This window comes from Metabacillus sp. YM-086, from assembly GCF_048059995.1.
In the GTDB taxonomy this organism is placed as follows: domain Bacteria; phylum Bacillota; class Bacilli; order Bacillales; family Bacillaceae; genus Metabacillus; species Metabacillus litoralis_B.
On the sequence record NZ_JBLUOI010000034.1, the window covers coordinates 1 to 53,688 of the forward strand.

A 53,688-nucleotide genomic window follows, 5' to 3' on the forward strand; every position below is an offset into this window, starting at 1 on the left:
TTTGCGGTATCAACATTATGGGATGAGAACTCTATTTTCATTCCTGGGTTGAGAGCGAAAGATCATGAATGTTTTTTGTTTAAAAAAGTAGTAAGAGTTCACTGTTTTTTAAACACTCTTATCTGTTTTTTACATTTTAATAGCTTTGTAAACCCTATAAAATAAAGGTTGTAAGCGTTAACAAAGATTTCAAAGAATGAATACAAGGGGGATGTTAAATGAAGAAGTGGTTAGCAATTTTTATGTCGGTTTTTATGGTATTTACATTAGCTGCTTGTAGCGGTAGTACTTCTGGTGAATCTTCTTCAGACTCAGGTACGAAATCTGAAGGTGGTAAAGATGAGGAAGTAACACTTCGTATTGCTTGGTGGGGCTCTGAACCACGACACGATTACACTCTGAAAGTAATCGAAATGTTTGAGAAGGAAAATCCAGGTATCAAAATTCAAGCGGAATATGCAAGCTGGGATGATTATTGGAAGAAGTTAGCACCTCAGGCATCTGCTCAACAATTACCTGATATTATTCAGATGGATCTTTCGTACTTTTCACAGTACGCTGAAAACGGTCAGTTAGCTGATTTATCGCCTTATGTTGGAAATCAAATTGATACAACGAATTTTACGGACAATTATATCAATGGTGGAAAACTTGATGACAAGTTATATGGCTTTAACTTAGGGGTTAACGTTGTTGGTTTCCATTATGATGAAGAATTATTAAAGAAAGCTGGAGTAGATTCTTTAGCTGAAGAGTGGACTTGGGATGATTACAAGGATTTAGCAGCAAAAGCAAAAGATGCTGGAATATTTGTAGATACAACGATGAAAGCAGACGTGTTCTTTAACTACTATTTAAGAACGCAAGGAAAATCATTATTCGGTAAAGATGGCGCATCTTTAGGGTATGATGATGATCAAATGTTCGTTGATTTCTTTACGATGACATCTGATATCGTGAAAGATGGTGCAGCACCTACTCCTGACTACTTAGCTCAGTTAAAAGGTCTTGAAGATGATCCTGTTGTAAAACAAGAAGCAATTGGTATTTGGCAATGGTCAAATCAATTCGTAGGATTACAGCAAGTTGCAAACAGACCTTTGAAAATTCAAAACATGCCGGGGCCTAACACAAGTGACGGTTTATATTTGAAACCAAGTATGTTCTGGTCTGTTGCTGAAAACTCCGAGCATAAAGAAGCAGCAGCTAAATTTATCGATTTCTTTGTAAACAATGAGGAAGCAAACAAATTAATCTTAGGTGACCGTGGTATCCCTGGTTCATCTGTGGTGAAAGAAGCTCTTAAACCAGTACTTTCTCCTGAACAAGTTCAAGTGTTTGATAGTGTTGAGTGGGCTGAACAAAACAGCTCGGCATTTGATGGTCCAGATCCAGTAGGAGCAGGTGAAATTATTGAGATGCTAGACAGTTTATCAGAACAAATGAATTATGGTCAGTTAAAAGTAGAAGATGCAGCTAAACAATTTAGACAGCAAGCAGAAAGCATTTTAGCTCAAAATAAATAGTGCTTAATGACTGGATAGCTGATCAATTGTTCGATCAGCTATCAGTCTTACTGCCAATTCAGTTCTGGAGAAAGGAAATGATTCTATGAGTGCACGCGCTATGAAGCAAAGTGTAAAAGGCTATTTATTTATCAGTCCCTTTATCATTGGGTTTTTAGCGTTTACGTTTATCCCAATCTTAACCTCATTATATTTTTCTTTTACAAAATATAATCTGTTTGCTCCCCCAACTTGGATTGGGCTTGAAAACTATAAAAAAATGTTTACAGCGGATCCAAGATACTGGCAATCTCTTAAAGTTACTCTTATCTATGTTTTTGCAGGTGTTCCGCTACGTTTAGGATTCGCTCTTATGATCGCTATGATCTTAAATACAGCATCAAGAGCAGTTGGTTTATATCGCTCGTTGTTTTATTTACCCTCTTTAATAGGTGGTAGTGTAGCGGTAGCAATCATGTGGCGAAATATATTTGGTGATGAGGGAATTGTTAACTTACTTTTAGGGTTTTTAGGTATTCCCGATGTTCGTTGGTTTGGCGATCCTACAGCTGCACTTTGGATGTTGATTTTATTATCTGTATGGCAGTTTGGATCATCGATGCTAATTTTCTTAGCTGGATTGAAAAGCATTCCAGTAACATATTACGAGGCTGCAAGCGTAGATGGTGCAAGCCATTGGCAAAAGTTTACGAAAATAACACTGCCTATGCTAAGTCCAGTTATATTGTTTAACACAATTATGCAAACAATTGCTGCATTTATGACATTTGTACCTGCCTTTATTATTTCAAAGGGTACAGGTGGTCCGTTAGATGGTACACTTCTTTACTCACTCTATCTTTTCATTCAAGGCTTCGAATTTTTTAATATGGGATATGCATCTGCAATGGCCTGGGTGATGTTAATTATTGTTGGACTATTAACTGCACTCATATTTTTCTCATCGAAGTATTGGGTTCACTATGAATCTGAGGGAGGGAAATAATTTTTATGGAAACAAATACGAATGTAAAAACAGTCCCTCAAACAAAAGGGGTTTCTGTTCCTAAGATGAAAAAACCAAAATGGTGGATTTATCATATCCTGGTTGGCGGATTTGCTTTGTTAATGCTTTATCCTGTGATTTGGCTGTTAATGAGCTCCTTTAAACCAAGTGAAACAATCTTTGTAACAGCACAATCTTTAATACCTGATCCTTGGATCTTAACTAACTTTAGTCAAGGCTGGGAAGGAATCGGTGGTAATTCATTTGGCGTTTTTATTAAAAACACAGTAGTACTTGTTATTTTAACGATGATTGGTCAAGTCATATCATCTGCCTTTATCGCGTTTGGCTTCGCGAGATTAGAGTTTGTAGGGAAGAAGTTTTGGTTTGCGATTATGATGGTCACATTAATGCTACCTTATGAGGTTGTTATGATTCCGCAATACATTATTTTTTCTAAATTAGGATGGCTTGATTCAATTAAGCCGATTGCAGTACCTGCCTATTTCGGACATCCGTTTTTCATTTTTCTACTAGTCCAATTTATCAGGACTATCCCAAGAGAGCTTGATGAAGCAGCGACAATTGATGGGTGTAGTACATTTAAAATCTTTTATAAGATTATCCTTCCATTAATTAGACCAGCTTTGGCTACAGCAGCAATCTTCTCGTTTTATTGGACTTGGGATAATTTATTAGGACCGGTTTTATATTTAAACAGCCCTGATAAATACACAGTTTCCATGGCATTAAATATGTTTTTAAGTAATGAAACAGTTTCAAACTGGGGTGCCATGTTTGCGATGTCTATTGTCACATTAGTACCCGTATTCGTTGTTTTCTTCTTATTCCAAAGACATGTTGTGGAAGGGATCAGTACAAGTGGGTTAAAGGGTTAAGCTAAAGTAGCTAACCCTCTAACACTTTTTATGAAAGTATTAAAAAAGGAATGGAGCGATTTAGAATGGAGACTCATGGATTTTTAGGTGGTGTTCATAATGTATTGGAATGGATTTCAAGATTAGCGCTATTAAATATTTTATGGATCTTCTTTTCTATTCTTGGATTAGGAATTTTGGGTTTTTTTCCAGCAACGACTGCTATGTTTTCGGTTGTGAGAAGGTGGTCATTAAGAAAAATGGACTTTTCCATCTTTTCAACCTTTTGGAAGGCATATAAAAAAGAGTTTATAAAAAGTAATATTCTTGGGATGATTCTCACATTGATAGGTATTGTACTCATAATAGATGTGTACTATCTGAAGCAGGCTTCCTTAACAATTCAACAGCTATTATCCGTTCCTTTTTTAATTCTTTCTATTTTATTTTTATGTATGTTGCTTTATGTTTTTCCTATGTACGTACATTATGAGATGAAGGTCCTGCAAATTATAAAAAACTCTTTTTTTGTTATGATTATGAATCCATTATCAACTTTGATGATGCTAGTGTGTGGAGCCGGTTTGGTGATCTTGCTGTCTTTTGCTCCCCCATTACTTCTTATTTGCAGTGGGAATTTGTTAGCTCTTCTTATGACAAAGCCTGCAATGAATGCTTTTCAGAAAATTAATGTCAAGCAACAAGAACGTATAGCACATAATGGGAAGAGACAGGATCTTGTCAATTAGGAATAATTGGTTCTTTTTCAAGTAGACCTACTTAATGTAAATGCTTACAATGATAATAGGTTTTCTTCATATTACTCTGTTTTTTAAACATTCTTCTCTAGAAATTACATTAAAAGTAGATAGAAAACCAATTAAACTATATTTTGTAAACACTTACAAAAAGGGTGGTCTTAGTGAATAAATATTTATCTTTTACCCTAGCTTTTATAGTAATGTTTACCCTCACTTCATGCAGTAAAGAGGAGCAATCACAAAGAGGTGTAACGGAGGAAGAGGATATTACGATTAAAGTAGCATGGTGGGGAGGTCAGCCCAGACATGAATATACAACCAAGATTATTGAAATGTTTGAAGCTGAACACCCAAACATTAATATTGAACCAGAGTTTGCAAACTGGGATGACTATTGGAATAATTTAGAACCGATGGCTGCGGGGAATCAACTTCCAGATGTGCTTCAGATGGATATGGCGTTTTTGTCTCAATATGGTGAGAAAGGCTTACTAGAAGATTTATCTCCATATGTCGAGAAGGGAATCATTGATGTTTCTTCCATTGATGAAAGCATAGTTAACAGCGGTAAGGTAGGTGATAAGTTATTCGGATTTACGATAGGGATTAATGTTTTATCTGTTATTTCTAATGACATTTTAATGAATATAGCTGGCGTTACGATTGATGAAGATAGTTGGACATGGAATGATATGGAGCAGATTGCGGTGGATATAAAGAAAACAGCAGGAGTTTATGGCTCTAATGGCATGCACCCACCAGATATTTTCTTTCCATATTATTTAAGAACAAAAGGAGAGCAATTCTACAATATTGAAGGAACAGCTCTTGCTTATTCTGATGATCAATTGTTTATTGATTATTTTAATAGACAACTAAGGTTAATTGATGAAGGTGCATTTCCTACCCCTGATGAGGTGGTCGCTGCAGGAAGAACGATGGAAACAGATTTTATCGTAACCGGAAGTACAGCAATCACCTGGAATTATTCCAATCAATATGCTAGTTTTGATCCGTTAACAAATGCACCGTTAACGCTGCACTTGCCACCTGAACACCTTGAAAATAAGGCATTATTCTTAAAACCTAGTATGTTATTTTCCGTTCCAAAAAGTTCAAAACATAAAGAAGAAGCAGCGAAGTTTATTCATTATTTCGTTTCTAATGTTGAAGCGAATAAATTAATGAAGGGCGAACGAGGAGTGCCGGTTTCATCAAAAGTATCTGAAGCCATTAAACCAGTTCTTACTGAGGGGGAAATGAAGATTCTCAACTATGTAGAGAAAGCAAAGGCAATGACAGATGAATTTTACCCACCAGATCCGGTAGGGAGTTCACAAGTAATGAAGGTGTTGAAAGATATTTCTGATGAGATTTTATTTAGGAAGATAACTCCTGAAGAAGGAGCAAAAAAATTTAGAAAGCAAGCTAACGAAATCTTACAAATTAATCAATAGTTAACGGAGGGGTTTTACATGCCAAAACTACAATTTGAGGAAGCAAACATAACTGAGTTGCTAGATAGAGTCGTCAAACGTACATTTGAAATGGATTTTAGCTGGGATTGGCCGGGAGGTGTTGCTTTTTATGGTGTAGCAGCAGCGTATGAAGCAACGGAAAAACAAGAATATATTGATCTATTAAAGAATTGGGTTGATGAGTGGCTAGAAGATGGTTTACCGAAACTTTCTATAAACGGAGTGTCGATCGGTCATTGTCTTATTACTTTGTACAATGTAACAGAAGATGAAAAATATTTAACTGTTATAAAAGAGATGGCAGAATACCTTCAACATGATGCGCCACGTTTTGCTGATGGAATCTTTCAACATACAGTAAATTCAGTAAAGCATGTTTTTCCAGAACAGGCTTGGGTTGATACGATGATGATGGCAGGTTTATTTCTACTAAGAGTTGGTAGATTGCTAGACCGTGAAGATTACTTTAGGGATGGGCTGAAGCAATATCATGGCCATGAAGATTTTCTACAAGATCCTGTTACAAATCTTTATTATCATGGCTGGGACAATATTGCAAAAAATCATATGTCATCAATCTATTGGGCTCGTGGTAATGGGTGGGCAGCATTGACGATGGCGAAAGCATTAGAGTTAGTTGATGTTCAAGATCCTTCTTACATGATTATTGACTGCTCGTTACGAGATCAATTAAGTGCGTTAGTGAGGCTTCAAGGTGAAAATGGATTGTGGCATACAATTGTTGATGATCCTTCTTCGTACTATGAAATCTCGGGTTCATCAGCCATTGCAGCTGCTCTTCTTACTAGAGGAAGTCTTTATAATAAGTATATTCAAAAATCGATCGAGGGTATTGTCAACGAAATTGAAGAAGATGGAAAGGTCTCAAAGGTTTCAGCTGGAACAGCCGTTATGAATGATGCAGACGGATATAAAAATGTTCCGTATAAACGTATTCAAGGTTGGGGCCAAGGGTTAACACTCGTCTTTTTAGCCGAATTAGTGAAAAGTAATAAAAAGGTCTATAGCTAATGAAATGAAATGTCAGGGAGGAGGGCTGAAAAAGTGACTGTTGATAAACAAACGATTTATATAGCAGGAGATTCTACTGCTGCTAGTTGTCCTGAGCAAGAGGCACCAATGGCTGGCTGGGGACAATTGTTTCACACCTTTTTCATGAACACCATTAGAATTCGCAACGAAGCGATGGGAGGAAGAAGTTCTAATAGTTTTATAGAGGAAGGAAGACTTCAAGCTATTTTGGAACAGATTCAGCCAGATGATTATTTATTTATTCAATTTGGCCATAACGATCAAAAGTCGTATGGAACAGAGCCTTATACCTCTTATCAGGAACATTTATCTCATTATATTCTCGGTGCTCGGGAAAAGAAAGCGATTCCTATTTTACTAACTTCTGTCCAACGAAGGAAATTTTCCGCAGATGGAAAAATTGAGAATACATTAGGAGATTACCCAGATGCGATGAGGCAATTAGCAGCTAGGTTAGATGTACCTTTAATCGATATGTCGGCAAAAACGAAAGAACTATACGAACGGTTGGGGATAGAGGATTCTAAAAGATTATTCACAATTTTACTACCTAATGTTCATCATAATTATCCAGATGGGATTGAAGATAACACCCATTTTAGCGAAGTCGGAGCCCTAGAAATTGGGAAATTGGTTATAGAAGGCATGAAGGAGCTTCAATTGCCTGTTGTTTCTCATTTAAAACAATAATTTTAAACCACGTTTTCGTGGTTTTTACTTTTTAGAGATGATGGATTAAGAAGAAATAAAACACACCAGTCTAAGAAAGAAGAAAAAATTCTTATAGTAGGAGTTCGGTAGAATGAGAAAAAAATTATATCATGGTGCTGCTTATTATCCGGAGCTATGGAACGAAGAAACAATTGAAGAAGATCTAAAGCTGATGGTTGAAGCAGGCATTAATGTTGTTAGAGTAGGTGAATTTGCTTGGTCTTCGATGGAAAAGGAAGAGGGAAAGATAGAGCTTGATTTTTTTGTGGAAATCATCGAAAGACTTAATGAACATGGAATTGAAACTGTGATGTGTACACCAACACCAACGCCACCTATTTGGTTAACTCACAATCACCCAGAGCGGATGTTTGTTGATGAAAATGGTCGTGTAATGGGACATGGATCACGGCAGCATATTTGTACAAATAATGCTTACTTTCGTGAAAAAGCAGCGATTATTACGGAGGAAATCGCAAAGGCGGTTAGTCATCTTCCTGGTTTAATAGCATGGCAGCTTGATAATGAGTTTAAATGCCATGTTAGTGAGTGTATGTGTGAAACTTGCAGAGGATTGTGGCATCAATGGTTGGAAGAGCGGTATGGAACAATTGATCATCTGAATGAAGCCTGGGGTACTCATATTTGGAGTCAATATTATCACCGATTTGATCAAGTTCCTCAACCTGTTACAACACCGTTTCTTCATAATTCATCTTTGAAAACGATGTATCAGCTATTTTCATATGAAAAAATAGCAGAATTTTCTGATGAACAAGCTGCCATTATCCGAAGAAATTCACAAGCACCAATCACCCATAATAGCACTACATTTTTTCATGTTAATAATGAGAGATTATATGAAAACCTTGATTTTGCATCATTTGATACGTATGCAGAGAGAAAAAATTTCCATTCATATCTATTTAATTGTGATTTATGGAGAAATTTTAAATCTGGTCGAGATTACTGGATTATGGAAACAAGTCCTTCTCACAGTGCATCACTTGAAAGTCACGCAGCACCGCATCAAAATGGTTATTTAAAAGCTGAAGCAGTTGCAGCTTATGCATTAGGAGGAGAAGCATTTTGTTATTGGCTTTGGAGACAGCAGCGAACGGGCTGTGAACAACCACATGGATCGGTAATCAGTGCCTGGGGGAAACCAACTGTTGGGTTTGAAAATGTTAAAGAGGTTGAAGCAGCTAGGAAGGAAATTCAATCTACTATTTTGACTTCAACACCTTTACAAGCAGAAGTAGCCATAACTTATTCAGATGTCGCGAAAGCCTTCTTAAAAACAGAGCCACATGCTGGTTTAGATTATCGGTCACTTGTCATTGATTTTTATGAAAAAATACTATCAGCAGGCTTCCATCGAGATCTTTTACCTGAGAATGCCAGTTTGCAAGGTTATAAACTATTATTCACACCCTTCATCCACTACCTATCAGAAAACTATCTGAAGAAAGCAAAAGCATTTGTTGAGAGTGGAGGTATTTGGATTGTTGGCCCTCTTACTGGGGGAAGAACCGCCAACCATACAATTCATACTAATGCAGCGTTGGGCACATTAGAGAAATTTGCAGGTGTTGAAACTTTATATACGTATCCAATGGATGGGACAGAGTCTAAAGGAGAATTTATGGGATCGGTAGCTCCGTTAAGCTTATGGAGCTCAGTTTTTGAACCTAAGGAAGCAGAAATAGTCGGGAGAATACAAGACGGAATCTCAGAAGGTCATGCTTTTATAACTGAACATAAGCGTGGCAAAGGAAAAATAGTTATGCTTGGATCATTACCAATTGGTGATGAAGGAGATATTTTACTGAAGAAATGTGTAACTCATTATGCGGAAGAAGCTAATGTTTTAGTAAAAACAGACGTTACAGAGGGAACAATTGTAGCACCAAGAGTGGGGGAAATGGGTGAAATTCTTTGGGTGATTGTTAATATGGACGGCAAGGGGGGGGCTGTTACCCTTCCAAACGATGGAAAGGATGCTATAACAGGAAGAATAGTTTCCGAGGGTAAATGCATCATCGGTCCATATGAACACAAAGTGATTCAACTCTAACAAATACATGCAAAGGGGAAAAGGGAAAATGACAAATCTAGATTCACTTAAAATTGCTTATATCGGTGGGGGCTCAAAAAGCTGGGCACGTAGTCTGATGAATGATCTTGCTTTAGAAAGTAGAATATCAGGCACAGTAGCTCTTTATGATATAAACTATGAGGCGGCTGTTCAAAATGCACAAATCGGAAATCAAATTTCACAGCTTGAAGAAGCAAAAAGTAATTGGAAATATGAAGCTGTTGCGACTATGGAAGAAGCACTGTCTGAAAGTGATTTTGTTATTATATCAATTTTACCTGGTTCTTTTGAGGAAATGGCATCCGATGTTCATACCCCTGAAAAATATGGTATTTATCAATCTGTTGGCGATACAGTCGGACCTGGTGGCTTCGTCAGAGCACTTCGAACGATACCAATGTACGTTGAAATAGCAAATTCTATTAAGGAACATTCACCAGATGCATGGGTAATTAATTATACGAACCCAATGTCACTTTGTACGCGAACACTATACGAGGTGTTTCCGGAAATTAAAGCATTTGGTTGCTGTCATGAAGTATTTGAAACTCAAAATCTTTTAGCAGAGGTTGTAAAGGAATTTTTAAATGAAGAGGTATCACAGCGCTCAGATATTAAAGTAAATGTTCTTGGAATCAATCATTTTACATGGGTTAATCAAGCAAGCTATCAAAATATTGACTTAATACCGTATTATCAGCAGTTTGTAGAGAAGTATGCTGAATCTGGCTTTGAAAAAGAAGAAGGAAGCTGGAAGAACAGTGTCTTTTCCTCATGTCAAAGAGTGAAGTTTGATTTGTTTAAAAAATATGGGAGTATAGCTGCTGCTGGTGATCGTCATTTAGCTGAATTTATGCCACCTATTTATTTAAAAGATCCAAAAACAGTTTCTTCTTGGAAGTTTCATTTAACATCAGTTGATTTTCGTAAGGAGAACTTGAAAAAGAGAATCAGTGAGAATGAGGAGCTAGCTGCAGGAAATCAGAAGTTTGAGATCAATTCTTCAGGAGAAGAAGGAGTTAAGATTATTTTAGCGTTGTTAGGTGTTGAAGAGGTTGTCACGAATGTTAATTATCCTAATAAAGGCCAGATTGAAGGGTTGCCTTTAGGAGCGGTTGTAGAAACAAATGCATTATTCCGCTATGACTCAGTTCAACCTGTGTTTGCTGGGAAGCTTCCATTAGATATTCACAATATGATTCACCGTCATGTGTTGAATCAAGAGTCTATTTTGCAAGCTGCTCTGACAAAAGATAAACAGTTGGCATTGAATACATTTGTGAACGAGCCATTGCTGACCATTAGTCGCGAAGAAGCGGAAAAGTTGTTTAATGAGATGCTTAGTAACACGAGGGAATATTTACCAGGGTGGGCTATTTAGAGTGGAACAGCCAATGATTAAAGATCCTTTCTTTCTTTTCAGTAAAGAAACTTGTATCGAGTATAATGGTCCAAAACTAGAAAGTATAGAGTATTTTTTAAATGTGTTAACTCGAGATAAAAACAAAGTATTTCAAGAGGAAACAGGGAATGAAAGAACAACTATTATATTCATTCTAGATGAGAAGAATCATGACAACCTAACTACAGAGCAGTTTTCCATTCAATTTTCTGCTGATTTTTCACAAATGAACGTGATGTCTGCAGATGAATTAGGAATGATCTATGCTATTCTTCATATAAGTGAAGCTTATCTTGGTGTCGATAAGTTCTGGTTTTGGAATGATTGTGAACCTAAACCAAAAGCAAACGTTAAGATAAAAGCTGTTCCTTATTTATCAGAAGTGGCTGAGGTTAAGTTCAGGGGCTGGTTTATCAATGATGAAGTACTTATTTCAACGTGGAAATACCATCATTCCAACACGTACGAATGGGAAATGGTTTTTGAGGCATTGTTAAGATGCAATGGAAATATGGTCATTCCTGGAACAGACATTAAAAATCCTCTTTATAAAGATATTGCCAGGAAGATGAGGCTTTGGATCACGCATCACCATGCAGAGCCCCTTGGAGCTCACATGTTTTCTAGGGTGTATCCAGATAAAAATCCTTCTTATAGTGAAAATGGTGATTTATTTAAGGAATTATGGAAGGATGCAATCATTGAGCAGAAGAATGATAAGGTCATCTGGAATATTGGCTTTAGAGGACAGGGGGATCGTCCATTTTGGGCTGATGATCCTACTTTCGATACAGACGACAAACGTGGATCACTCATTTCTAAAATTATGAGTGATCAATTCGAATTAATTGCACACTATCAAAAGGATCCAATTTGCTGTGTGAATTTATACGGTGAGATAACAGAATTATATAAAAAAGGATTGCTAGAATTACCCCCAGGAGTGATCAAAATATGGGCTGACAGTGGGTATGGGAAAATGGTGTCTAGAAGACAAGGAAACCATATTCCTAGGATCCCTTCTATACCAGAGCATCAAGATGTAGGTCCACATGGTATTTACTATCATGTAACCTTCTATGATCTGCAAGCTTCAAACCACTTAACGATGCTGCCTAACACTACAGCTTTTGTTAATAGTGAGTTGGGTGAAGCTTTTGATCATCATATGAGTGAATTCTTAATTGTAAACTGTGGGAATATTAGACCTCATATCTATTTTCTCGAATTCGTTAGCCGCATGTGGAATAAAGGTAGAGTGGATAGTGATGCATTTTTAAACGAATATGTTTCGAAATATTATCCTGCCTCTAGTGATGAAATGAGTCATTATATAAAGGCTTATTTCGACGCTATTATTCAGTACGGAATTGCTGAAGATGAACGGGCAGGTGAGCAATTCTATCATTTTACAATTCGTAACCTTGCTCATCAATGGATCGTTTCTCATGGAAAACAGAGCAGTAAAAATTTATGGTGGGCTACAGGGGAAATTGAAATAACAGAACAATTTGAGTGGTTTAAGCAGAAAGTCGAGTCAAAACTTTCTGAGTGGGAGACGTTAACTGAAAATGTTAAGGAATTAGTAAAAAAAGCAGATTGTATCGAACAAAAAAGAATTAGTGATCAATTCCTTATTCAAGTGCAGTTTCATAAAAATGGCTGCTTTGCACTCTACTATTTTTCTAAGGCATTTGAGAGGTTTCGAGCAAAAGAGTATAGTCATGCTTATTTATTTATTCATCAGGCGATAGGAGAACTCAAAGAAACAATGAACATCATGCAAAAGCCAATGAATGAGAAGTGGGTTGGATTTTACGATAATGATTGTTTAACGAATGTGTCATTAACTCTATATACGTTAGAAACAGTTCAAAGAACGATAAGAATGTTTGGTGATGGACCATCATTCTACAATTGGGATAAGGAATACCTAACAGATCCTGAGGAAAAAAAGGTCATGCTGCTAACAAATAAAACAAAGCAATTAATGGATAATGTATTGGGTAGTAAACTGATAGAGAAAGATCAGCATTGATTGGATTAGATTAGGCGTTTCACTTTTATGTTTAAGTGAGCGTCTTTTTTGTTTTGTGAAAGGGGACAAAATCTGACAAACTGCGAGAAGTAGGACATAGTCCATTTCTACCCATTAAAAAAATTACTAGGTACATAAGAATCACTTATAAAAAAACATAGATTCCCTATGGTGATCATCACTGTTTTTTATACGTTTAACCCTGTTATTTACATGTTTTCTCTATAGCATTTGCATTAAACTGTAAGAGATTTAAAGCTTAGGTTGCCTCAAAATGTAAGGGGTTACATTTTTGAGCTCTTTTTAACGAGGAGGTGTGAAGGTAGAGGAGGTTTTGTCGAAAATAAATTGACAAAAGGGGAATTTAAAAATGGGAGGTAATGTTTCATTATGAAGGAAGGATGGAAAAAAAGGTTAGCTGTCGCAACAAGTACGGTGATGTTGACGTCTATGTTCACCGGTGTTGCACCAATTGCTTCTACAGTAAATGCAGAGGAAGTAAAAAATCTAAAGTTTGATTTTGGTTCATCATCAAGTCCTGTTGCAAAAGGGTATCAACAAGTGGCAAACACACTCGTTTATAACTCTGAAATAGGATATGGCTTCAACACTGGATCTGGTTTTCGCGATCGAGGTGAACCTGATGATTTGTTAAGAGACTTTGCTCTTGCAGGAGGAAATGAATTTAAAGTAGATGTTCCAAATGGTGAGTATTTAGTCAGAATTAAAACAGGAGATCAAATTGCGTCCAATAAAACAAGTTTCACAATTGAAGGTCAATCATATGGATCAATTTCTTCTAGTGCAGGAAAATATGCTGAGCTAGCACCAACTATTAACGTTACAGACGATCAGCTAAATATTGGAATCGGAGATAATGGCCGGATAAACTCTCTTGAAGTTATTCCAATGATTGCTCCAGAGGGACTAGAGATCGTTGATACAACTTTAGGAGCGGAATCAAGCGTTTCTTTAAAGTGGAAAGAAGTGGACGGAGCAAAGAGCTATAATATTTATCGAACATTAGAGGGGGAGAGTACTCCTACAAAAATAGGCACGAGCCAAACAAGTGAGTTTACGGATACCTCTGCACAGCTTGGTTTTACATACAAGTATTCAATAACTCAAATCAACAGTGGTGATATCGAATCAACTCCAAGTAATGAAGTAACTGTTCAAGTTTTTGATCAGAACACTCAAGCTCCAAAAGAACCTTCAGAATTAAAACTTAACAAGGCAACAGATTCATCTGTTTCTTTTCAGTGGAAAACCACTGATGATGCAGTGATGTATTATATCTATCGAGCGAAATCAGAAGAAGGCACTTATTCTTTATTAGGCACTTCTACTGAACCATCATTTACAGATTCCATTCAAACAACAACAAATTTTTATTACAAAGTAAAGGCTGTTAATCTAGGTGGCTTTTCTGAATTATCTCAATCTATTAAAACACCAATTGCTAATACAATGGTACGACAAATGGAAGAGTTAGGACGTGACCTGGTGGCGGTTAAGGTGAATGAAGGTGTTTATTTAAGCTGGCGTTTGCTTGGAACTGATTCAGACAGCATCTCCTTTAATTTATATCGTGATGGCAAGAAAATTAATGAAAAGCCAATTACGTCAAGTACAAATTATGTAGATACTAAAGGAAATGTTTCCTCAACATATGAAGTAAGAGAAGTGTTAAATGGTAAAGAAAAAGCTAAAAGTCAGGAAGTTGAGGTATTAAGTAACCAATACTTTGATATCCCTCTTCAAAAGCCTGAAGGTGGAACAACTCCAGATGGCGTGAGCTACACCTATAATGCGAACGATGCGAGCATAGGTGATCTTGATGGAGATGGAGAATACGAGATTATTTTAAAATGGGATCCATCAAATTCAAAAGATAACTCAAAAGCCGGGTATACAGGAAATGTTTACATTGATGCTTATGAGTTGGATGGTACAAGATTATGGAGATTAGACCTAGGTAAAAACATAAGAGCTGGAGCGCATTATACACAGTTTTTAGTTTATGATTTTGATGGTAATGGTAAGTCTGAAGTTGTCATGAAAACAGCTGATGGTACGAAAGATGGTACGGGGAAGGTGATTGGCGATGAGAAAGCAGATTACCGAAACTCTAGTGGCTATGTGCTAAGTGGACCTGAATATTTAACAGTATTTGAAGGGTCTACCGGTAAAGAGCTTACAACAACAAGTTTTAGTCCAGAAAGAGGAAATGTAAGTGATTGGGGAGATGGCTACGGAAACAGAGTTGATCGTTTCCTTGCAGGTGTAGCATACCTCGATGGTAAAACACCGAGTATCATTATGTCACGAGGATATTATACAAGAGCTGTGATTACTGCTTATAACTTTAAAGATGGTAACCTGAAAAAGTTATGGAATTTTGATAGCTATGAATCTGGTAATGAAAGTTACAGTGGGCAGGGAAATCATAGCATGAGTATTGCTGACGTAGATTTTGATGGAAAAGATGAAATTATTTACGGTGCAGCTGCCATTGATGATGATGGTACTGGTTTACACACAACAGGCTGGGGACATGGAGATGCTCAACATGTGAGTGATTTGGATCCAACAAGACCGGGTCTTGAAATTTATGGTGTACATGAAGATCGTAACTCACCATACGGCTTATCATTCCGTGATGCCGAAACAGGTGAACTGATCTGGGGTGTTCATACAGGTGCAGATACAGGTAGGGGAGTAGCAGCTGATGTAGATCCACGTTATCCAGGTGCTGAAGCATGGGCAGTTGGAGGAGCTTGGAATGCCCGTACAGGTGGAATTTATACTGCAAAAGGTGAAAAAATTGGAGAAAACATTCCAACCTCTAACTTTGCCATTTGGTGGGATGGGGATTTATTACGTGAGTTGCTTGATCATGACTTTGATGAGACGGCAGATAGCCCGAGATATGGTCTAGGTGCTGCAAAAATTGATAAATGGAACCCTGAGAAAAATAGTCTTGATAATTTATTAACAGATACAGATATTACCTCAAACAACTGGACAAAAGGTAATCCGGCATTACAAGCTGACCTTCTTGGAGACTGGAGAGAAGAAGCGATTTGGCGAGTAAATGATAGCAGTGCATTGCGTGTTTATACGACAACAGCTGTTACAAAACATCGTATACCAACACTTATGCATGATTCACAATATCGTGTAGCAATTGCCTGGCAAAATGTTGGGTATAACCAACCGCCACATCCAAGCTATTTCTTAGGATATGACATGGAAGAAGCACCATATCCAACTATTTATACGAGTAAAGTAGAAACAGCTTCAATCAATATCGAACCTGATACTTTAAATCTGAAGAGTAAAGGTGGTAAACAGTCAGTCACAGTTTCTGCTGCATTACCTGCAGGAGTTGAAGGTAATGTAGCAGCAATGAAATTAAACATTAATGGTCAATCTGTTTTTGCTGAAGGAGAAGTAAAATGGAATAAAAATATACTAACTCTTAAGTTTGATAGACAAGAGATTACTGCTGCTTTTAACGGACTAAATGGCAATATTGATGTTCAATTAATTGGTTATTTAGATTCGGGTGTAACAATAATCGGTAAAGACAGTGTAAGAGTCATTCACTAAATAATTTTTCCGTCTCAATTACAATAACAATCACAATCATGATTTCAAGCACAAGTAATCTATTAACCATATCGAAAGGTGATGAAGAAAATGAGGAAACGTTCTATTACGAATAAACTATTAACGCTTTCACTAGCAACACCACTACTTTTAACAGGATTACAAAGTGACGCCTCGGCTGCATCTTCACAGACAAATAAACAGTTTGAGCAGAGTAAAGGCGTTCAACTAGAGTATCTTGATAGAGGACTTGTTGCCGCAACTACATCACAAGGAATCTTTTTAAGCTGGCGCCTGTTAGGGACAGAAGTTGATGGAAGTTCCGATAAGGGGCTAACGGGAGTGGATTTTAATGTTTACCGAGATGGTAAGAAAATTGCAACCGTCGAGGATAGTACGAATTTTGTAGATAAAGGTGGTTCAGCATCTTCTAAATATTATGTAAAGGCTGTTCAGGCTGGAAAAGAAATTGATCAAAGCGCAGAAGCAACACCTTGGAGCCAAGGCTATGTTGATTTAAAACTTCAAAAGCCAGCAGACGGGGTTACTCCTAGTGGAGAATCCTATTCATATAAGGCAAATGATATGAGTGTTGGCGATGTTGACGGTGACGGACAATACGAGTTTTTTGTGAAATGGGATCCAACAAACTCAAAGGATGTATCGCAAAAGGGGTATACAGGTAATACCTATATAGATTGTTATACAATGGATGGCACTTTGCTTTATCGTATTGATTTAGGTGTTAACATTCGTTCAGGAGCTCATTACACACAATTCTTAGTATACGATTTTGATGGAGACGGTAAATCTGAATTAATGTTTAAAACAGCTCCAGGTACGAAAGTGATTCAGTATGATAAAAATGGAAAAATAAAATCAGAGAAATTTATTACGATGCTTAAAGAAGATAAAAAGGCCGGTTACAGCAACTCAGACGATTACAGAATGAGCAGTGAAGACTATTATGATCATGTAGTAGAGATGTTTAAAAATTGGCATAATCATGAAGAAGTTGTAAATGGTAACTGGCCTAAAACGTTGGAGGAGTGCTTTGGAATTGAAAAGCAATATGATTATCCACTTTCTACAGAGGATGCCGAAAGCTTAGCAGATTACTTTATTGACGAATATGCCCCTAGTAGAAGTGGGCGTAATAATTTAAGAGACTTTGAAGGCTTTATAGTGAAAGGCCCTGAATACTTAAGTGTTTTCAATGGTGAAACAGGAGAAGAGATGGAAACCATCCGTTACAAATATGAACGCCATGATGATGGACTTATGTGGGGCGATTATGCAATGTCACGCATCGAGCCAGGAAATCGTGTTGATCGTTTTTTAGCAGGTGTTGCTTATTTGGATGGAGAGAATCCGGCTGCTATTTTCTCACGTGGTTACTATACAAGAGCAACAATGGTTTCCTATACTTGGGATGGAAAGCACCTTAAAGAAGAATGGGATGTTGATAGTGGTTGGACACCAATGACAAATCCATTTAATGATGGGCCACATGGACGTCTTGGCACGAATGAGGAGTTTGGTTCCTTAACAACTCAAGGTGCCCATTCATTAAGCACAGCAGATGTAGACGGTGATGGCAAACAAGAAATTATCTATGGTTCATCTACGATTGATCATGATGGCTCTTTATTATATAGCTCAAGTGATGTCATGCCACCAGAAAGTGCAACTCCCGGGGTTACAGCAGGGTTAGGTCATGGTGATGCATTGCATGTTGGGGATATTGATCCAAACCGAGACGGACTGGAGATCTTTATGGTGCACGAAGGTGGACGATACGCCCCATATGGTTATGCGTTAAGAGATGCTAAAACAGGTGAAGTGATATATGGCGGCTATACTGGTCGAGATACTGGTCGAGGGATGGTTGGCGATGTAGATCCAACTAAAAAAGGTTTGGAAACTTGGGCTGTTGATTTACGGACAGCAAAAGGAGAAAAGATAGAGAGTAACAAGATTCCTGGAACAAATATGAATATCAAATGGGCTGCTGATATGACCACTCAAATTATAAATGGGGCAATTGATCAAACACCTACGATTGATGATTGGCAAAAGGGAACAGTGCTAACAGCTTCTGGTACAAGAACAAACAACCACACAAAAGGAAATCCATCTTTAGTTGCTGATATTTTCGGTGACTGGAGAGAAGAACTTCTAGTTCGAACAGAAGATAGTCAGTCAATTCGAATTTACTTAAGTACAGAGGTGACAGATCGTAAGCTACACACACTTATGCATGATCCACAATATCGGACTGGAATCGCGTGGCAAAACGTTGGTTATAATCAACCATCTTATACCAGCTATTATTTTGCTTCGGACACTAACTGGGAAGATGTTTCAGTACCAAAGATAAATGTGCCAGGTGAACTAAATGAGCTGAACTATACATTGAATCTCTATATTGAAAACGGAGAAATAAATGGATCAGTTAAATCACAATTAAAAAACTCGTTAAAACAAGCTCAGCATCATGCAGAGAAGGGATCTTATAAAAAAGGTATTCAGTTTATCGAGAAGTTTGTCAAACAACTAGATCATAGAAAGAAGAAAGATCAAATCACTGCAAATGCAAAATCAACTTTAACAAATCAAGCAGAACTGATGATCGAAAAATGGCAGGAATTAAAGTAAGGAATCAAAATGGATGCTGATCAAGCGGGAACTGAAGCTTTGCTATGATGGAAGTGGATTCTCTCGTTCTTCCGGCAGAAGTTATACTTAATTAATGAGAAGAAGCTTCAATCTTTACATAAGGATTGAAGTTTCTTTTTTGTTCATCTTGTACATACGAATTAACAAAATTAATTGACATGTACGTATATGTATAATATGATTAAAATAATGTTAAAAACGCTTACATATAAGATTGTTAAGCTAATTTCTATTAAAAAGTTATATTGTTTTGAAAGGTAGAAAGTTAAGCATGTTCATACAAGATGATGTAACTTCATCATAAGAGAGAGGAGAAGGGGAGAATGAAAAGGTCAGTTTATCAAAGATTTTTAGTGTTATTTTGTGCAGTTGGTCTTGTTATATCAGGAACAGCCATTACCTCAGGTCATAAAGTTCAGGCAAACGAAGTTCCTGTTTTTGAAGAAGTTTCTGTACATGATCCATCTGTTTTAAAGGTAGATGACACTTATTATATATTTGGATCTCATTTAGCTGCGGCAAAAACAAAAGACTTTATGAAATGGGAGCAAATCTCATCTGAAGTGAATCCCGCAAATCCATTATTTGAAAACGTTGTAGAAGAATTGAAAGAAACGTTTGAATGGTCACAATCAGATACATTATGGGCTGCCGATGTTATTCAGCTTGAGGATGGTAAGTTCTACATGTATTACAATGCATGTAAAGGTGATTCGCCACGCTCAGCACTTGGAGTGGCGGTTGCTGATTCAGTAGAAGGACCTTATGAAGACAAGGGCATTATTCTTAAATCAGGTATGTGGGATGAAGAAAGTGAAGATGGAACAATTTACGATGCAACTGTTCATCCAAATGCAGTTGACCCGGATACATTTTTTGATAAGGATGGAAAACTGTGGATGACCTATGGCTCTTATTCAGGAGGAATTTTCATCCTAGAAATGGATCCGAAAACAGGTAAGCCTCTGCCAGATCAAGGATATGGTAAGAAGCTCCTTGGAGGAAATCACAGTAGAATAGAAGCTTCATATATACAATACAACAAAGAAACTGACTATTATTATATGTATTTATCATTTGGTGGCCTTGATGCAATAGGGGGCTACAACATGCGAGTTGTTAGGTCTGAAAACCCTGATGGACCGTACGTGGATGCAGAAGGCAATGACATGATTCATGTGAAAGCGGATCCATCACTCCCATTATTTGATGATGCGTCAATTGAGCCTTACGGTGTGAAATTAATGGGAAACTTTTTATTTGAAAGTAAAGAAGATGAAGGTGGAACTGGATATGTTTCACCAGGTCATAATTCTGTCTACTATAATGAAAAAACAGGTGAGCAATATTTAATTTTTCATACCCGTTTCCCAGAAAGAGGAGAACAACATGAGGTGCGCGTACACAAAATGTATATAAATTCTCAAGGCTGGCCGGTTGTTTCACCATATCGTTATGCAGGGGAAGAGTTAGAAACAGTAAAGAAATCAGAGCTAAACGGTGATTATCTCTTTATTAACCACGGTAAGGATATTAGTTCAGAAATAAAAGAATCGGTTTCCGTTAGTCTAAATAAGGATGGCACGATTACTGGTGGAGCTGAAGGTACATGGGTTTTAGATGGTGATCATGAGGCAGTATTGAAACTAGATGGTAAAACGTATAACGGAGTATTTGTGCGTCAATGGGAGCCAACATCAGAGAGTTACCGCATGACGTTTACTGCACAATCATCGGAGGGGGTTTCTATTTGGGGAAGCCAAGTAGAAAATGATGGTGAGAATGTACCATTTACTGCTATGAATTCATTAAATCTAGTATTGATAGGTGGATTAATTATAGTTTTTGGCGTTGGCCTATTTATCTTTTTAAAAAGAAAAAAATAACCGAAAAAACTGCTGTTTTAAAATATTAGAAAGGTATAACTTCTCATCATCAAGAGGTTATACCTTTTCAACTAATCGCAAATATTTTAGAAAGGATGGATGAAATTGAAGCATCATCAATATGCATTAACACCTCCAATGGGCTGGAATAGTTGGGATTGTTACGGTGCTACAGTAAGAGAAGATGAGGTGAAAGGAAACGCAGATTACATGGCGAAGCATCTGCTTCAATATGGATGGGAGTATGTTGTGGTCGACATTCAATGGTCAGAGCCGGGAGCTGTTTCTTCCGCTTATCGTCCGTTTGTTCCGTTAGAAATGGATGAATATTCAAGGTTAGTTCCCGCAATCAATCGGTTTCCGTCTGCTGAGAATGGAAACGGCTTTAAGCCATTAGCAGATTACATACACAACCTTGGTTTGAAATTTGGTATCCACATTATGAGAGGAATTCCTCGACAAGCTGTTCATCAAAATACAAACATACTTGGAAGTGATAAAACAGCAAGAGAGATTGCAAAGCCTAACTCTATTTGTCCATGGAATACAGACATGTATGGTGTAGACGAAACAAAAGAAGGTGCGCAAGAATACTATGATTCCCTGTTTAAGCTTTATGCTGAGTGGGAAGTTGATTTTGTTAAGGTAGATGATATTGCCGATTCAAAACTTTACGGAGCACATACAGAAGAAATAAAAATGATTAGAAAAGCAATCGATCGTTGCGGGCGACCAATGGTGTTAAGTTTATCACCCGGACCTGCTCCATTAGAGCATGCAAGCTTATTAGAAGAAAATGCAAATATGTGGAGAATGACAGATGATTTTTGGGACCTTTGGGAGCTTTTATATAACATGTTCGATCGATGCTATAAATGGAGTAAAAATTGTGGTCAAGGATTTTGGCCTGATGCTGATATGCTACCACTAGGACATATTGGAATTCGCTCTGTTGATGGTGGAGCGAGCGACCGATTTACAAGATTTACAAAAGATGAGCAAATCACAATGATGACGCTATGGTCAATTTTTCGTTCTCCTCTAATGTTTGGTGGAGAATTAAGAGATAACGATGATTGGACACTGTCTCTACTAACAAATGAAGAAGTACTAAACATGCATAGAACAAGTCATAGTGCCCGACAGATATATCGCAAACATGACAAAGTTGTATGGGCTGCAGAAGGTGATCACGAAATCTATGTGGCACTCTTTAATATATCTGATAGAAAACAAACGGTTTCTATTTCACTTGACGAGCTACACGTTTCCAAGGAAGTTCAGCCAAGAGATTTATGGAATAAAAAACAGTTAGCCTCTGTTAACAGTGAGATTCGTTATGATTTAGCACCCCATGCATCAATACTTTTAAAAATTGACAAATAGAGTATTAGTATCACTTAAAGTTGTCGAAAATATCTTCAAAAAAATGATAAGAGGTGACGTTTAATGAGTAATGTTAAACTTTTAGACGGTATTTTTAAAGATTCAGAGAAGATAGGAAAAGAGTTTCTTCTTACTTTAGATGTAGATCGACTTGTTGCGTCTTGTTATGTTGCTGCTTCATTAACTCCGAAAAAACCTCGCTACGGTGGATGGGAAACAATGGGGATTAGCGGTCATTCGATTGGACACTGGCTATCAGCTACCGCGACGATGTATTCAGTTACTAGAGATGAAAAATTAAAAGAAAAATTGGATTACGCTGTGGATGAACTAGCCTATGTTCAATCACAGGATCCCTTTGGATATGTTAGTGGTTTTCCAAGAGATTGCTATGATCGAGTTTTTGCAGGTGGGGATTTTGAAGTATCACACTTTAGCTTAGGAGATTCTTGGGTGCCTTGGTACAGCATTCATAAAATATATGCTGGCCTTATAGATGTGTACAACATTTGTGATCATGAGAAGGCATTAGAAGTTGTACTGAAACTAGCGAATTGGGCCAAAAAGGGAACAGATAACTTAACAGATGAAGAATTTCAAAGAATGTTAATTTGTGAACATGGCGGTATGAATGAAGCAATGGCAGATCTTTACTTAATTACTGGTAACAAGGACTACCTTGACCTTGCCATTAGATTCTGCCATAACGCTATTTTAGATCCCTTATCAAAAGGAATTGATGAACTTGAGGGAAAACATGCAAATACACAAATTCCAAAAGTTATCGGTGCTGCAAAACTATATGAAATCACAGGAGAAAGATATTATCGAGATGCTTCGTTATTCTTTTGGGAGCAAGTCACAGAAAATCGCTCATATGTAATAGGCGGGAATTCAAAAAATGAACATTTTGGTATTGAGAACTCTGAGGAGCTTGGGATAACAACAACCGAAACTTGTAACACCTATAATATGATGAAGCTGACTGAGCATTTGTTTAAATGGACACAGCAATCTAAATATATGGATTATTATGAAAGAGCATTATATAACCATATTCTAGCATCGCAGGATCCAGAGACAGGAATGAAAACATACTTTGTATCAACTCAGCCGGGGCATTTTAAGGTTTATTGCTCCCATGATGATTCTTTCTGGTGTTGTACGGGAACTGGAATGGAAAACCCGGCTAGATATACAAGAAGTATTTATCATCAGGTAGAAAACAAATTATTTGTAAATTTATTTATTGCTTCTGAAATAAATCTAGTAGATAAAAACATTTTAATTAAGCAAGAAACTAAGTTTCCTGAAGCCCCTACATCAAAGCTAACGATTGTAGGTGCAAAAGATGAGTTATTGACTTTTCAGATTCGCGTACCATATTGGATATCTGGTGAACTAACGGCGACTATTAATGGCCAACAAACAATCTCTAGAGCAGATACTGGATATCTAGAAATAAGCGGACGTTGGAATGATGGAGATGTAATTGAACTGCTTATTCCAATGAACCTCCATTCATACAAATCGAAAGATGAAGAAACAAAATTGGCGTTTATGTACGGTCCTATCGTCCTTGCAGGAGCGTTAGGAACAGAAAAATTCCCTGAGAGCGATATTCTAGATGATCATTTAAAGCTTAATAATCATCCATTAATCGATGTTCCAACTCTTGTAACAGGCGAAAAAGATTTAACAAAAGTGATCAAGCCACTCGAAGGTTCCTCGTTATGTTTTGAAACAGAGGCAATTGGGCAACCAGGGAATCTTAAGATGACACTTATCCCTTTTTATGCTCTTCATCATCAAAGGTATACGTTGTACTGGGATGTAATGGACAACGAAAAATATGTTGAGTTTTTAAACAAAGAACAAAGCGAAACGGAGAAACTAGAAAGTATCACAATAGATGCTGTCCAACCGAATGAGCAACAGCCTGAAGTGGATCATGCGATCAAAACAGTAAATTCTCATTCAGGATATTTAAACCTTGTTCATAGAGGCTGGCGAGATAGTCGTGATGAAGGGTATTTTAGCTACGAGTTAGCTGTTGATCCAAAACAGGAGATGTACTTGCATATTACTTACTTTGGCGGAGATCGAGTTTTACATCTAGATGGAAAAGTGTATGAAAGAGATTTTCATATCTTAATAGATGGTACAGAACTTGTACGGCAAACACTTAAAGGTGAAAAGTCTGATAAGCTTTTTGCTGTTGTATATCCTATACCATTTTCATTAACAGAAGGTAAAGAAAAGATTGAAGTGAAGTTTGTTTCAACTGAAGGGAAAATTGCAGGTGGTATATACGGTTTAAGAATGATTAATCATCCGTTATAAGTAGATGAAGAAGGACTGATTTTGACTACTGGTAGTCAAAATCAGTCTTTTTCAAAACCCATTATACAATTTAACCATACAAAAACTGAATAAGTTATTGTTTTATTTCAAATTTGTACGTTTATGTTGTATAATATCTTTAGTTGTACGAATGAGTCTAACAAGAGACATACAAGCTGAAAGTGGTGACATAATGGCACAGCAAACAAAGGTAGGCATGGTCAAGGAAAAAATTAAAGAATGGATTGTTGATGGTAAGGTTTTACCAGGAGAGAAAATTTATTCAGAAAATGAATTGGTGAAAATGTTCGAGGTTAGTAGACATACAGTTCGTCAAGCAGTAGGTGATCTCGTGCATGACGGTTGGTTGTATAGAGAACAAGGAGCAGGAACTTTTTGTTCGACGCAATTAATTCAGGGACATCCACAATCGAGAAGAGATGCAGCCGGTAAAACGATCGGTGTCATCACCACTTATATTTCTGACTATATCTTCCCATCTATTATCAAAGGAATTGAATCATACTTAACAACACGGGGGTATTCGTTAACATTCGCTTGTACTGACAATGACCCTGAAAAGGAAAAGCAATGCATTGAAACGATGATTAACCATAATATAGATGGGCTAATTGTGGAACCGACTAGAAGTAGCAGCTACAATCCAAATCTTCATTATTATTTGGAAATGGAACAAAAAAACATCCCATATCTTATGATTAACCAATTCTATCCTCAGTTAAACCCTGTAAGCATTATTTTAGATGATGAAAAGGGTGGTTATATTGCGACTGATCATTTGATTAAACAGGGGCATAAGAAAATCATAGGCTTGTTCAAGAGCGATGATTTACAAGGATTAAATCGGATGCAAGGGTTTATTCGCGCATTTAGAGAAAACAACATCCCCTTTTTTCCAGATATGTTTGTAACATACACAACAGAAGAAAAAGATTTTATCTTTAAATTGATGACTCTTCTTCAAGATTCCTCTACTCGACCGACAGCAATTGTCTGCTACAATGATGAAGTTTCCTTACAGGTATTAAACCTTTTAAGAGATCTTAAAATTAAAGTTCCTGAACAAATGTCTATTGTAGGATATGATGATTCATACTTAGCAGAAGCCTCTGAGACAAAGTTAACATCTGTCACACATCCTAAGACAGATATGGGAATTGAAGCCGCGAAATGGATTGTTGATGCAGTAGAAAAACGTGAAAATGAAGAGTTCAAAAATAAGCAAAAAGTATATGATCCTAAATTAGTGATAAGAAAATCTACTTCTACAGTATCTAAACCAGCAGTTGAAAGAAAACAAGTGATCATATAAGCGTGGTTTCTATCAAGATGTATTAAACTGTTAGGGGGAATAAAAGTGATTACGTTAAATGAGCTGAAGCACCAATCGAAAGCATGCACATGTGGAAATAACCATTATGATATTTTAATTGATAACATTGTTATTAGTGATCAAGCATTACAGGAAGTTGTTCCATATTTAGAAAACAAACAATTTCGAAAGGTTGCTATCATTGCAGATGAACATACCGATATTGTAGCAGCAAAAATACTTTCTACTCATCTTAAAGAAGCCAACATTTTATACTCTAAAACGATTCTTCAGCCAAATGCTCAGGGAGACGTTGTTGCTGATGAAGTAGCATTAATTGAAAGTATGTTAGGTATTCCTCAGGATGTTGATGTTGTAATCGCTGTTGGATCCGGCACAATTCATGATATTGTCAGATTTGCTAGCTTTAAAATGGGGAAACCTTTCATTTCTATTCCAACAGCCCCCTCTGTTGATGGCTTTAACTCTATGGGCGCCCCTGTCATTATTAAGGGTGTAAAAATAACGTATCAAATGCAATCGCCTCTTGCTGTTTTTGCTGATCTTTCTATCCTTAAACGTGCACCAAAAGAAATGATTGCAGCTGGTTTTGCTGATATGATTGGAAAGTATACCTCGTTAGCCGACTGGAAGTTTTCCCATCTTGTTGCAGATGAACCATACTGTTCCTTGTCTGCACGACTAACACAAGAAGCACTAGAGGGATGCGCAAATTCTATAGAACAAATCATACAAGCGGAGAAAGATGGAATAAAAATTCTAATGGAATCGCTCATTCAATCAGGTTTAGCCATGCTGTTAGTTGGTCATTCATCACCGGCTTCAGGTGGAGAACATCATCTTTCACATTTCTGGGAAATGGATTTTATAGCGAATGCTAAACCGCAGGTTCTTCATGGAGCAAAAGTAGGGGTTTCTACCCAGCTAGTACTAGATTTATACAAGAATCAGATGTTAGAACTTGTTTCCTCGGACGATAGGCTGCAAGAATTATCAACGAATAAAGCAGACGCAGTACTTAAACAGCAAGATGAGTTAGTTCAAATATTAAAGGCGTTACCACATTCTAGTGATATCGCGGCTATGCTTAAATCATTGCAAGGGGCAGTTACTCCTTCGGATCTTGGTATATCATCGGAACTTGTTTCAGACAGTTTAAGGAAAGCACATAAATTAAGGGATCGTTACACGATGTTAAAGTTTTGGAATGAGCATGTAGGTTTACACGAATATGTGTAAAAGACAAAGAATATGTAAAAAAGACCAAAATCTATGAATTTATGGATTTTGGTCTTTTTTTCTGAATTTTTAATCACCACAAGTTCATAAATGGTATATTAGAGAAAAAAGGCAGAAAAACGTAGAAAAACGTCGTATCATTGCCGGAAAATCACACACGTACGTACATATAAATCGCTTTGTGCAAATATGTACAAAAAAACTGTTAAAAAAGTTGTTGACATGTACGAACAGGTGTAATAATATAAGATTAAAGAAGCGCTTACATAACAAAAAGAAAAGCTTGCAAAATATTGATCGTACTCCTTTGTTAAGTAAGTCTCCTTTTCTATCAAATAGCATCTGGGGGGAATAAAAGTGTTCAAGAAATCCAAAAAGAGATTAAGTAGATTCTTATTAGTCAGTATGTTAATTGTTGTTGTAGGAGGAGTCTTAGGTGCTTGTAGCAGCAGTAGTTCAGGCGGCGGAGCAGAAGATGGGAAAAGCTTAACATTTATGTTTAGTGGTCAACCACAAGAACAAACAGCTTATAAAGCAGTTGTGAAAAAATTCGAAGAAGCAAATCCTGGAGTAAAGGTTAAAGTTGTTGTAACAGCACCGGACCAATATGATACTAAATTACAGGCAGCAATTGCTGGTAACAGTCTTCCGGATGTTTTCTTCTATAATCCTGGTAACTTAAAAGCATATGTTAACTCAGGCGTTTTAAAAGATATTACTGATTTAGTTGAAAATGCTGAAGGTGTAGATTTAACTAAAATTTGGGAATCTGGTATAAACAAATACCGTTATGATGGAGTTAATATGGGACAAGGTGCTCTATACGGGGTTCCAAAAGATTTAGGGCCATTCGCGTTTGGATACAACAAAACAATGTTTGAAGAAGCAGGTATTCCACTTCCTGATCCAGACAAACCATACACTATGGAAGAATTTGTAGAAGTTACAAAGCAATTAACAAAAGATACAGATGGTGATGGGAAGCTTGATCAATGGGGTACAGGACTTAATGTAAACTGGTCATTACAACCATTTGTATGGAGTAATGGAGCAGATTGGTTAGACGAAACAAATACAAAAGTAACAGTTGATGATCCTAAATTTATTGAAGCATTACAATATTTTGCAGATTTACAAAACGTTCATGGTGTAACACCATCTATTGCTGAAGCTCAAACACTTGATACGTACCAAAGATGGATGCAAGGACAAATCGGTTTCTTCCCAGTTGGTCCTTGGGATATGCCAGCATACAATGATTTAAAATTCGAATATGATTTAGCGCCATGGCCGGTTGGTGAAACTGGTGAAACAAAAGCATGGATCGGTTCTTTAGGAATTGGTGTTTCTGAAAAAACGAAGAATCCAGAGCTAGCTGCAGAGCTTGCATTGTATTTATCAGCTGATGAAGAAGGTCAACAGGCTCTAGTGGATCAGCAGGTACAATTACCTAACAACACTGATGTAGCTGAAGCATGGGCTGCTGATACATCAATTAAACCAGCTAATAAAGAAGAATTCTTACAGATTATAGGTGAGCATGGACGTGATCTTCCAACGAACTTCACTTACACAGGTGAATGGTATGATGAGTTCTTCAAAAATATCCAACCTGTAATTGATGGTGACAAAACAGCTGAAGAATACGTAAAAGAAGCGCAACCTAAAATGCAAAAATTATTAGATAAAGCAATTGAGCAGGAGAAACAATCTCAGAAATAATAAAAATAAATAAGGTGCTAGATTTAGCTAGCACCTTATTTTAAAGTATTAAGCTACTTTATTCGTGTCAGTACCCTTTAAGAGAAATGGGGAGGAAAGATGAAAACTACGTCTAAGCTTTATCGGGAAGAGCGAAGAAATGCCTATCTATTTATTGCGGCACCAGTTATAGGGTTTTTAGTTTTTATTCTAGTACCTGCGTTATATTCCATTTATGGTTCATTCACAAACTGGAATGGATTAGGTCAAATGAATTTTATTGGACTTCAGAATTATATTGATTTAATTAGTGATGAGTCCTTCCATAAATCGATGTACAACACATTATTTCTAATGTTAGGTATTCCAATTGGTATTATTTTAGCTTTATTACTAGCACTAGGATTAAATAGAGCAATATTTGGGACACAATTTTTTAGAGTTGTCTATTATATCCCTGTAATCTCATCCATTGCAGCCGTAGCAATTTTATGGCAATGGGCTTATAACGGTGATTATGGATTGGTAAACCAATTTTTAGAAAAATTAGGAATTGATGGTCCTAGCTGGTTAATGGATAAAGATACTGTAAAGCCAGCCCTGATTATTATGACTATTTGGAAAGGCCTCGGTTATAGCATGTTATTATATCTTGCTGCTTTACAAAGTGTGCCAAAAACATATTACGAAGCAGCTACACTTGATGGAGCTAATGCTTTTCAAGTATTTAAGAACATAACTCTTCCAATGGTGAAACCAGTTACGTTTTTCATTGTTGTAACAAACATTATTGCAGGAGCGCAAATTTTCGTAGAAATCCAAGTTATGACACCGACTGGTGGACCAGAATTTTCATCAGCAACAGTAGTATTTTATATTTGGCAAAAAGCATTTGGTAACTTTGAAATGGGATATGGCTCTGCAATGGCAGTTGTACTCGGCTTGTTTATTTTTATCGTTACTTTTATTCAATTTAAATTAAATGAAAAGTCTTCATTTGAACTTGACTAATATAAGAAAGAAGGGAGTGTAAAGGATGGAAGTTGGAGTAAATGCAAAAGTAGAAACTAAAACAAAGATGAGATCAGTAAAATCTAGTACAAGAATCACCAATATTATCATTTTCATTTTTCTCTCATTAGGGGCTATTGTTATGGTAGCACCACTTATATGGATGTTATCAACATCTTTTAAGGATATTCAAGAAGTATACGCTCTACCACCGGTTTGGATTCCTGAAACATTTGATCCAATAAAGTATATTGAAATTTGGCAAAAAGGCCCATTATTTAGTGGGATTATAAATAGCTTAACTGTTGCGTTATCAGTCACAATAATAGGAACTTTTACATCAAGCTTAGCAGCATTTGCATTTGGGAAGTTAAATTTCCCGTATAAAAATCAGATTTTCTTATTACTGTTAACAGCAATGATGATTCCCTATCCAGTTGTCATGATTCCACAGTTTATGTTCTTCTCTAATATTGGGTGGGTTGATACATTGCTTCCACTTATTGTTCCGGCGATATTTGGTAACATTATTATGATTTTCTTTTTAAGGCAGTTCTTAACAAGCATTCCGAATTCTATTATAGAAGCAGCTAAGATTGACGGATGCTCTTATTTTAAAATCTTTTATAAGATTATCTTTCCATTAATTAGACCTGCAGTAGCAGCTCAGTTAATTCTATGGTTTATGACAATCTGGAATGATTATCTAGGACCGATTCTATATTTAAATTCACCAGAGAAACAAACATTACAACTTGTAATCGCTAACTTCAACTCAACTTTTGCTATCCAAAGTGATTACCCATTAATCATGGCAGCATCTGTTGTGTCACTATTACCAATGCTAATCGTGTTTATTATCTTCCAGAAACAAATTATTGAGTCTGTTGCTATTTCAGGTGTAAAAGGATAAAGGATCATACAACATTAAAACATCATGTAAGGTGGCTCATTTACTATAATTGTAGCCACTTTTCCTTTACTTAAAAAAAGGAGGAAAAAAGATGAAGCGTGTTAGTTATTTTGCAGATAAAAATTATAAAATCGGTGAAGTTGACCCTAAGTTATTCGGTTCTTTCATTGAACATCTAGGTCGTGCAGTTTACACAGGGATTTATGAGCCAGAACATCCTCTTGCAGATGAAGATGGATTTAGAAAAGATGTAATGGATCTTGTAAAGGAACTTAATGTACCGATTGTCCGTTATCCAGGCGGAAACTTCTTATCTGGTTATGACTGGACAGATGGTATCGGTCCTAAAGAAAATAGACCAACAAGGCTTGATCTTGCATGGAGAACAACAGAAACAAATGAAGTTGGAATCGATGAGTTTATGAAATGGGCGAACAAGTCCAATATTGAAGCAATGTTAGCGGTTAATTTGGGAACAGGTACACCAAAAGAAGCTGGTAACCTTGTTGAGTATACCAATCACCCAGGAAATACATATTGGAGTGATCTTCGTATTCAGAATGGTCAAAAAGATCCTTATAACGTAAAAGTCTGGTGTTTAGGAAATGAAATGGACGGACCTTGGCAAATTGGTCAATTAAATGCTGAAGACTATGGGAAAAAGGCAAGAGAAGCAGCGAAGATCATGAAATGGGTTGATCCTACAATAAAACTAGTTGCATGTGGTAGCTCGACTGCAGAAATGCCAACATTCCCTGAATGGGACCGTGTTGTTTTAGAGCATTTATACGAACATGTTGATTATATTTCTTGCCATCGTTATTATGAAAATCTTGGTAATATTAATGATTTCCTAGGTTCTTTTGCTGATATGGATCACTTTATTAAAACAATTGCTAGCACAGCAGACTATGTACAAGCGAAAAATCGAAGTAAAAAGAAAATGTACATTTCTTTTGATGAATGGAATGTATGGTATCAAAAGAAGGTGGAATTAAAAGATTGGGAGATAGCCCCACCAATTTTAGAAGACAATTATTCATTGTTAGATTCACTAGTTTTTGGTGGACTATTATGTACCCTATTACAGCATGTTGACAGAGTCAAAATGGCGTCCCTTGCTCAATTGGTGAATGTTATCGCACCAATTTTCACTCAAAAAGGTGGCCCTGCCATTAAGCAAGCAATCTTCTATCCTTTCTATCAAGTATCCAATTTCGGAAGAGGGGTAGTGTTGAATTCCCTAGTAGAATCACCAAAGATTGAAACGAATAAGCACGGTGAAATTCCGTTAGTGCAATCATCAACAACTTATAATTCAGTTGACAATACGTTAAGTATCTTCGCGCTAAACTGCTCTGAGGATGATGACTTTGTCCTTGATGCACAATTCCGATCCTTTGGTCAGGTGAAAGTCATCGAACATTTGGTCATGGATGGAACGAATCTTGATGCGACAAATACTTTTGAAACTCCGGATAATGTGAAGCCTAGTCAAATTGATTCTACGAGCAAAACGGGCGATCACTTAGAAATTAAGCTGCCAAAAATGTCGTGGAACATGATCAGATTACAATGTGAATCCTAAGATTTTACTAACTATAAGGAGAGATTACTATGTCAGAATTCACAATTAAAAATCCACTTATTGAGCAACGTGCGGATCCTTGGATTTATAAACATACAGATGGTTACTATTATTTCACTGCCTCTGTGCCTGAGTATGACAGAATTGAGCTGCGTCGATCGCAAACAATTGAAGGATTAACAAATGCAGATGCGAAGGTTGTATGGGTAAAACATGAGAGCGGTTTAATGAGCGCAAATATATGGGCACCGGAAATTCACTATATCGATGAAAAGTGGTACATCTATTATGCGGCTGCGAGAACCTCTGAAACGAATGATGGTTTATTTGACCACCGTATGTTTGTTCTTGAAAATTCATCAGCTAATCCATTAGAAGGTGAATTTATTGAAAAAGGTCAAATAAAAACGAAATGGGAATCCTTTGCATTAGATGCGACTTCTTTTGAACATAAAGGTATTAGATATTTAGTGTGGGCACAAAAGGATCCAGAGATTTTTGGAAACTCAAACATGTACATTTCTGAAATGGAAAATCCATGGACACTTAAAGGTGAACAAGTCTGTATTACAACACCTGAATATGATTGGGAAAAAATAGGCTTCTTAGTAAATGAGGGAGCTGCAGTATTAAAGCGCAATGGCAGAATATTTATTACTTTCTCAGCAAGTGCAACAGATTTTAATTATTGTATGGGAATATTAACAGCCGGTGAAAATAGTGATCTATTAGATCCTGCTTCTTGGCACAAAACGCCTGAACCTGTTTTTGTTACATCAGAAGAAACAGGACAATATGGACCAGGTCATAATAGTTTCACAGTATCTGAGGACGGAACACAAGATATTCTCGTTTATCACGCAAGAAATTATAAAGAAATTGAAGGTGACCCATTGTATGACCCGAACAGACATACACGAGTTCAGCCAATTTCCTGGAATGAAGATGGAACACCTCACTTTGGTGTACCAGTTCCTGATGCTAAAAAAGTAAATAATTAAGAAATAGGAAAGGCTGAAGTATATTCAGCCTTTCTGTATGTATATGAAGAAGATAGTAGGTTAAGTAATTAGATTATCACTTTATTTTGATGGAATTTTTATCGACGAACTAGAAAAAACACTAGGAAAGAATAATCCTTTGGAAAGGTATAAATCAAGAGTGAAAAAGTGAGGGATAAATATGTTGTTTCCACAAGAACCAGTGAAATATGACTTGTACGATCAATCAATTACAGATCAAGAAGAATTATGGACAATCCATAATGTCCATGATCCTGCATTATATAAAGATGGAGATACTTATTATGTTTTTTCAACAGATGCAAAAGTAGGAGGCGTGCCTAAAGGAGGCATACAAGTTCGGAAATCTAAGGACCTAGTCAACTGGGAATGGGTCGGTCATGCATTTGATACTATTCCTAAAGATGCCTACGATTGGACTGGTGCAAAGGGATTATGGGCGCCAGACGTAACAAAATATGGAGATACCTATTATTTGTATTATGCTGCTTCACAATTCGGAAAAAACCAATCCTTTATAGGTGTTGCAACAAGTAAATCAATTGAAGGTCCATGGGAAGATCAAGGTGAGGTTATCAAAACAAAGCAAGGTGAAAGTGAGCCAAATGCAATTGATCCGAATATCACATTTGATAAAGAAGGAAATCCATGGATGGTCTACGGGTCTTTTTTTGGTGGGATTTATGTTGCTCGTATAGATGAGAATACTGGAAAATTAAAGGAGAAGGGCAATGGAACCTTAATTTCCAAGAGACATCTTTCAGTTGAGGGAGCTGTTGAAGGGCCTTATATTGTCTACCATCCTACTTTTAAAAAATATTACTTATTTGTATCATATGATTCGTTATTTAAAGATTACCATATACGTGTTGCAAGAGCAGATAAAATCGAAGGACCTTATTTAGATAGTAATGGAAACGAAATGACCAATATTGATTTGCCTCCAAATGAAGTTGGGATGAAAGTGCTGGGAGGATATAAATTTGGTAAAGAAGAAGGTTGGATTGGCCCTGGACATAATTCGGTATTAAAAGATGGTGAAGACTATTATGTTTGTCACCATGCAAGAGGTGAGAAGACCAGAAAACATCACGCACTTCATATTAGAAGAATTCTTTGGACGGATGATGGATGGCCATTAATATCTCCAGAAAGATATGTAGGTGAAAAGGAGCAACCAGTTAATTCAACATTTATGGTTGGAAATTGGGAGATCATTCACATGGATAACAAATACCATGAGCAAATACAATCGGAATCACTTCATCTGTTATTTGACGGCAGGTTTGAGGGCTCGAAGGATGGATATTGGTCACATAAAGGGGAAAATCATTTTGAGTTTTTCTTGAATTCTAACAATGGAACTTACCAAGTGTTAGTATTGGCAGCTTGGGATTGGACTTTATGGAGACCGACTATGGTATTTGCAGGGAAAAATTCTAATGGGGATGTAATTGTAGGGAAAAAAGTAGAAAAATCACTAAACTTGTAAGGATGAATTTTTGCTGATTTATAAATTTTTAATATAAAAATACAACAATTTCTTAGAAAATAATGAAATTTGTATTGAAAAATATGAAATAAGTGCTAAAATTTAATTAAGGTTATACGTATAAGTTAAAATTTTTAGTATTATCAACTAAGTTGTATAATAGATTGTAATGATTATCTCGAATTTGTACGTATGATAATAAAAAATTATTAATAAATTGATAGTTTAATAAAAAATGTAGCTGGAAGAGTCGGGGGGATTTTAAATGACTAAATATTCAATTGGTGTTGATTACGGCACTCAATCTGGTAGAGCCGTTCTTGTGGAGATCGGAACAGGAAAAGAAATAGCAACCTCGGTAAAGCCTTATACTCATGGTGTAATGGATGAATACTTACCAGATGGAGTTACCAAATTAGAAAATGACTGGGCTTTGCAACATCCTACAGATTATATAGAAGTTTTGGAAACAACAGTTCCTGATGTCCTAAAACAAGCTAACGTTTCAGCGGACGATGTTATTGGAATTGGAATTGATTTTACAGCTTGTACGGTATTACCTATTAACACAAACGGAACACCACTATGTTTAACAGAACAATATATGAACCATCCTCATAGCTATGTGAAGTTATGGAAACACCATGCGGCACAAGATGAAGCAAACTCTATAAATGAAATTGCAGAAACAAGAGGAGAAGCATTTTTACAAAGGTATGGTGGGAAAATTTCATCAGAATGGCTCGTTCCTAAATTATGGCAGATCCTTAATGAGGCACCAGAGATTTTCGATGCTACAGATCAGTTTGTGGAAGCAACAGACTGGGTTACCTATCAGCTTACAGGTGACTTGAAAAGAAACAGTTGTACAGCTGGATATAAAGCGATATGGCATAAGCAAGAAGGATATCCATCAAAAGAGTTTTTTAAAGCATTAGATCCTCGCTTGGAAAATGTTGTTGAAGAAAAGTTATCTACTAATATTTATCCAATAGGCTCAAAAGCGGGAGAGTTAACAGAGAAAGCTGCTAAAATGATTGGATTGAATCCAGGAACCGCAGTTGCTATAGCAAATGTTGATGCACATGTTGCTGTACCAGCAGTTGGAATTACTGAGCCAGGCAAGCTTCTGATGATTATGGGAACATCTACATGTCACATCTTACTGGGAGAAAAAGAAGAAGTAGTACCAGGTATGTGTGGTGTTGTTGAAGATGGAGTAATTCCAGGATTTATGGGATATGAAGCAGGTCAATCATGTGTAGGAGATCATTTTGAATGGTTCACTGAAAACTGTGTACCTGCTAGCTACTATGAAGAAGCACAACAAAAAGGAATGAACATCCACCAATTGTTAACAGAAAAAGCAGCTCAATTGGAGGTTGGTGAAAGCGGTTTAATTTCACTTGACTGGTGGAATGGAAATCGATCTACACTTGTAGATGCTGATTTAACAGGTGTTTTATTAGGAGCTACATTACTAACGAAGCCTGAGGAAATTTATCGAGCTCTAATTGAAGCAACAGCATATGGCACACGAACAATTGTTGAGGCATTTAGAAATAGTGGAGTGCCGATTCATGAAGTATATGCATGTGGTGGTATTGCTGAGAAAAATGGATTAATGATGCAAATCTATTCAGATGTATTAAAAATGGATATCAAAATATCTGCTTCATCTCAAACCCCAGCTCTTGGTTCTGCAATGTTTGGAGCAGTTGCAGCTGGTAAGGAACGTGGCGGATACGATGATATTAAAGATGCAGCCAAAGAAATGGCTAGATTAAAAGATTATGTTTATCAACCTAATCATGAGAATTCACAAGTTTACGACCAACTATTCTCTGAATATGCAAGATTATATGATTATTTCGGTCGTGGTGAAAATAACGTGATGAAAAACTTAAAGAAGATCAAACATGCTCAGTCTAACAAAGCAAAAGAGAAGATTACACAATAAATCGAAATATCTATCACTCTATTCTGAAGTGGGGCATCCATCTTTAGCCCCACTTTTCAAAAGAAAGGGGAGACAACTGATGCTTGAACAATTAAAAGAACAAGTTTTAGAGGCAAACCTTCAGTTACCAAAATATAAAATGGTTACTTTTACATGGGGAAACGTAAGTGGAATTGATCGAGAAAAAGGACTTGTAGTCATTAAACCTAGTGGAGTTCCTTATGAAGAGCTAAAGGCTGAAGATTTAGTTGTAGTCAATTTGAATGGTGAAATAGTAGAGGGAGACATGCGCCCATCATCTGATACTGCAACACATTTAGCACTTTATAAAGCATTTCCTTCGATTGGTGGAGTTGTACATACACATTCACCATGGGCAACTAGCTGGGCCCAAGCAAGCCGTCCCATTCCTGCATTAGGAACAACTCATGCTGATTATTATTATGGAGAAATTCCTTGTACAAGAGCTTTAACAGAAGATGAGATTACTAGAGGCTATGAACTAGAAACAGGAAATGTCATTATAGAAACATTTCAATCTAAAGATATTGATCCAATAGCGATGCCAGGTGTACTCGTTTCAGGTCATGCACCGTTCGTTTGGGGAAAGAATGCTAGTCAAGCAGTTCATAATGCGGTTGTTTTAGAAGAGGTAGCCAAGATGGCATTACACACGTATCAATTAAATCCAATTGCTGGTCCAATCGATCAATTTTTGTTAGATAAACATTATCTTCGTAAGCATGGAGCAAATGCTTATTATGGTCAGAAAAACAAAGAAGTGAAACAGTAACTATCGATTAGGGGGAAACCATTATGCTAACAGTGAAACCATACGAGTTTTGGTTTGTAACGGGTAGTCAAGATTTATACGGAGAAGAAACAGTAAGAGAAGTTGAAGCTAACTCAAAAGTGATTACAGAAGGTCTTGACCAAGATTCTACATTAACATATAAGTTAGTATTTAAATCAGTTTTAAAGGATGCAGATTCCATTCGTAAATTATGTTTAGAAGCAAATGCTGATGAAAACTGTGCAGGTATTATTACATGGATGCATACATTCTCTCCAGCAAAAATGTGGATTGCCGGACTTTCAAGCTTACAAAAACCAATGCTTCATCTTCACACACAATTTAACCGTGATATTCCATGGGATAGCATTGATATGGATTTTATGAACACAAATCAATCTGCACATGGTGATCGTGAATTTGGATTTATGGCAACAAGACTAAATGTAAAAAGAAAAGTAGTTGTTGGTCATTGGGAAAATAACGAAGTTCGAAGCAAAATTGGTAGTTGGATGAATACGTCTGTTGCTTTTATGGAAGGTCAGCATTTGAAAATTGCGCGCTTTGGAGATAACATGCGCAGAGTTGCTGTAACTGAGGGAGATAAAGTAGAGGCACAAATTAAACTAGGCTGGACCATTAACGGATACGGCGTCGGTGATTTAGTTCAACGAATGAATGATATTTCTGAACAAGAAATTGATCAATTAATGGAAGAGTATGAAAGAGAATACGATATTGTAGCTGAAGGCCAAGAAGCAGGTCCAGTACGAGATTCTATTCGCTATCAGGCAAGAATTGAACTAGGAATGAAATCGTTCTTAGAAGAAGGTGGTTATTCGGCGTTTACAACAACGTTTGAAGATCTTCATGGTATGAAACAACTTCCTGGTCTAGCTGTACAACGATTAATGGCACAAGGATATGGCTTTGCTGGTGAAGGAGACTGGAAAACAGCTGGTTTACTCCGCATCTTAAAGATCATGGCAAATAACGAAGATACTTCATTTATGGAAGATTATACGTATCACTTTGAACCTGGAAATGAATTAGTGTTAGGTTCACACATGCTGGAGATTTGTCCTACTATTTCAGCAACTAAGCCAAAGATTGCTGTTTATCCTTTAGGAATTGGCGGAAAAGAAGATCCTGCACGATTCATCTTTGATGGAAAGAGCGGTGCTGCTTTAAATGCATCAATTATCGATTTAGGACATCGCTTCCGTCTTGTTGTAAACGAAGTCGATGCTGTGCAACCAGAAAAGGATTTACCAAACCTTCCTGTTGCAAGAGTCCTTTGGACGCCTCAGCCTTCATTAAGTGAAGGAACAGAAAATTGGATCATTGCTGGTGGAGCACACCATACAGTCTTTTCATATAAAGTAACAACAGACCAGCTTAGAGATTGGGCAGAGCTAGTCGAAGTTGAATGTGTTCTTATTAATAATGATACAAATAAGCATAGCTTCAAAAATGAGTTACGTTGGAATGACGTTGTATATAAGTAATAGGTATTGATTTTAAAGACGAGGAAAACAAAAATGAAATGTCATGTTTCTAGTTTCCTCGTCTTTCTACTATCACTAAAAAGCATGGGAGGAATAGAGAATGACAAATTCAATTGTTATTAATGCAGATGTTAGTAAAGGGAAAATTAACCGTAATATTTATGGACATTTTGCCGAGCATTTAGGCCGTTGTATTTATGAAGGTATTTGGGTTGGAGAAGATTCACCAATTCCAAACACGAACGGAATTCGAAACGATGTGCTTGAAGCATTAAAACAAATTAACATTCCTGTGCTTCGTTGGCCAGGAGGCTGTTTTGCTGATGAATATCATTGGAAAGATGGAGTCGGACCAAGGAGTGAAAGAAAAAGAATGGTAAACACCCACTGGGGTGGTGTGGTTGAAAACAATCACTTTGGAACTCATGAATTTATGATGCTATGTGATTTACTAGGTTGTGAGCCTTATATTTGCGGAAATGTTGGCAGCGGTACTGTTCAAGAAATGTCTGAATGGGTTGAATATATGACATTTGACGGTGAGTCTCCAATGGCCAACTGGCGCCAAGAGAATGGTAGAGAAAAACCTTGGGAGCTTACATACTTTGGTGTAGGTAACGAAAACTGGGGTTGTGGCGGAAATATGCGTCCTGAATATTATGCAGATCTATACCGTCGTTACCAAACATATGTAAGGAATTATGGAAATAATAAAATCTATAAAATTGCCGGTGGAGCAAACGTAGATGACTATAATTGGACAGAAGTGTTAATGCGTGAAGCAGGGCGCTTAATGGATGGACTAAGTCTTCACTACTATACAATTCCTGGTGAATTCTGGACAGGTAAAGGATCTGCAACAGGTTTTCCAGAGGATGAGTGGTTCATCACGATGCAAAAAGCACTGCATATGGATGAGTTAATTACAAAGCATAGCACGATCATGGATAAATACGACCCTGAAAAACGTGTTGGGATGATTATAGATGAATGGGGTACATGGTTTGATGTAGAGGAAGGAACAAATCCAGGGTTTCTTTATCAGCAAAACACTATTCGTGATGCATTAGTTGCTGCGATTCACTTCCATATCTTCCATAAGCATAGTGATCGTGTTCAAATGACAAATATTGCCCAAACAGTAAATGTTCTTCAAGCGATGGTACTAACAGAAGGAGAAAAAATGATTCTTACTCCTACTTATCATGTATTTGATATGTATAAGGTACACCAAGATGCAACAGTACTCTCAGTTGACGCTGCTGTTGGAAAATACAAATACAATGGTCAAGAAGTTGATCAAGTATCTGTTTCAGCATCTCAAGATAAAAATGGCAAAGTAAACATCAGTTTATACAATATTGATCATAAAGAATCTGCATCATTATCTCTTCAGCTTCGTGGATTGAAAGAAGAGGTTAGTAGTATCACTGGTACGATTTTAACAGCTGACACGATTGATGCACACAATACGTTCGAGCAGCCAGAAGTAGTAGCTCCAGCTGAATTTACACAATTCACTGTAAGCAATGGTCAACTTGATGTAACATTACCTCCGATGTCTGTTGTCTTGTTAACGATTTAATAGAGAAAGGAAGTAATTGATTATGGCAACCAACGTATGTAAAGGCTGTTCTGGAAATGTCATTATCAAAAAAGAAGAAGTAGATAGAATCCTTTCTAAACAATTACCAGACAACTTAATTGTTTCTGATGAGATCTACAAAAAGCGTCTAGAAGCTTGCTTTGATTGCCCTTCGTTTCTTTATGGAACAACTTGTTCATATAGTGGATGTTTAGTGGAGTACAGAGCTAAGTTTACAAGTAAAAATTGTCCAAATCCTGCAGGGGCTAAGTGGTAGGTCTTCAATTCTGAATTTTATACATCTTGTTAATGCATAAGATATACATCTGTTACCCTATTTTCTGGGCAAAGATGTATATCTTTTTTACTTTAGTTTGAAAGCGTTTTAAGGAGGTGATGGGTGTCATTACTTTTGTTAACAATAGCTTGAATAAATGTGAGGAGGAGATGATTTAATGAAGCAAATAAAAAAACTACTCATTCTTTCGGTTATCTTGTGTGTGCTAAATATACAAGTAACAGCAAGTGCCGCATTTTGGAATGTAACAGGGGAAAAAATGATCCACGATCCTTCTATTATTAAAGAGGGTAATTCATGGTATGTATTTGGAACTGGTGAAGCAGAAAAAAATGGAATTCGTGTATTACGTTCTGATAATGGGATTAACTGGTACACTACACCTGTTATTTTTCCTACAGCACCCTCATGGTGGAAAACATATGTACCGAACCATGAGTCAAATCAATGGGCACCTGATATTCAATATTACAATGGAAGATATTGGCTCTATTATTCAGTTTCTAGTTTTGGATCGAATAATTCATTAATTGGCCTTTTATCAACGGAAAGTATAACTTCTGGACAATGGCGAGACGATGGATTAGTTGTTCGCTCAACAAGTTCAAGTAACTTTAATGCCATTGACGGGGATCTTGTTATTGATAAAGACGGTAATCCTTGGCTATCTTACGGATCTTTTTGGAGTGGGATTAAGCTTACACGCCTAGATAAAAATACAATGAAACCTACCGGTACTGTCTATTCAATTGCAACGCGACCAAACTCCCCGAATAATGCAATCGAAGCACCTAGCATTACTTATAAAGATGGGTATTATTATTTGTTTGTTTCATTTGACAGATGTTGTCAAGGAGTGGATAGCACGTACAAAATTGCCTACGGAAGATCTAAAAATATTACTGGACCATATCTTGATAAAAATGGAGTAAGTATGATGAATGGTGGAGGTACAATTTTAGATGCCGGAAATAGTAGATGGAAAGGTCCAGGCCATCAGGACATTTATAACAACAATGTCATTGTCAGACATTCTTATGATGCTGAAAATAACGGGATGCCAACCCTATTAATCAATGATTTGTATTGGGATTCTCAAGGATGGCCTTCTTACTAATTTTTAAGTAAGGGGTGGTGATTTTTCACCACCCTTTTTTTAGGACAAGTGTAGTCCGGGTTTCTTCATTAAAATAAGATCTTTATTTAGGGCACATTTCTAGTCATAATAACTATAATAAAAGTAGGTATGTGGTCTGTTAAAGAATAAAACAATTGGAATCTAATATTTGCAATTAGAATAAGCATGTGATCTAATATAGATGTTCACTTTTTATACCAATTTATATAAAAACTACACCGTTCTATATTGTTATTAAATAGAAAGAAAAAACAAGGTTGCTACAGCAACTACTTAAAGTCAAATTTGGTATACCTCTTTCTTAAATGAAAATTCTTGATGAAAGGTGAGCAACATGAGCAAATTAGTCAACTTGAAAAGCATGTTAAATGACGTGTTGGATATTAACGATATAAGGTTTTATGAACCAATAAAGAATTATACCTTTACAAAACTTGGTGGGGAAGCAGATGTATTGATTACACCGTCAACATTTGAAGAAATCCAATTGATTTATAGAAAAGCGAAAGAAAACAAAGTTCCAATAACAATTATCGGAAATGGCACAAATTTAATTGTAAAAGATAGTGGAATTGCTGGATTGGTTATAAGCTTGAAAAAGCTAAATGAAGTAAAAGTAAAGGATCATATCATAAAAGCACAAGCAGGTGCTAACATTATTGAGGTGTCAAGGATCGCGTTGAATGAAAAATTATCTGGTCTTGAGTTTGCCTGCGGAATTCCAGGGACAGTAGGTGGGGCACTGTGTATGAATGCTGGAGCATATGGTGGCCAAATATCGGATGTATTAAAAAAAGCTACAGTCTTAACAGAATTAGGTGAGCTACTCGTTTTAGAAAAAGAAGATCTTTTGTTAGGCTACAGGAAAAGCATTATATCCCAAAATAACTATGTTGTGTTACAAGCAGAATTTGAACTACAGCATGGTCATTATCTTCAAATAAAAGAAAAAATGGATGAAAATACTAGACTACGACAGCAAAAGCAGCCGCTTGAGTACCCATCGTGTGGAAGTGTCTTCAAGAGACCACCAGGTTACTTTGCTGGAAAACTAATACAGGATTCTGGTCTTCAAGGATTGAGAATTGGAGGGGCAGAGGTATCAACGAAGCATGCTGGATTTATCGTAAATGTTGATCATGCAACTGCAAAGGACTATACAGATCTCATTCACGTGATTCAAAAAACAGTAAAAGAGAAATATGGTGTTAACCTAGAAACAGAAGTAATTGTTATAGGTAAGGAAGATGAGATATAAATCAATTTTAGGAGTGATTATATTGACTAGAGAAACTTCACAAGCACTTCAAAGAAGTGTAAAAGACCATTGGTATGTTAAATATGAAGAGGTAGGCTTCCCATCGATTCAAAAGGGATGGATATTGCCCGTTGACCGTTGGCAGGATTTTGATCCATTTATTTTAATGGCTGAGGATTGGTTTAAGAGAGGGACATTTTCCGATCATCCTCATCGTGGCTTTCAGACAATCACATATGTAGTAGATGGACGTTTGGAGCATATTGATAATGCTGGAGGAAGAGAAATTTTAGAGCCGGGAGATGTTCAATATATGAACGCCGGGTGGGCGGCAAGGCATGCTGAGGAAGGTGTAGAGGATGATATTGCCCATACCCTACAGCTTTGGTTAAACCTGCCGAAACATTTAAAACAAACAGATACATCTTATCAAAATATTTATAGTGAGGATGCACCTGTTGTTTCTATTGAAGGAGGATCGGTAAAAGTATTTTCAGGAGATATTGCAGGTGTTAAGGGTCCAATGAATTCCATTGTTCCGATAACATTAACAGAAATTACTTTATCAGAAGGAGCTCAATATGTTCATTGTTTACCAGAAACACATAATAGCTTCTTTTACGTTTTATCAGGTGATATGACATTTGGAGAAAACAAGGTAGAGTTAAAAAAGCATGGTGTAGGTACATTAACTTATAACGATGAAGGAAACGAAGAGAACATAAGTGAGTTTGTGATAAAAGCAAATAGCAGGCGGTCAAAAGTACTTGTATATTCAGGAACACCAATAAAAGAAGAAATCGTTCCATATGGTCCTTTTGTGATGAATACAATGGAAGAAATCAAACAAGCATATCGAGATTACCACAATGGAAAATTTGGGCCGGCAGCTAGATGAAAATAGTGAAAAAACAAGCTGCTTTACTGAAGGTTTCTACGACAAAAGTCGTAGAAAAACCTCCTGTAAAATCATTCTTTTAAAGGAATATTTCAAAATGATTTTATTGTATAGTAAGATCAAGGAGGTAGTTACAATGGTTGATGTGGCGATAATCTCAAAGAACCCGCATATTCAAAGAAGCTTAAGTTTATTCATTCATGCTCATTCAACTTTTAACTTGATTTACAATAATGACGATCAGCATGAGGCCTTTAAAATGCTTGATAGACTTAAAAAGGTAGTTGTCCTGTTAGATATAGATGTAGATAACTTAAAACAAATTTTAGATCTTTATTCAACAAAGCACCACATTATACTTTATAGTCATTCAAAGGATTTTTTGGAAATTAGTCAACTTCTTCAAAGATATAATGTGAAATATTTTAATGTTTACACGAAACCGGATTGTATATTTCATACGATTAAGGAGCTTTCAGAATAGGTAGTTGCTATAACAACTAATTACAGAAAGTAAAGTTGGTGAGGAGGAATCTCATTTTACCTCCAAGCAAAAGCTTACTCACCAAACTTTATTATGAATTTACAATGATTGTCACCTTCAGTTCGGCAACAAGTTCTATTTATTTGATTAACACCAAGAACGTCTAGGAACATGCTTGTTTCACATCGACATGCCATTTTAAATTCTTTTGCAACTGAGAGGATGGGACAGTTATATTCTGTTAATTCAAATGTACGATCATCTATTTCAGCAACATCAGCCATATATCCTTTTTCGTTTTGAAGCTTTACAAGTTCATTCACCTTCTCAGCTGGTGTAGTTTTATTGATCATTTTGGCACTATATTCTTTAATTAAACGTGTTTCTCTCTTTTTAAATAGTAGCTCTATAGATTCTTCACCGTGTATTTCTTTAATATCATGAAGAAATTCAAGGCTGATTCCTTCATAGTTTTTAGGAAAATATTGTTCCGATTTATCTGACAAAGAATATGTTTGGAGAGGTCTACCCATCGGCTGTTTAACTTCTTTGGAAGAGATGAAACCCTCTTTCTCGAGACTTAAAAGATGCTTTCTTACAGCCATGTGAGTAATCCCTAATTCATCTGTTAACTCATTAACAGTCATTGTTTCTTCTTTTTTTAATAAGTGAAGAATCTTGTCCTTTGTTGTACTATTTCGAGTCGTGTTCATACTAACACCTCCATTTTAAAAATGTGGAGAAGATAAAGTTAAAATATAATTATACCATATAGTATAAAATGTTTGAAGAAATGTTCATCTAACTGATTTTGACTTTTTTATAATGTTTAAGCAAATTATTTGATCTATAAAAAAATTTAGTTTATTCTTTATTTATACTTATTATACTATTAAGTATAAGAATATAAATTTATTGGAGGATGTAAATAATGACAACTTATTCTTTACCATCTTTACCTTATAGCTTTAATGCACTTGAGCCACATATTGATCAGCGCACAATGGAAATTCATCACGGGAAACATCATCAAACATATGTTAATAACTTAAATGCTGCCCTTGAAGGAAAAACAGATTTGCAAGCAAAATCACTAGAGGCGTTATTAAGTAATTTAGATGCTGTTCCAGAACAAATTAGAACGGCTGTAAGAAATAATGGTGGTGGTCATTTAAATCATTCATTATTTTGGGAAGTCATTGCACCTTCTGGTAATGACCAAACTCCTACAGGAGAATTAGCCGCTGCAATTAACCATGCATTTGGAAGCTTTGAGAGCTTTAAAGAGGAATTCACCAAAGCGGCAACAACCCGCTTTGGATCAGGTTGGGCTTGGCTAGTAGTTGATCAAGATGGAAATCTTCAGGTAACAAGTACAGCTAACCAAGACAATCCAATTATGGATGGTCAACAAGCCATTCTAGGACTTGATGTTTGGGAGCACGCTTACTATTTGAACTACCAAAACAGAAGACCAGACTATATTTCAAGCTTTTTTAACATTATTAATTGGGATGTAGTAGCAGAAAAATTAGAAAAAACTAGATAAATAATCAGTGAGTTTTATGAATAAGGTGTCTAAAAAGACACCTTATTTGCTGTTATATTGAAAGTTTCCTTATGTGACACAGAAGTAACTTGGTTGTTTTTGTTAGTAAAGATGAAAAAAGAAGAAAATGGAAGTTAAGCATGTTATTGTTAACTATGGAACATTTTATCGCTTCACACACAGGCTATTTCAAATAGGAGGCTAAAACATGAAACTTGTTGGTATATCAGGTTCAATCATTGGCACAAAAACAGCAAAGGCAGTTCATGAAGTATTAATGGCAGCAAAAGCTTTAGATCAGAATCTTGAAGTTGAATTAATTGATTTAAAGGATTACGAAGTTGAATTTGTGAAGGGGACTCCACTGTCTTCCTACAATCAAGACACAATTAAGGTTGTAAACACAATTCAATCAGCCGACTTTCTTGTGTTTGGAACTCCAATTTATCAGGCTTCCATCCCAGGTGTTTTGAAAAATCTGTTTGACCATTTACCTATTGATGCATTTAAGTCAAAGGTGACAGGAATGATTACAACGGCTGGTACAGACAAACATTTTCTTGTAACAGAATATCATCTAAAGCCAATCCTGACCTATTTAAAAGGAGTGGTTCCTGTTAGTAATGTATTTCTTCAAAACTCAGATTTTAATAAAGAAAATGAAATAATTAATAACGATATTTCGAATCGAATTCACGTATTGGCTAAAGAGATGATAGTTCTACAAAAGTCACTAAAGGACTCAGAAGCTTAACAGTTGAATGATAATAATGGAAGTTACGGGCAATAATTGTAACAGTCGGTTTCCGAATACAAAACTACACTAGCACCGCACCAATTAGCAGTCCTGTTCGCAACTGAATAAGACTGTTTTTTTTTCTGAGGGCCGGATAAATAAAGCTGACCTTCTTGCTTATCCTTAATTGAGTAACCTATAGTTTAAATAAACGAATTTTTCCGGTTAGACGAAGAATGGAACTTGGTTTGGGGAATATAAGCGGAATTTTTCCGGTTAAGCAAGGTAAAATGGTCCATTTTTATCTTTTTTCGATTAAATAGACGGAGTCTTTCCGTCTATTTAATCCATTTTTCGTGATATTTCCTCATTAAGAGGAATTTCCCCGCTTATTTTAGTAGCTAAAATTGACCGGTTTTTATTATAATTTTTGATAACAAATATAATCGGATTGTTTTTTTAGAGTTCCGATCAAAATGCAAGCGCTTTCTCTTGTGTTGTGTGTTTTACACAAGCAGGAACCTAAATCTTTGTATCTATGCTACATTGTAGAAAACTTATGTAAAATTGTAAAATATTTGTAAAGATATAGAACAGATATTTAATTTGTTTAGACTGTATATTTGAGTCTGCTTTCTCTAAAAAACTTTTCTTATTATAAAGTTATTGACGTAATAGCTATGAAAAAAGTATTATCAAATAATAAAAATCTTAAAGTCATGTGTTTAAAAAGAAAATATAAGCTAAGGAGAATAAAACCCTCGCCTAGCGAGGGTTTTATTTTTATACTATCGGAAAGTTTAAGTTTTTATGGATGATAGTATAGGAAAAACTAAGGCTTTCGCCATTAGGACTTGACGATAAGCCAAGTTTTTCCAATAAAATTATTTGAAAAGAGGGAATAGTATGAGTTATCAGTTACTCGGTTCCATTGTTGTCTATATGGTTGGGATGTTACTTATTGGTTATTACGCCTATAAACGGACCACTAACTTATCAGATTATATGTTAGGAGGAAGGTCTTTAGGTCCCGCTGTTACCGCTCTAAGTGCTGGAGCTTCAGATATGAGTGGATGGCTCCTTATGGGTCTTCCTGGAGCTATGTATGTACAAGGTTTAAGTGCCTCTTGGATTGTGATCGGTTTGACTCTGGGTGCGTATGCAAACTGGTTGTATGTGGCACCACGGTTAAGAATGTACACAGAGGCTGCTAACGACTCGATGACAATTCCTTCTTTTTTGGAAAATAGGTTTGAAGATACCTCTAAAATGCTCCGTCTTATTTCAGGATTAGTTATTATTATCTTCTTTACGTTTTATGTATCATCAGGGATGGTTTCTGGAGGGGTGCTGTTTGAAACCACATTCAATCTTGACTATACAGTTGGACTTTGGATCATTGCTGGAGTGGTTGTATCCTACACATTATTTGGAGGATTCTTGGCAGTAAGCTGGACAGACTTTGTACAAGGATTGATCATGTTCATTGCCCTTATTCTTGTTCCTCTTGTGACGATTATTGAGTTAGGAGGAATTGGTCCTTCTTTTAGTGAAATAAAATCAATTGATGAGTCTCTTTTTAATATTTTTAAGGGTACTAGTTTCCTAGGTATTGTTTCTTTATTCGCATGGGGGCTTGGATACTTTGGGCAGCCGCACGTTATCGTTCGATTTATGGCGATTTCATCTGTAAAAGAGATAAAGAAGGCCAGACGTATAGGAATGGGCTGGATGATTTTTTCTGTTGTAGGTGCTATGTTTACTGGGTTCGTAGGACTTTCTTATTACTCTAAAAATGATCTGAATCTTTCAGACCCTGAGACAGTTTTTATTGGGTTAAGTGATATATTATTTCATCCTATTATTACAGGATTTCTACTTGCTGCTTTGTTAGCAGCTGTTATGAGTACCATTTCTTCTCAGCTATTAGTAACATCAAGCTCGTTAACAGAGGATTTGTATAAAACATTTTTCCGACGTTCTGCAACTGATAAGGAATTAATGGTTATTGGACGATTATCAGTATTAATTGTTTCAATTATTTCTGTAGCAATTGCCTACAATAAAAGTGGAACAATTCTATCTTTAGTAGGTTATGCATGGGCAGGGTTTGGTTCAGCTTTTGGTCCAGTTATTTTATTGAGTTTGTATTGGGAACGGATGAATAAATGGGGCGCTCTTGCTGGAATGGTTGCTGGCGCATGTACTGTTATTATCTGGACTAGTATTCCAGGTCTGAGTGCAACGATTTATGAAATGATTCCAGGCTTTTTTGTCAGTTTACTAGCATGTTATTTCGTTAGTATTGTATCACCGGCACCGTCAAAGAACATTAGGGATAAGTTTAATCAAAATAAGCAATCTGCATGAAAAAAGCACCACCTGAATGTTCCTAACAAAGGGACATTGGGCGGTGCTTTTTCTTAACTATTTATCTCATAATCATGCAATTTACGATACTCAGTAGGAGTCATCCCTTCTTGCTCAATAAATCGTTTATTAAAGTAGCTTATACTAGGATAACCTACCTTTTGTGCAATTTCTTTTATGGTCATTTCTTTACGATCAAGCAGCCATTGTTTACTAGCTTGCAAACGGCATAAGGTGATAAACTGCATTGGTGTCATTTGAGTAGCTCGTTTAAATAATCGACAAAAGTAATATGTGCTGACGCCCACGTTCTGAGCCCAGTACTCAAGGTCAAATGGTTCACAAGCACTTCTTTGCATACTTGGTAAGAGTGTTTGAATACGATCATCCTGCTCTTGGCGGCGATCAGATGTTTTTGGTGCAGCATTTCTTACAAATTCCATTAAAAATGTGTAGGTAAAAGTAGACAAGCTGGAAAGATGCAAAAAGCTGTTTTTTTCTGCCTCAATTAATAGCTGATTATGTGCTTTTTCAAGAATAGACAATTTTTGAAGAGTCCAGAGTGAGTGTTGATGAAACCCTTTTTCCGAGAGAAATTGATTAAGCACATCACCGTAAAAATGAACCCAACGTATATTCCAGGGATCTTGTTTACTACTATAATACCGCTGCTCCTGCATTGGAAAATATAAAAAAGCGTCTCCCCTTTTTATCATGACTGGACTGCCGTCTATTTCCACGTACCCCGATCCAGATAAAACAAAGTGAATACTAAAGTTATTTAAAGTGCCAACTTTTCGATTTACTTCATGGTCAGGTTCATTCCAATACCAGCCAATTGATTCAGGTAGAATCATAAAATCATTGTTTTGTAATGTAGGTAATAAAAATTGTCTAAGCATTTGCATCACTCTTTCAGGACAATATTCTTTTATTATAAAGGCAATATGATTCTATTTTTATTTTAAGATGTGTCTTTTATAATAACAATATAATATTAAGTTTAGGGTAGAAGGAGAGAATGATTATGGAAAAAATTCGTTGGGGAATTATCGGAAGTGCAAATATAGCAAAAGGTTCAGTTATACCAGGTATTCAGCAATCAGAAACAGGTGAGGTTGTTGCTATTGCTAGCAGAGGATTAGAAAAAGCAAAAGAAACGGCTGAACAATTAAATATTTCTAAGGCTTATGGGAGTTATGAGGAATTACTCCAAGATCCTGAAATTGAAGCCGTTTACATTCCTCTTCCAAACCATTTACATAAAGAGTGGACCATTCGTGCAGCAGAAGCAGGTAAGCATGTTTTATGTGAAAAGCCTTTAGCAATAAATGCGGATGAAGCGGAAGAAATGGTAGCTGCTTGTGAAAAAGCTGGTGTCGTTTTTGCAGAAGCATTTATGTATCGTTATCATCCACGTTATAAGCTTATAAACGAATTAATTGACTCAGGAGAAATTGGGGATATTCGGGGTATTCATGGAACGTTTACTTTTAATAATGCAAATGATAGTGGAAATGTTCGTTATAAAAAGGAGTGGGGTGGAGGTTCCTTATATGATGTTGGTGTTTACCCAATTAGCGCTGCGAGAATGATTTTGAATGAAGAGCCTAAAGCAGCAACTGTTCATGCATTCTTTTCTGAGAAACATGACGATGTTGATATGATGGCATCGGGTATTTTGGAATTTGATAAAGGTGTAGCTTTAACATTTGATTGTGGAATGTGGGCTGCATTTAGAAATGAACTCGAAATTCTTGGTACAAATGGTCGGATCGAGGTTCCTTCAGCGTTTATAACACATCAAAATGAACAAGATCATATTATTGTTCACACAAATGATGGCAAAAGAGAGCTTGAGGTGCCTTATTTAAATCAATATGCACTTCAAGCTGATGCAATGGGAAGAAGCATCCGTAACGGCGAGCCATTATTTCCTTCGCAAGATGCAGTATTAAATATGAAAGTAATTGATGCTTGTTTAACCTCAGCAAGAGAACGCCGTCGTGTTGAGTTATAAAAGGGGGACTTTTGATGAAGACGATTAGTATTCCAGGCTTAAATAAGCGGGTAACAACACTCATTCAAGGCTCAGATTATTTTAGACCAAGTGTTTATGAAAAGGTTTGTCGCGTTCTTGATCAATATGTTGCGATCGGTGGTAATACAATTGATACTGCACATATTTATTGTGGTGGTGAAAGTGAAGTAGCGATTGGCATGTGGATGGAAGAACGTGATAATCGAGAAGATGTGGTGATTCTGACTAAAGGTGCACATCATGACCAAAACGGTCCACGTGTGAATCCAGAAGCAATCTCTAAAGACCTTTTTGAAAGTCTGGAACGTTTAAAAACAGATTACATCGATTTATATGCTCTGCACCGTGACGATCCAGCAGTACCAGTAAGTGTGATTATGGATGCATTGAATGAGCATATACAGGAAGGGCGAATAAAGGCAATCGGTGGATCTAATTGGACAACACAGCGGTTACAGGAAGCAAATGAATATGCAGCCAATAACGGTTTGGTTGGTTTTACGTTCAGCAGTCCTAATTTAAGTTTAGCAAAACCAAATGAACCGTTCTGGACAGGGTGTGTTTCGGCGGATTCTGCTGATTGTCTATGGCATCAAGAGAATCAAATTCCACTTCTCTCTTGGTCATCGCAAGCAAGAGGATTTTTTACAGGTCGATACACTCCTGAAGATCGAAGTAATGAGGATCTTGTTCGCGTTTTTTATAACGAAGAGAACTGGGAACGATTGCGTCGGGCTGAAATTATGGCTAAGGAAAAGGGAGTTAGTACGATACAAATTGCTCTTGCTTATGTGCTTAATCAACCTTTTCCTACATGTGCTCTTATTGGTGCTCAAAATGCAGAAGAATTACAATCATGCTATGAGGGAGCAAAGATTGTTTTAACTAAGGAAGAATATAAATGGTTGGAGCAAGTTTGATTCTTAAACATAATATAGGAAAAAGACGTTAAAACAAATGTCTGTTTTAACGTCTTTTTCTTTTTATACTATCAGAAAGATAAAATTTTTATGGATGATGGTATAAGAAAAGCTAAGGCTTCCGCCATTAGGGCTTTGCGATAAGCCAAGCTTTTCTAAAAGTAAATATCATTAATGGGTTATGATTTACTTTCTAATTATTATTCCCAATAATTTTTAAAATATAATCATATATTTTAATAAAATAATTGATTTTTTACTGAAGGGAGCAAAAAATATGTACTATGCCCGACTCATTCACTATAAATTAGGAACAAATCAAAGACAGGCTGCAGAAGAATTAACAAAGAAGTTTGATAAAATAAGCAGGAATTTATATGGATTTAGAGGAAATGTTTATTTTTTTGATGATCCAAATGGTGAATACAAAGCGCTTAATTACTGGGATACAAAGGAACTTGCTGAAAAAGCTCATGAAGTGCTATTTCCTCAGCTAGAAAATGAACTTAAGAATTTAACTACTGAGAAGCCAAGATATAGAATCTTTGAAGTATTTGATCCAACAGATGATCAAGACATGGTGGCAAGTCATACGATAAAATAATATATGTAAAAGAAAAACAGTTAAGAATAATACTTACCTAGATATCTATTTAGATATCTAGGTCTTTTTCTGTGAAAATAAATTAAAGGTTTAAACTTGATCGCATTTGATTAAGCTATAGATAATTAAATTTGGCAATAGGAAAGCAGAGCTACCGTACTTTACGGTTTCTCGTTTAACTTTTCTATTTTTTGTCTATAATGCTAATTTGAAGTTAACTCGTGGTAGGGTTCTTTGTTCTGAAGCATATGATAGACAATCGTAAGCATTCGGTGTCCTATGGCAACGAGTGCTTTTTTCTTTCCTCTTCTCGCAGCCAACGACCAATATTTGATTCCCAACCTTTTATTACGACTCCTTGAAACAGCCCATGCAGCTTCGCACAAT

Annotated in this window: 40 protein-coding genes and 1 pseudogene; 38 read left to right on the top strand and 3 right to left on the bottom strand. The window is 36.4% G+C overall.

The window, feature by feature from the left end:
- Positions 1–218 precede the first annotated feature (218 nt).
- From ACEWK1_RS15115 to ACEWK1_RS15270, 32 genes are all read left to right on the top strand, one after another.
- Positions 219–1,526 carry an ABC transporter substrate-binding protein gene (locus ACEWK1_RS15115; protein WP_212137109.1) on the top strand — a complete coding sequence of 436 codons (1,308 nt, stop codon included), beginning with the start codon at positions 219–221 and terminating at the stop codon, positions 1,524–1,526.
- A gap of 85 nt (positions 1,527–1,611) precedes the next feature.
- Positions 1,612–2,511 (top strand): carbohydrate ABC transporter permease, encoded by a 900-nt coding sequence (locus tag ACEWK1_RS15120; RefSeq protein WP_121660817.1) that lies wholly within the window; start codon positions 1,612–1,614, stop codon positions 2,509–2,511.
- Positions 2,512–2,576: 65 nt separating this feature from the next.
- On the top strand, positions 2,577–3,410 hold the full coding sequence (locus ACEWK1_RS15125) for a carbohydrate ABC transporter permease (protein WP_121664894.1): 834 nt from the start codon (positions 2,577–2,579) through the stop codon (positions 3,408–3,410).
- A 65-nt stretch (positions 3,411–3,475) separates the two neighbouring features.
- Entirely contained in the window at positions 3,476–4,138 is a 663-nt protein-coding gene (locus ACEWK1_RS15130) for a YesL family protein (RefSeq protein WP_212137111.1), read from the top strand.
- A 173-nt stretch (positions 4,139–4,311) separates the two neighbouring features.
- On the top strand, positions 4,312–5,607 hold the full coding sequence (locus tag ACEWK1_RS15135; RefSeq protein ID WP_373995087.1) for an ABC transporter substrate-binding protein: 1,296 nt from the start codon (positions 4,312–4,314) through the stop codon (positions 5,605–5,607).
- Between the two features lie 18 nt (positions 5,608–5,625).
- Complete coding sequence (locus ACEWK1_RS15140) at positions 5,626–6,660, top strand: glycoside hydrolase family 88 protein (RefSeq protein ID WP_212137113.1); 1,035 nt, start codon at positions 5,626–5,628, stop codon at positions 6,658–6,660.
- Between the two features lie 33 nt (positions 6,661–6,693).
- Positions 6,694–7,371 carry a rhamnogalacturonan acetylesterase gene (locus ACEWK1_RS15145; RefSeq protein ID WP_232273580.1) on the top strand — a complete coding sequence of 226 codons (678 nt, stop codon included), beginning with the start codon at positions 6,694–6,696 and terminating at the stop codon, positions 7,369–7,371.
- A gap of 112 nt (positions 7,372–7,483) precedes the next feature.
- The gene (locus ACEWK1_RS15150) at positions 7,484–9,469 is read left to right on the top strand and encodes a beta-galactosidase (RefSeq protein WP_212137117.1); all 1,986 of its coding nucleotides are present in this window, start codon (positions 7,484–7,486) and stop codon (positions 9,467–9,469) included.
- A 28-nt stretch (positions 9,470–9,497) separates the two neighbouring features.
- Positions 9,498–10,871 (top strand): alpha-glucosidase/alpha-galactosidase, encoded by a 1,374-nt coding sequence (locus ACEWK1_RS15155; protein WP_416636462.1) that lies wholly within the window; start codon positions 9,498–9,500, stop codon positions 10,869–10,871.
- A gap of 1 nt (position 10,872) precedes the next feature.
- On the top strand, positions 10,873–12,930 hold the full coding sequence (locus ACEWK1_RS15160; RefSeq protein ID WP_212137121.1) for a glycosyl hydrolase 115 family protein: 2,058 nt from the start codon (positions 10,873–10,875) through the stop codon (positions 12,928–12,930).
- A gap of 390 nt (positions 12,931–13,320) precedes the next feature.
- Complete coding sequence (locus ACEWK1_RS15165) at positions 13,321–16,545, top strand: hypothetical protein (protein ID WP_269671097.1); 3,225 nt, start codon at positions 13,321–13,323, stop codon at positions 16,543–16,545.
- Between the two features lie 90 nt (positions 16,546–16,635).
- Positions 16,636–19,203 carry a rhamnogalacturonan lyase gene (locus tag ACEWK1_RS15170; RefSeq protein WP_212137123.1) on the top strand — a complete coding sequence of 856 codons (2,568 nt, stop codon included), beginning with the start codon at positions 16,636–16,638 and terminating at the stop codon, positions 19,201–19,203.
- 344 nt (positions 19,204–19,547) lie between these two features.
- Entirely contained in the window at positions 19,548–21,110 is a 1,563-nt protein-coding gene (locus ACEWK1_RS15175; protein WP_212137125.1) for a glycoside hydrolase family 43 protein, read from the top strand.
- A 105-nt stretch (positions 21,111–21,215) separates the two neighbouring features.
- Complete coding sequence (locus tag ACEWK1_RS15180) at positions 21,216–22,496, top strand: glycoside hydrolase family 27 protein (protein ID WP_212137127.1); 1,281 nt, start codon at positions 21,216–21,218, stop codon at positions 22,494–22,496.
- A 63-nt stretch (positions 22,497–22,559) separates the two neighbouring features.
- Positions 22,560–24,839, top strand: a complete 2,280-nt coding sequence (locus ACEWK1_RS15185; RefSeq protein ID WP_212137129.1) for a glycoside hydrolase family 127 protein — start codon at positions 22,560–22,562, stop codon at positions 24,837–24,839.
- Between the two features lie 193 nt (positions 24,840–25,032).
- On the top strand, positions 25,033–26,172 hold the full coding sequence (locus ACEWK1_RS15190) for a GntR family transcriptional regulator (protein WP_121660828.1): 1,140 nt from the start codon (positions 25,033–25,035) through the stop codon (positions 26,170–26,172).
- 45 nt (positions 26,173–26,217) lie between these two features.
- On the top strand, positions 26,218–27,432 hold the full coding sequence (locus ACEWK1_RS15195) for a sn-glycerol-1-phosphate dehydrogenase (protein WP_212137131.1): 1,215 nt from the start codon (positions 26,218–26,220) through the stop codon (positions 27,430–27,432).
- Between the two features lie 405 nt (positions 27,433–27,837).
- Complete coding sequence (locus ACEWK1_RS15200; protein ID WP_121664896.1) at positions 27,838–29,154, top strand: ABC transporter substrate-binding protein; 1,317 nt, start codon at positions 27,838–27,840, stop codon at positions 29,152–29,154.
- Positions 29,155–29,253: 99 nt separating this feature from the next.
- Positions 29,254–30,144 carry a carbohydrate ABC transporter permease gene (locus ACEWK1_RS15205; RefSeq protein ID WP_121660830.1) on the top strand — a complete coding sequence of 297 codons (891 nt, stop codon included), beginning with the start codon at positions 29,254–29,256 and terminating at the stop codon, positions 30,142–30,144.
- A 67-nt stretch (positions 30,145–30,211) separates the two neighbouring features.
- The gene (locus tag ACEWK1_RS15210; protein WP_232273959.1) at positions 30,212–31,057 is read left to right on the top strand and encodes a carbohydrate ABC transporter permease; all 846 of its coding nucleotides are present in this window, start codon (positions 30,212–30,214) and stop codon (positions 31,055–31,057) included.
- 91 nt (positions 31,058–31,148) lie between these two features.
- Positions 31,149–32,645, top strand: coding sequence for an alpha-N-arabinofuranosidase (locus ACEWK1_RS15215; protein ID WP_121660832.1), 1,497 nt, complete (start codon positions 31,149–31,151; stop codon positions 32,643–32,645).
- 29 nt (positions 32,646–32,674) lie between these two features.
- Positions 32,675–33,646: a family 43 glycosylhydrolase gene (locus ACEWK1_RS15220; RefSeq protein ID WP_212137133.1), complete on the top strand. Its 972-nt coding sequence runs from the start codon at positions 32,675–32,677 to the stop codon at positions 33,644–33,646.
- A 181-nt stretch (positions 33,647–33,827) separates the two neighbouring features.
- Positions 33,828–35,159: an arabinan endo-1,5-alpha-L-arabinosidase gene (locus tag ACEWK1_RS15225; protein WP_212137135.1), complete on the top strand. Its 1,332-nt coding sequence runs from the start codon at positions 33,828–33,830 to the stop codon at positions 35,157–35,159.
- Positions 35,160–35,424: 265 nt separating this feature from the next.
- A complete protein-coding gene (gene araB / locus ACEWK1_RS15230) occupies positions 35,425–37,119 on the top strand; it encodes a ribulokinase (protein ID WP_212137137.1) in 1,695 nt (564 codons plus the stop codon).
- Between the two features lie 79 nt (positions 37,120–37,198).
- Positions 37,199–37,912, top strand: coding sequence for an L-ribulose-5-phosphate 4-epimerase (araD, locus tag ACEWK1_RS15235; protein WP_121660836.1), 714 nt, complete (start codon positions 37,199–37,201; stop codon positions 37,910–37,912).
- 23 nt (positions 37,913–37,935) lie between these two features.
- Positions 37,936–39,420 (top strand): L-arabinose isomerase, encoded by a 1,485-nt coding sequence (gene araA / locus ACEWK1_RS15240; protein ID WP_212137139.1) that lies wholly within the window; start codon positions 37,936–37,938, stop codon positions 39,418–39,420.
- 100 nt (positions 39,421–39,520) lie between these two features.
- A complete protein-coding gene (locus ACEWK1_RS15245) occupies positions 39,521–41,005 on the top strand; it encodes an alpha-N-arabinofuranosidase (protein ID WP_212137141.1) in 1,485 nt (494 codons plus the stop codon).
- A 22-nt stretch (positions 41,006–41,027) separates the two neighbouring features.
- Complete coding sequence (locus ACEWK1_RS15250; protein WP_212137143.1) at positions 41,028–41,282, top strand: DUF6171 family protein; 255 nt, start codon at positions 41,028–41,030, stop codon at positions 41,280–41,282.
- A 178-nt stretch (positions 41,283–41,460) separates the two neighbouring features.
- The gene (locus ACEWK1_RS15255) at positions 41,461–42,420 is read left to right on the top strand and encodes a glycoside hydrolase family 43 protein (RefSeq protein WP_212137145.1); all 960 of its coding nucleotides are present in this window, start codon (positions 41,461–41,463) and stop codon (positions 42,418–42,420) included.
- A 382-nt stretch (positions 42,421–42,802) separates the two neighbouring features.
- Positions 42,803–43,699, top strand: a complete 897-nt coding sequence (murB, locus tag ACEWK1_RS15260) for a UDP-N-acetylmuramate dehydrogenase (RefSeq protein ID WP_232273958.1) — start codon at positions 42,803–42,805, stop codon at positions 43,697–43,699.
- Positions 43,700–43,721: 22 nt separating this feature from the next.
- Positions 43,722–44,597: a pirin family protein gene (locus ACEWK1_RS15265; protein ID WP_232273578.1), complete on the top strand. Its 876-nt coding sequence runs from the start codon at positions 43,722–43,724 to the stop codon at positions 44,595–44,597.
- Between the two features lie 136 nt (positions 44,598–44,733).
- The gene (locus ACEWK1_RS15270; protein ID WP_212137150.1) at positions 44,734–45,081 is read left to right on the top strand and encodes a hypothetical protein; all 348 of its coding nucleotides are present in this window, start codon (positions 44,734–44,736) and stop codon (positions 45,079–45,081) included.
- Between the two features lie 74 nt (positions 45,082–45,155).
- On the opposite strand, the gene ACEWK1_RS15275 is transcribed toward ACEWK1_RS15270, so the two are convergent.
- A complete protein-coding gene (locus ACEWK1_RS15275) occupies positions 45,156–45,794 on the bottom strand; it encodes a helix-turn-helix transcriptional regulator (RefSeq protein WP_212137152.1) in 639 nt (212 codons plus the stop codon).
- 218 nt (positions 45,795–46,012) lie between these two features.
- On the opposite strand from ACEWK1_RS15275, the gene ACEWK1_RS15280 reads away from it, so the two are divergent.
- The 3 genes from ACEWK1_RS15280 (at position 46,013) to putP (ending at position 49,736) form a co-directional block, all read left to right on the top strand.
- Positions 46,013–46,630, top strand: coding sequence for a superoxide dismutase (locus ACEWK1_RS15280; RefSeq protein WP_212137154.1), 618 nt, complete (start codon positions 46,013–46,015; stop codon positions 46,628–46,630).
- A 208-nt stretch (positions 46,631–46,838) separates the two neighbouring features.
- Complete coding sequence (locus ACEWK1_RS15285) at positions 46,839–47,384, top strand: NADPH-dependent FMN reductase (RefSeq protein WP_121660846.1); 546 nt, start codon at positions 46,839–46,841, stop codon at positions 47,382–47,384.
- Between the two features lie 888 nt (positions 47,385–48,272).
- Entirely contained in the window at positions 48,273–49,736 is a 1,464-nt protein-coding gene (gene putP, locus ACEWK1_RS15290; protein ID WP_212137156.1) for a sodium/proline symporter PutP, read from the top strand.
- A 53-nt stretch (positions 49,737–49,789) separates the two neighbouring features.
- On the opposite strand, the gene ACEWK1_RS15295 is transcribed toward putP, so the two are convergent.
- The gene (locus tag ACEWK1_RS15295; RefSeq protein WP_212137158.1) at positions 49,790–50,638 is read right to left on the bottom strand and encodes an AraC family transcriptional regulator; all 849 of its coding nucleotides are present in this window, start codon (positions 50,636–50,638) and stop codon (positions 49,790–49,792) included.
- Positions 50,639–50,757: 119 nt separating this feature from the next.
- Here ACEWK1_RS15295 and ACEWK1_RS15300 point away from each other — a divergent pair, with 119 nt between their 5' ends.
- The 3 genes from ACEWK1_RS15300 (at position 50,758) to ACEWK1_RS15310 (ending at position 53,301) form a co-directional block, all read left to right on the top strand.
- Positions 50,758–51,756: a Gfo/Idh/MocA family protein gene (locus tag ACEWK1_RS15300; protein WP_212137160.1), complete on the top strand. Its 999-nt coding sequence runs from the start codon at positions 50,758–50,760 to the stop codon at positions 51,754–51,756.
- Positions 51,757–51,770: 14 nt separating this feature from the next.
- Entirely contained in the window at positions 51,771–52,697 is a 927-nt protein-coding gene (locus ACEWK1_RS15305; protein ID WP_212137163.1) for an aldo/keto reductase, read from the top strand.
- A gap of 277 nt (positions 52,698–52,974) precedes the next feature.
- The gene (locus ACEWK1_RS15310) at positions 52,975–53,301 is read left to right on the top strand and encodes a hypothetical protein (RefSeq protein ID WP_121660851.1); all 327 of its coding nucleotides are present in this window, start codon (positions 52,975–52,977) and stop codon (positions 53,299–53,301) included.
- 203 nt (positions 53,302–53,504) lie between these two features.
- Here ACEWK1_RS15310 and ACEWK1_RS15315 read toward each other — a convergent pair.
- Positions 53,505–53,688 (bottom strand): annotated as a pseudogene (locus ACEWK1_RS15315) (IS110 family transposase); the annotation flags it as partial.

Bases quoted from the DNA above. Each gene is read 5' to 3' on its own strand.
- ACEWK1_RS15285 (WP_121660846.1), top strand. From the start codon at position 46,839: ATGAAACTTGTTGGTATATCAGGTTCAATCATTGGCACAAAAACAGCA.
- ACEWK1_RS15115 (WP_212137109.1), top strand. From the start codon at position 219: ATGAAGAAGTGGTTAGCAATTTTTATGTCGGTTTTTATGGTATTTACA.
- ACEWK1_RS15275 (WP_212137152.1), bottom strand. From the start codon at position 45,794: ATGAACACGACTCGAAATAGTACAACAAAGGACAAGATTCTTCACTTA.
- ACEWK1_RS15165 (WP_269671097.1), top strand. From the start codon at position 13,321: ATGAAGGAAGGATGGAAAAAAAGGTTAGCTGTCGCAACAAGTACGGTG.
- ACEWK1_RS15190 (WP_121660828.1), top strand. From the start codon at position 25,033: ATGGCACAGCAAACAAAGGTAGGCATGGTCAAGGAAAAAATTAAAGAA.
- ACEWK1_RS15295 (WP_212137158.1), bottom strand. From the start codon at position 50,638: ATGCTTAGACAATTTTTATTACCTACATTACAAAACAATGATTTTATG.
- ACEWK1_RS15130 (WP_212137111.1), top strand. From the start codon at position 3,476: ATGGAGACTCATGGATTTTTAGGTGGTGTTCATAATGTATTGGAATGG.
- ACEWK1_RS15170 (WP_212137123.1), top strand. From the start codon at position 16,636: ATGAGGAAACGTTCTATTACGAATAAACTATTAACGCTTTCACTAGCA.
- ACEWK1_RS15155 (WP_416636462.1), top strand. From the start codon at position 9,498: ATGACAAATCTAGATTCACTTAAAATTGCTTATATCGGTGGGGGCTCA.
- ACEWK1_RS15280 (WP_212137154.1), top strand. From the start codon at position 46,013: ATGACAACTTATTCTTTACCATCTTTACCTTATAGCTTTAATGCACTT.
- ACEWK1_RS15140 (WP_212137113.1), top strand. From the start codon at position 5,626: ATGCCAAAACTACAATTTGAGGAAGCAAACATAACTGAGTTGCTAGAT.
- ACEWK1_RS15255 (WP_212137145.1), top strand. From the start codon at position 41,461: ATGAAGCAAATAAAAAAACTACTCATTCTTTCGGTTATCTTGTGTGTG.
- ACEWK1_RS15185 (WP_212137129.1), top strand. From the start codon at position 22,560: ATGAGTAATGTTAAACTTTTAGACGGTATTTTTAAAGATTCAGAGAAG.
- ACEWK1_RS15225 (WP_212137135.1), top strand. From the start codon at position 33,828: ATGTTGTTTCCACAAGAACCAGTGAAATATGACTTGTACGATCAATCA.
- ACEWK1_RS15120 (WP_121660817.1), top strand. From the start codon at position 1,612: ATGAGTGCACGCGCTATGAAGCAAAGTGTAAAAGGCTATTTATTTATC.
- ACEWK1_RS15175 (WP_212137125.1), top strand. From the start codon at position 19,548: ATGAAAAGGTCAGTTTATCAAAGATTTTTAGTGTTATTTTGTGCAGTT.
- ACEWK1_RS15200 (WP_121664896.1), top strand. From the start codon at position 27,838: ATGTTAATTGTTGTTGTAGGAGGAGTCTTAGGTGCTTGTAGCAGCAGT.
- ACEWK1_RS15125 (WP_121664894.1), top strand. From the start codon at position 2,577: ATGAAAAAACCAAAATGGTGGATTTATCATATCCTGGTTGGCGGATTT.
- ACEWK1_RS15270 (WP_212137150.1), top strand. From the start codon at position 44,734: ATGGTTGATGTGGCGATAATCTCAAAGAACCCGCATATTCAAAGAAGC.
- ACEWK1_RS15220 (WP_212137133.1), top strand. From the start codon at position 32,675: ATGTCAGAATTCACAATTAAAAATCCACTTATTGAGCAACGTGCGGAT.
- putP (WP_212137156.1), top strand. From the start codon at position 48,273: ATGAGTTATCAGTTACTCGGTTCCATTGTTGTCTATATGGTTGGGATG.
- ACEWK1_RS15215 (WP_121660832.1), top strand. From the start codon at position 31,149: ATGAAGCGTGTTAGTTATTTTGCAGATAAAAATTATAAAATCGGTGAA.
- araD (WP_121660836.1), top strand. From the start codon at position 37,199: ATGCTTGAACAATTAAAAGAACAAGTTTTAGAGGCAAACCTTCAGTTA.
- ACEWK1_RS15300 (WP_212137160.1), top strand. From the start codon at position 50,758: ATGATTATGGAAAAAATTCGTTGGGGAATTATCGGAAGTGCAAATATA.
- ACEWK1_RS15305 (WP_212137163.1), top strand. From the start codon at position 51,771: ATGAAGACGATTAGTATTCCAGGCTTAAATAAGCGGGTAACAACACTC.
- ACEWK1_RS15250 (WP_212137143.1), top strand. From the start codon at position 41,028: ATGGCAACCAACGTATGTAAAGGCTGTTCTGGAAATGTCATTATCAAA.
- ACEWK1_RS15205 (WP_121660830.1), top strand. From the start codon at position 29,254: ATGAAAACTACGTCTAAGCTTTATCGGGAAGAGCGAAGAAATGCCTAT.
- ACEWK1_RS15150 (WP_212137117.1), top strand. From the start codon at position 7,484: ATGAGAAAAAAATTATATCATGGTGCTGCTTATTATCCGGAGCTATGG.
- murB (WP_232273958.1), top strand. From the start codon at position 42,803: ATGTTAAATGACGTGTTGGATATTAACGATATAAGGTTTTATGAACCA.
- ACEWK1_RS15245 (WP_212137141.1), top strand. From the start codon at position 39,521: ATGACAAATTCAATTGTTATTAATGCAGATGTTAGTAAAGGGAAAATT.
- ACEWK1_RS15310 (WP_121660851.1), top strand. From the start codon at position 52,975: ATGTACTATGCCCGACTCATTCACTATAAATTAGGAACAAATCAAAGA.
- ACEWK1_RS15210 (WP_232273959.1), top strand. From the start codon at position 30,212: ATGAGATCAGTAAAATCTAGTACAAGAATCACCAATATTATCATTTTC.
- araB (WP_212137137.1), top strand. From the start codon at position 35,425: ATGACTAAATATTCAATTGGTGTTGATTACGGCACTCAATCTGGTAGA.
- araA (WP_212137139.1), top strand. From the start codon at position 37,936: ATGCTAACAGTGAAACCATACGAGTTTTGGTTTGTAACGGGTAGTCAA.